General features: G+C 61.5%; 55 protein-coding genes, 1 pseudogene and 1 riboswitch (1 of these 57 running past the window's edge). Of the genes and pseudogenes, 15 read left to right on the top strand and 41 right to left on the bottom strand.

The features are described from left to right. A protein-coding gene (locus Q8K08_RS12390) for a serine protease (protein ID WP_305250263.1) crosses the window boundary here: on the top strand, positions 1-87 show its end. 753 nt of this gene lie to the left of the window's left edge; only the last 87 of its 840 coding nucleotides appear in the window; its start codon lies beyond the left edge, outside the window; the stop codon is at positions 85-87. Between the two features lie 142 nt (positions 88-229). Continuing rightward, a complete protein-coding gene (locus Q8K08_RS12385; protein WP_305250262.1) occupies positions 230-694 on the top strand; it encodes an Hsp20 family protein in 465 nt (154 codons plus the stop codon). 69 nt (positions 695-763) lie between these two features. Here the strand turns inward: Q8K08_RS12385 and Q8K08_RS12380 are convergent, their stop codons facing one another. The 8 genes from Q8K08_RS12380 to Q8K08_RS12345 form a co-directional block, all read right to left on the bottom strand. Next, the gene (locus tag Q8K08_RS12380; RefSeq protein WP_305250261.1) at positions 764-2,707 is read right to left on the bottom strand and encodes a VWA domain-containing protein; all 1,944 of its coding nucleotides are present in this window, start codon (positions 2,705-2,707) and stop codon (positions 764-766) included. Next, entirely contained in the window at positions 2,704-3,243 is a 540-nt protein-coding gene (locus Q8K08_RS12375; protein ID WP_305250260.1) for an RNA polymerase sigma factor, read from the bottom strand. The genes Q8K08_RS12380 and Q8K08_RS12375 overlap by 4 nt, the downstream gene beginning before the upstream one ends. Positions 3,244-3,437: 194 nt before the next feature. Continuing rightward, positions 3,438-3,983, bottom strand: a complete 546-nt coding sequence (locus Q8K08_RS12370; protein ID WP_304798467.1) for a peptidoglycan-binding protein — start codon at positions 3,981-3,983, stop codon at positions 3,438-3,440. Positions 3,984-4,129: 146 nt separating this feature from the next. Continuing rightward, positions 4,130-5,698 carry a 5-guanidino-2-oxopentanoate decarboxylase gene (locus Q8K08_RS12365; protein ID WP_305250259.1) on the bottom strand — a complete coding sequence of 523 codons (1,569 nt, stop codon included), beginning with the start codon at positions 5,696-5,698 and terminating at the stop codon, positions 4,130-4,132. Positions 5,699-5,701: 3 nt separating this feature from the next. After that, complete coding sequence (locus tag Q8K08_RS12360) at positions 5,702-6,877, bottom strand: pyridoxal phosphate-dependent aminotransferase (protein WP_305250258.1); 1,176 nt, start codon at positions 6,875-6,877, stop codon at positions 5,702-5,704. Next, entirely contained in the window at positions 6,874-7,527 is a 654-nt protein-coding gene (locus Q8K08_RS12355) for a TetR/AcrR family transcriptional regulator (RefSeq protein WP_305250257.1), read from the bottom strand. Before Q8K08_RS12355 ends, Q8K08_RS12360 begins: the two co-directional genes overlap by 4 nt. A gap of 96 nt (positions 7,528-7,623) precedes the next feature. Continuing rightward, complete coding sequence (locus Q8K08_RS12350; protein WP_304799860.1) at positions 7,624-8,520, bottom strand: cation diffusion facilitator family transporter; 897 nt, start codon at positions 8,518-8,520, stop codon at positions 7,624-7,626. An 86-nt stretch (positions 8,521-8,606) separates the two neighbouring features. Further along, positions 8,607-9,245 carry an SH3 domain-containing protein gene (locus Q8K08_RS12345; protein WP_305250256.1) on the bottom strand — a complete coding sequence of 213 codons (639 nt, stop codon included), beginning with the start codon at positions 9,243-9,245 and terminating at the stop codon, positions 8,607-8,609. Positions 9,246-9,431: 186 nt separating this feature from the next. Between Q8K08_RS12345 and Q8K08_RS12340 the strand changes: the two genes are divergently transcribed. Next, positions 9,432-10,418 (top strand): D-glycerate dehydrogenase, encoded by a 987-nt coding sequence (locus Q8K08_RS12340; protein WP_304799856.1) that lies wholly within the window; start codon positions 9,432-9,434, stop codon positions 10,416-10,418. A 247-nt stretch (positions 10,419-10,665) separates the two neighbouring features. Here the strand turns inward: Q8K08_RS12340 and Q8K08_RS12335 are convergent, their stop codons facing one another. From Q8K08_RS12335 to Q8K08_RS12270, 14 genes are all read right to left on the bottom strand, one after another. Then, positions 10,666-11,670, bottom strand: a complete 1,005-nt coding sequence (locus tag Q8K08_RS12335; protein WP_304799854.1) for an NAD-dependent epimerase/dehydratase family protein — start codon at positions 11,668-11,670, stop codon at positions 10,666-10,668. A gap of 67 nt (positions 11,671-11,737) precedes the next feature. Continuing rightward, positions 11,738-12,628 carry a DMT family transporter gene (locus Q8K08_RS12330; protein ID WP_304799852.1) on the bottom strand — a complete coding sequence of 297 codons (891 nt, stop codon included), beginning with the start codon at positions 12,626-12,628 and terminating at the stop codon, positions 11,738-11,740. Between the two features lie 82 nt (positions 12,629-12,710). Beyond that, entirely contained in the window at positions 12,711-13,637 is a 927-nt protein-coding gene (locus Q8K08_RS12325) for a glyoxylate/hydroxypyruvate reductase A (RefSeq protein ID WP_304799849.1), read from the bottom strand. A gap of 3 nt (positions 13,638-13,640) precedes the next feature. After that, entirely contained in the window at positions 13,641-14,780 is a 1,140-nt protein-coding gene (gene rodA / locus Q8K08_RS12320) for a rod shape-determining protein RodA (RefSeq protein WP_304799847.1), read from the bottom strand. Between the two features lie 9 nt (positions 14,781-14,789). Beyond that, positions 14,790-16,733 (bottom strand): penicillin-binding protein 2, encoded by a 1,944-nt coding sequence (mrdA, locus tag Q8K08_RS12315; protein WP_305250255.1) that lies wholly within the window; start codon positions 16,731-16,733, stop codon positions 14,790-14,792. 10 nt (positions 16,734-16,743) lie between these two features. Continuing rightward, positions 16,744-17,292, bottom strand: a complete 549-nt coding sequence (locus tag Q8K08_RS12310; protein WP_305250254.1) for a rod shape-determining protein MreD — start codon at positions 17,290-17,292, stop codon at positions 16,744-16,746. Further along, positions 17,276-18,259 (bottom strand): rod shape-determining protein MreC, encoded by a 984-nt coding sequence (gene mreC, locus Q8K08_RS12305; protein ID WP_304801848.1) that lies wholly within the window; start codon positions 18,257-18,259, stop codon positions 17,276-17,278. The genes Q8K08_RS12310 and mreC overlap by 17 nt, the downstream gene beginning before the upstream one ends. 76 nt (positions 18,260-18,335) lie before the next feature. After that, on the bottom strand, positions 18,336-19,373 hold the full coding sequence (locus Q8K08_RS12300; RefSeq protein ID WP_164612266.1) for a rod shape-determining protein: 1,038 nt from the start codon (positions 19,371-19,373) through the stop codon (positions 18,336-18,338). A 284-nt stretch (positions 19,374-19,657) separates the two neighbouring features. Beyond that, the gene (locus Q8K08_RS12295; RefSeq protein ID WP_304801844.1) at positions 19,658-20,371 is read right to left on the bottom strand and encodes an SGNH/GDSL hydrolase family protein; all 714 of its coding nucleotides are present in this window, start codon (positions 20,369-20,371) and stop codon (positions 19,658-19,660) included. Positions 20,372-20,562: 191 nt separating this feature from the next. After that, positions 20,563-22,140 (bottom strand): 2-isopropylmalate synthase, encoded by a 1,578-nt coding sequence (locus Q8K08_RS12290; RefSeq protein ID WP_305250253.1) that lies wholly within the window; start codon positions 22,138-22,140, stop codon positions 20,563-20,565. Between the two features lie 224 nt (positions 22,141-22,364). Next, complete coding sequence (locus tag Q8K08_RS12285; RefSeq protein ID WP_305250252.1) at positions 22,365-23,093, bottom strand: energy-coupling factor transporter transmembrane protein EcfT; 729 nt, start codon at positions 23,091-23,093, stop codon at positions 22,365-22,367. Continuing rightward, positions 23,087-24,673 (bottom strand): ABC transporter ATP-binding protein, encoded by a 1,587-nt coding sequence (locus tag Q8K08_RS12280; RefSeq protein WP_305250251.1) that lies wholly within the window; start codon positions 24,671-24,673, stop codon positions 23,087-23,089. The genes Q8K08_RS12285 and Q8K08_RS12280 overlap by 7 nt, the downstream gene beginning before the upstream one ends. Next, positions 24,666-25,250, bottom strand: a complete 585-nt coding sequence (locus Q8K08_RS12275) for an ECF transporter S component (protein ID WP_304798644.1) — start codon at positions 25,248-25,250, stop codon at positions 24,666-24,668. Before Q8K08_RS12275 ends, Q8K08_RS12280 begins: the two co-directional genes overlap by 8 nt. 52 nt (positions 25,251-25,302) lie before the next feature. Further along, complete coding sequence (locus Q8K08_RS12270; RefSeq protein ID WP_305250250.1) at positions 25,303-25,911, bottom strand: YkoF family thiamine/hydroxymethylpyrimidine-binding protein; 609 nt, start codon at positions 25,909-25,911, stop codon at positions 25,303-25,305. Beyond that, positions 25,901-26,012: riboswitch (TPP riboswitch) on the bottom strand. It overlaps the preceding gene by 11 nt. Before the next feature lie 263 nt (positions 26,013-26,275). Here Q8K08_RS12270 and Q8K08_RS12265 point away from each other — a divergent pair. Together Q8K08_RS12265 and Q8K08_RS12260 are read left to right on the top strand one after the other, a co-directional pair. Then, a complete protein-coding gene (locus Q8K08_RS12265) occupies positions 26,276-26,929 on the top strand; it encodes an SDR family NAD(P)-dependent oxidoreductase (RefSeq protein WP_304798639.1) in 654 nt (217 codons plus the stop codon). Then, a complete protein-coding gene (locus tag Q8K08_RS12260; protein WP_305250294.1) occupies positions 26,926-28,452 on the top strand; it encodes a cryptochrome/photolyase family protein in 1,527 nt (508 codons plus the stop codon). Before Q8K08_RS12265 ends, Q8K08_RS12260 begins: the two co-directional genes overlap by 4 nt. Before the next feature lie 287 nt (positions 28,453-28,739). On the opposite strand, the gene Q8K08_RS12255 is transcribed toward Q8K08_RS12260, so the two are convergent. Then, complete coding sequence (locus tag Q8K08_RS12255) at positions 28,740-30,209, bottom strand: MORN repeat-containing protein (RefSeq protein WP_305250249.1); 1,470 nt, start codon at positions 30,207-30,209, stop codon at positions 28,740-28,742. Between the two features lie 143 nt (positions 30,210-30,352). Between Q8K08_RS12255 and Q8K08_RS12250 the strand changes: the two genes are divergently transcribed. Both Q8K08_RS12250 and Q8K08_RS12245 read left to right on the top strand, forming a co-directional pair. Further along, positions 30,353-32,011: an NAD+ synthase gene (locus tag Q8K08_RS12250; protein ID WP_305250248.1), complete on the top strand. Its 1,659-nt coding sequence runs from the start codon at positions 30,353-30,355 to the stop codon at positions 32,009-32,011. Positions 32,012-32,068: 57 nt separating this feature from the next. Continuing rightward, positions 32,069-32,695 carry a hypothetical protein gene (locus Q8K08_RS12245; protein WP_305250246.1) on the top strand — a complete coding sequence of 209 codons (627 nt, stop codon included), beginning with the start codon at positions 32,069-32,071 and terminating at the stop codon, positions 32,693-32,695. Here Q8K08_RS12245 and Q8K08_RS12240 read toward each other — a convergent pair. Next, positions 32,692-33,636: a 1-phosphofructokinase family hexose kinase gene (locus tag Q8K08_RS12240; RefSeq protein ID WP_304803987.1), complete on the bottom strand. Its 945-nt coding sequence runs from the start codon at positions 33,634-33,636 to the stop codon at positions 32,692-32,694. The genes Q8K08_RS12245 and Q8K08_RS12240 overlap by 4 nt on opposite strands. Before the next feature lie 178 nt (positions 33,637-33,814). Here Q8K08_RS12240 and wrbA point away from each other — a divergent pair, with 178 nt between their 5' ends. Further along, positions 33,815-34,408, top strand: coding sequence for an NAD(P)H:quinone oxidoreductase (gene wrbA / locus Q8K08_RS12235; RefSeq protein ID WP_304803989.1), 594 nt, complete (start codon positions 33,815-33,817; stop codon positions 34,406-34,408). A gap of 124 nt (positions 34,409-34,532) precedes the next feature. On the opposite strand, the gene Q8K08_RS12230 is transcribed toward wrbA, so the two are convergent. Further along, the gene (locus Q8K08_RS12230; protein ID WP_304803991.1) at positions 34,533-35,495 is read right to left on the bottom strand and encodes an NADPH:quinone oxidoreductase family protein; all 963 of its coding nucleotides are present in this window, start codon (positions 35,493-35,495) and stop codon (positions 34,533-34,535) included. A gap of 354 nt (positions 35,496-35,849) precedes the next feature. On the opposite strand from Q8K08_RS12230, the gene Q8K08_RS12225 reads away from it, so the two are divergent. From Q8K08_RS12225 to Q8K08_RS12210, 4 genes are all read left to right on the top strand, one after another. After that, positions 35,850-36,215 carry a helix-turn-helix domain-containing protein gene (locus Q8K08_RS12225; protein ID WP_304803994.1) on the top strand — a complete coding sequence of 122 codons (366 nt, stop codon included), beginning with the start codon at positions 35,850-35,852 and terminating at the stop codon, positions 36,213-36,215. 103 nt (positions 36,216-36,318) lie between these two features. Beyond that, positions 36,319-37,116 carry an inositol monophosphatase family protein gene (locus Q8K08_RS12220; RefSeq protein WP_304803996.1) on the top strand — a complete coding sequence of 266 codons (798 nt, stop codon included), beginning with the start codon at positions 36,319-36,321 and terminating at the stop codon, positions 37,114-37,116. Between the two features lie 178 nt (positions 37,117-37,294). After that, positions 37,295-38,635 carry an 8-oxoguanine deaminase gene (locus Q8K08_RS12215; RefSeq protein ID WP_305250245.1) on the top strand — a complete coding sequence of 447 codons (1,341 nt, stop codon included), beginning with the start codon at positions 37,295-37,297 and terminating at the stop codon, positions 38,633-38,635. 1 nt (position 38,636) lies between these two features. Next, positions 38,637-38,966, top strand: a complete 330-nt coding sequence (locus tag Q8K08_RS12210; protein WP_304804000.1) for a ribonuclease E inhibitor RraB — start codon at positions 38,637-38,639, stop codon at positions 38,964-38,966. A 6-nt stretch (positions 38,967-38,972) separates the two neighbouring features. Here Q8K08_RS12210 and guaD read toward each other — a convergent pair whose 3' ends face one another. Then, on the bottom strand, positions 38,973-40,268 hold the full coding sequence (guaD, locus tag Q8K08_RS12205) for a guanine deaminase (protein ID WP_305250244.1): 1,296 nt from the start codon (positions 40,266-40,268) through the stop codon (positions 38,973-38,975). Positions 40,269-40,388: 120 nt separating this feature from the next. Here guaD and mgtE point away from each other — a divergent pair, with 120 nt between their 5' ends. Both mgtE and Q8K08_RS12195 read left to right on the top strand, forming a co-directional pair. Next, positions 40,389-41,759: a magnesium transporter gene (gene mgtE, locus Q8K08_RS12200; protein WP_304804005.1), complete on the top strand. Its 1,371-nt coding sequence runs from the start codon at positions 40,389-40,391 to the stop codon at positions 41,757-41,759. Further along, positions 41,756-42,310: a 5-formyltetrahydrofolate cyclo-ligase gene (locus Q8K08_RS12195; protein WP_305250243.1), complete on the top strand. Its 555-nt coding sequence runs from the start codon at positions 41,756-41,758 to the stop codon at positions 42,308-42,310. The genes mgtE and Q8K08_RS12195 overlap by 4 nt, the downstream gene beginning before the upstream one ends. A gap of 12 nt (positions 42,311-42,322) precedes the next feature. Here Q8K08_RS12195 and Q8K08_RS12190 read toward each other — a convergent pair whose 3' ends face one another. From Q8K08_RS12190 to Q8K08_RS12130, 13 genes are all read right to left on the bottom strand, one after another. Beyond that, complete coding sequence (locus Q8K08_RS12190; protein WP_370654179.1) at positions 42,323-43,636, bottom strand: ATPase; 1,314 nt, start codon at positions 43,634-43,636, stop codon at positions 42,323-42,325. Between the two features lie 72 nt (positions 43,637-43,708). Further along, entirely contained in the window at positions 43,709-44,236 is a 528-nt protein-coding gene (locus Q8K08_RS12185) for a prepilin peptidase (protein ID WP_304804010.1), read from the bottom strand. Between the two features lie 3 nt (positions 44,237-44,239). Further along, entirely contained in the window at positions 44,240-45,085 is an 846-nt protein-coding gene (locus Q8K08_RS12180) for a lipopolysaccharide assembly protein LapB (protein WP_304804012.1), read from the bottom strand. A gap of 37 nt (positions 45,086-45,122) precedes the next feature. Next, positions 45,123-45,722: a tetratricopeptide repeat protein gene (locus tag Q8K08_RS12175; protein ID WP_305250242.1), complete on the bottom strand. Its 600-nt coding sequence runs from the start codon at positions 45,720-45,722 to the stop codon at positions 45,123-45,125. Next, positions 45,712-46,689, bottom strand: a complete 978-nt coding sequence (locus tag Q8K08_RS12170; protein ID WP_305250241.1) for a type II secretion system F family protein — start codon at positions 46,687-46,689, stop codon at positions 45,712-45,714. Before Q8K08_RS12170 ends, Q8K08_RS12175 begins: the two co-directional genes overlap by 11 nt. Before the next feature lie 8 nt (positions 46,690-46,697). Continuing rightward, the gene (locus Q8K08_RS12165) at positions 46,698-47,666 is read right to left on the bottom strand and encodes a type II secretion system F family protein (RefSeq protein WP_304797187.1); all 969 of its coding nucleotides are present in this window, start codon (positions 47,664-47,666) and stop codon (positions 46,698-46,700) included. An 11-nt stretch (positions 47,667-47,677) separates the two neighbouring features. Next, entirely contained in the window at positions 47,678-49,138 is a 1,461-nt protein-coding gene (locus Q8K08_RS12160) for a CpaF family protein (protein ID WP_305250240.1), read from the bottom strand. A 21-nt stretch (positions 49,139-49,159) separates the two neighbouring features. After that, entirely contained in the window at positions 49,160-50,431 is a 1,272-nt protein-coding gene (locus Q8K08_RS12155; protein WP_305250293.1) for an AAA family ATPase, read from the bottom strand. 293 nt (positions 50,432-50,724) lie between these two features. Next, the gene (locus tag Q8K08_RS12150) at positions 50,725-51,381 is read right to left on the bottom strand and encodes an OmpA family protein (protein WP_304796963.1); all 657 of its coding nucleotides are present in this window, start codon (positions 51,379-51,381) and stop codon (positions 50,725-50,727) included. 4 nt (positions 51,382-51,385) lie between these two features. Next, a complete protein-coding gene (locus tag Q8K08_RS12145; protein WP_304796965.1) occupies positions 51,386-52,780 on the bottom strand; it encodes a type II and III secretion system protein family protein in 1,395 nt (464 codons plus the stop codon). 203 nt (positions 52,781-52,983) lie between these two features. Then, the gene (gene cpaB / locus Q8K08_RS12140; RefSeq protein ID WP_304796967.1) at positions 52,984-53,823 is read right to left on the bottom strand and encodes a Flp pilus assembly protein CpaB; all 840 of its coding nucleotides are present in this window, start codon (positions 53,821-53,823) and stop codon (positions 52,984-52,986) included. Between the two features lie 76 nt (positions 53,824-53,899). Further along, positions 53,900-54,103: a hypothetical protein gene (locus Q8K08_RS12135; protein WP_305250239.1), complete on the bottom strand. Its 204-nt coding sequence runs from the start codon at positions 54,101-54,103 to the stop codon at positions 53,900-53,902. 185 nt (positions 54,104-54,288) lie between these two features. Further along, entirely contained in the window at positions 54,289-54,480 is a 192-nt protein-coding gene (locus tag Q8K08_RS12130) for a hypothetical protein (RefSeq protein ID WP_304804257.1), read from the bottom strand. Positions 54,481-54,841: 361 nt separating this feature from the next. Here Q8K08_RS12130 and Q8K08_RS12125 point away from each other — a divergent pair, with 361 nt between their 5' ends. Then, a complete protein-coding gene (locus Q8K08_RS12125) occupies positions 54,842-55,726 on the top strand; it encodes a lytic transglycosylase domain-containing protein (protein ID WP_305250236.1) in 885 nt (294 codons plus the stop codon). A 111-nt stretch (positions 55,727-55,837) separates the two neighbouring features. Here Q8K08_RS12125 and Q8K08_RS12120 read toward each other — a convergent pair whose 3' ends face one another. Next, positions 55,838-56,047, bottom strand: coding sequence for a GNAT family N-acetyltransferase (locus tag Q8K08_RS12120; RefSeq protein WP_304804259.1), 210 nt, complete (start codon positions 56,045-56,047; stop codon positions 55,838-55,840). Between the two features lie 73 nt (positions 56,048-56,120). Further along, positions 56,121-56,258: pseudogene (locus Q8K08_RS12115) on the bottom strand (succinyl-CoA--3-ketoacid-CoA transferase); the annotation flags it as partial.

Below are 56,258 nucleotides of genomic sequence, written 5' to 3'. Positions count from 1 at the left end.
GCCGCCCCCACGGCCCGCCGCATTGGCGCAGGGACGACCGACCGCAGCGCGGGCGGCGCGCGGTTTCTGCGACCGCCGGGCAACTGAAACGCGCGCGGCACCCTCTTGAAACGCGGTTTTGCGCTCCCTAACTTTGCATCATCCGGGTGCCACAACGGGCCCGGATCTGACCATGGCCCGCCCCTGACCGGGGGGCCACACATTGCATCGCTTTCGAAAAGGATGACCCATGCGTAGCTTTGATCTTGCCCCACTGTACCGTGCCACCGTTGGCTTTGACCGCATTGCCGACCTGATGGATCGCGCGCTGTCTGCCGATGTGGCTCAGCCAACCTATCCGCCCTATAACATTGAAAAGACTGCGGATGATGCTTACCGCATCTCTGTCGCCGTTGCCGGTTTTACCCCTGACGAATTGTCGGTCGAGGTAAAGGAAGGCGCGTTGCACGTCACCGCCCGCAAAGCTCCCGAGCCTGAGGGCAAAACCTATCTGCACCGTGGTATTGCCACCCGCGCATTTGAACGTCGCTTTGCGCTGGCCGATCATGTCCGCGTGACGGGCGCGGTGCATGAGCACGGGATGCTGCACATCGACCTGATCCGTGAGACTCCCGAGGCGTTGAAGCCCCGTCGGATCGAAATTGGCCGCACCGCCGATGTTGAGGCGCATGCACTGTCAAGCACCACGGTCTGAGCTTTTCTGACCTGACCCAAAGCAATTGCCCGCCAGAGACAGTCTGGCGGGCCATTTTTTGCCAAGACCTCAGCGCGCCAAAGATTGCGCCAGCCGCATCAGATTGACCGCCTCTATCCGATAGCCAAAGCGGTCTTCTCCCCGGTTGGCTTCGGCCAGATCTATCGCCTGATCCCAGCCCCAATCGCCCAGATAGACCGAACCGCGAAGCAACTGGCCGAACCCGGCGATGGCGGTGGCAAAGCGGGCATCTTGCGTAACTTCGGTGCCTGCGACGATGGGAACTTCGATCAGTGCGCTGACAGTTTCACGCGGGGCCTTGTAGCGCAGGCGCAAAAAACCCAGTTCAGGCGCGTCTTCTGCAATGGCGCCGGTTGCGGCTGCATCTGCCATTGCATCGGCGACCACAGCGCCATAGCGCAAAGGATCGTGCAGCAGGGCGGGGCTGCCCGGTGCGGTCACCTCATAGAGTGCCGTTACCGCATGACCTGCGCCGATGTCACCTGCATCTACCGCGTCATTGTTGAAATCCTCGCGCCGCAAAGCGCGGGTTTCATAGCCGATCAGCCGGTATTCCGCGACCTGCGCCGGGTTCCATTCGACCTGTATCTTCACATCATCGGCAATCGGGAACAACACGCCCGTCAACTGATCCACCAGCACCTTGCGCGCTTCTTGCAGCGTGTCGATATAGGCGGCTGTTCCGTTGCCGTTCTGCGCCAACGACTGCATCACCGCATCATCCAGAGTGCCCCGGCCAAAGCCCAGCACCGACAGGTAAACCCCGGTAGACCGCTTGCGGGCGACAAAGGCCTCTAACCCCTCGGGGTCATCGATGCCGACGTTGAAATCGCCATCGGTGGCCAGCAGGATGCGGCTGACCTCGCCCGCCGCGGTCATGCTTTCGGCAAGGCGATAGGCCAGTGTCAGCCCCTCGGCCCCTGCTGTCGAGCCGCCTGCGTCCAGCCGGTTCAGCGCGGCAAGGATCGTTGCGCGTTCACTGGCCGGGGTCGGGGGCAGCACTTCGCCCGCCGATCCGGCATAGGCCACAATCGCCACCTGATCCGCAGGGCGCAATTCGCCCAGCATCAAGGCCAGTGATTGCTTTAGCAGCGGCAGTTTGTTTGGGTCGTCCATCGAGCCAGAGGTGTCGATCAGGAACACAAGGTTGAGCGGTGGGCGCGCTTCAATCTCGGGAAGTCGCCCTTGCAAAGCGATGTGCACCAATCGCGTGCCGGCGTTCCAAGGCGTTGGCATCACTGTCACGGTCGGGCGGAATGGGGCCTCTCCGACATCGGGGGCCGGGTAGGCAAAGGGGAAGTAATTCAGCATCTCCTCGACGCGCACAGCCTCGGGGTCAGGAAGATAACCTCCCATCAGACTGTCGCGGACAAAGGCATAAGATGCGGTATCCACGTCAACCGAGAAAGTGGATACCGGGGCATCGCGTGTGACCTGCACCGGGTTTGCGTCCGCATTGGCAAATTGCTCGGCGCTTTCAGGCGGCAAGGCTCTTTGGTCTGGCGCGGGCAGGCCCGAAAGTGACGGCTCTACCACCGGCGCTTCCATCGCCAGATCTGCCACGCCATCTTGTGGGGCGGCAACTTCGGCGGGGGTGGCCTTGCGGGTCATGATCGCCTCAGGCGCGGGTTCCGGCGCGGCAGCGGGGGCTGGGGCGACCGGGGTTGGTGCGGCCAGGCGTTCGGGCGGCGCCTCGGATTGCGGCAAGAACACAATCAGACCGACCGCCAAAGCGGCGGCAGAGGTTGTGGCGGCCAGCACGGGTTTCAGTTTCAAGGCATTCAGCATCTTGCGCACTCCGCTTGCAAACCCCGCCTTTGGCTGGCGGTCAGCAGTGGAACGCGGGGGATCGTTCGATCCTTGGCCGGAGAGCGCAGAATCTTCATAAGCGTCCATTGCGCGGGCCAAAGCCGCCACTTTAGCGGCAGGGTCACTGGCGGGCGCGGCTTTCAGCGCGGCTTTTAGCTTTTCAAAGTCAGGGTCGCGGGTCATGCCTTTGCCTCCTCGGCGGCCATGGCGCGCAGCCGTTTCTTTACCTCTGACATCCGCCAGGCAATCGTGCCTTCGGACAGGCCCAGCACCAAACCGGCCTCGGCCTGCGTCAACTCCTCGCCCAGAACCAGCGCCACGGTGTCGCGCAATTCGACCGGCAGCTGCGCCATCGCCGCCATCAGCCAATCTTGCGCGGCGCGGTCTTCGGCCATTGCATCCTGCCGGGCGATTTCCCGATCGCCCCAGCCATCTGCGGCACGGTTGCGCACCGCCGCACGCCGCCTTGCATCGTGGGCGGCATTGACCACCACACGGTAAAGCCATGTGGTGAACCGCGCCTCTGCCCGCCAGCCGCGCAAGCGGTGTGGCAGGGCGGCGCAGATGTCTTGCGCCAGATCTTCGGCCTCGGCCTTGTTGCCTGTCAGCCGCCAGCCAAGCGCAAAGATCCGGTCGTAATGCCGAGTCACCAGCGCCGCAAAAGCAGCGCGGTCACCGCTGGCAGCGGCCAAAGCAAGGTTTTCGTCGGGCGTTTCCATCAACATCACGATAGGTCAGACGCGGGCCAAGGGGCAATCCTTGGTGAACGTTTGGGCGCATCGAAATCAAAGTTATGGCGCATTGAAAACGGGCTTTCCACAAAGATGCGCCCCGGTCTGGGGAGGACCGGGGCGCGGGGTACGCTTTGCCATGGGGACAGTCCGGCAAAGCGCTACTCGAAACGGGGCAGGGATCAGTAGATCAGGCTGTCATAGATCCCGAAGGTGCCGGCACGGGTCTGCAACTGACGCTCGCCGCCGCTGTCACGGGCGTAGGCCACCACGGCGTTGTAGGTGCCGGGACCAAAGGCGGCGTCAATGCCACCGTTGTAATAGCCAAAGGCGCGCAGGCGGCTTTGGATCGCGCGGCGTTGCGCTACCGAATAGCTGTTGAATGACTGCGCCGCGATGGTCGAATGGACCGACGCGTTCGACCCGATCACCCGGCCACTGGTGCTGTGGTGATGATCCTGACGCGGGCGGTAGTGGTGTTGTGGCTGCGGTTGCGGATGCGGGCGATACTGGGGCTGTGGCTGTGGCTGCGGGCGATACACCGGCTGCGGTTGCGGCTGACGGGCCTGCGCATCATTGATCAGCGCGCCGATGATAACGGTGGCGGCGACGCCTTTCAGAAAGTTGCGCTCATTCTTGCCCAAGGCATGTGCAGGAGCAGCTGCAGTGATGGCAATTGAAAGCGCGGTCACGGCAGTGATAGCAGCGGTCTTTGCGGTCTTAAACATCGGGTGTCCTTTCCCATTGTATCGCGGGCTGAGCAGAGCGCCGCTGTGATGGGAAAAGATATGCGATGTTGCGCCGCGCTAGGCAAAAACGCCGCGCTGCTATGAGATAGCGTGTTTTGAATCAAGGTGTTAGCGGGCCAATTTTCTTAGGGTGCCCGTAGCTCTATCAGCCGTGGCCCGGTCTGGGGCTGTTGCAAGGTACTGCGCAGCGCGCCCGGGTCGGGCAAAAGGCTGACAAAGGGCAGCCCGCATGCCTCGGCAAAGGGGGCGAGGCTCAGCGGTGAAGGATCGCAGCCGATCACCTGTGTGCCCGCGCCCGCCATGGCCTCGGCAATCTCGCGATAGCCAGCATTGTTCCAGACGACAAAGCTGATGGGCAAGCCTTCATCGCGGGCGGTGCGCAGTTCAGCGGCGCTGAATTGTAACCCACCATCGCCAATTAAACAGACCACCGGCACGCCGGGCGCGGCCAGAGCGGCGCCAATAGCGGCACCGGGACCAAAGCCCAAGGCACCGTAGCCGGTGGCGGCGTTGAACCAGCCGCCCGCCCGGTCGTGATCGTAGAACAGGTTGGCCGCATAGACCGGCTGGGTGCTGTCGCCCACAATGATTGCGCCGGGCAGGGCGTCGCGCATCGCCTCGACCATGGCCAGTTGTGTGTGCATCGCCGGGTGCAGCCTTGCCAGTTCGGCGCGCGCGGCGATCCGGCAGGCCTCGGCCCGTGCCGAACCATCGGCCTGCCGGGGCTGCGCATCAGCCAGCGCCGTGAGTGTCAGCCCGGCATCGGCCTGTAGCCGCAGCCCGGCCGGGTGCCGGGCCAGTTGTTCGGCGCAAACGTCTATGCGGATCATGCCAGACAGGTCGGGAAAGCCGCCGCGCACATACATGTCGTAATCCGTCGGCCCCAGTTCGGTGCCCACCGCCAGCACAAGGTCTGCCCCGGCAATCAGCGCCCGCACGGCATCAAGACTGGGAGACGCCGGAACCGAAAGCGCGTGGCCAAACATCACCCCGCGCGCGTTTACCGTCTGCACGACGGGCGCATCCAAGGCTGCGGCCAGCGCCCGTAGTGGCGCTGCCGCCGCCTTCGCCCCGCCACCCGCCAGAATGACCACCCGCCGCGCGCTGTTCAGCCGGGACACCGCCTCGGCCACTGCGCCAGCATCGGCGGCGCGCAAAGCCAGCGGCACAGGGGCGGTCACGGTGCCTGCCTCCAGCGCCATCACGTCTGTGGGCACTTCGATATGCACCGGGCCGGGACGCGCGCCCAGCATCAGCGCAAAGGCCCGGTCCAGTACTGGCCCCAGCATTTCGGGCGCGCTGACCCGCAACGTTGGGCACAGCGCGCGCACCATCCCGGCCTGATCGGGCAATTCATGCAGCAGACCAAAGCCCTGACCCAGACTGTCGCGCCGGTTGACCCCTGACACCACCAGCATCGGCACCGAATCGGCGCGAGCCTGCGCCATTGCAGTCAACGCATTGGTCAGCCCCGGCCCGGTGATGACAAACGCCACCCCCGGCCGCCCCGTGACCCTCGCATAGCCATCGGCCATAAAGGCCGCGCCTTGTTCCTGCCGCGCCGTCACATGGCGCACGGATGACCCGGCCAAGCCGCGATACAGCTCTACCGTGTGCACGCCGGGAATACCGAACACCACCTCGACCCCGCGCGCCGCAAGACCCTCAACCAGACGCATACCCACTGTAGCCATCGCCTATACCCCCCGCTGTGCAAAGCGCGCAATCCGCGCTGCGGCCTCGGCCATAACCGTATCGGGCTGGGTCAGGCTGATCCGCAGCCAGCCTGCCAGCCCATCGCCGAAACTTTCCCCCGGCATGCAGGCGACGCCATCGGTCTCCAGCAGCGCCAGCGCAAACGCCTCGCCTGTCATGCCGCTTGCGCGAATGTCCAGCAGTGCAAACATCCCCGCATCGGGGCGATGCACCTGCAGGCCCGCTACACCGTCCAGCACATCGGCCAGCATCCGCGCCCGCGCCGCATAGCGTGCGGCCATCCCCCCCGCGACGGGCGAGGGCACCGCAATTGCATCTGCCGTGGCATCCGCCAGAAACGGTTGATTGCCGAACAGCATGGTTTCCGCCAAGGGCAGGGCGCGCGCGGTAAATTCGGCAGGACCCACGCACCAGCCAGACCGGAACCCTGGTGCAGCATGGGACTTAGAGATCGACGAAGCCGCGATCACCCGGTCCACCAGATCAGGATGCGACAGCGGCGAGTGAAAATCGGTGCCGTCAAACACCAACTCCTCATAGACCTCATCCGACAGGATCCACAGATCATGGGCGCGGGCGATCTCGCCCAGTGCCGCAATGTCGTCTGGTCGCAGCACCGCCCCGGTCGGGTTATGTGGGGTGTTCAGGAACAAGACCCGGCTGCGCGGCGTGATCCGTGCCGCTACATCTGCGGCCTGCATCCTAAATCCATGTTCAGGGCGCAAGGGCACCGGGACCATGGTGGCCCCGCTGGCCCGGATAACGCCTTCATAGGTGGCATACATCGGATCGCCCACCAACACCTCATCGCCCGCTTGGGCCAAGGCGCGCAAGGCCATATAAAGCACGGTCTGGGTGCCGGGCAGGCACAGGAACTGGTCGGAAGAAAAGCTGCGCCCGCGCCGCGCCGTATAGCGGTCGGCGAGGGCTTGGAGCAGCCCGGACTCACCGCGCCCGTTAGAATACCCGGTGCGCCCGGCGGTCATCGCAGCGGCTGCCACCTCTACCAGACGGGCGGGCGGCGGCGTGTCCGGCTCGCCGATCGTCAGCTCCAACACCTGCCGTCCCTCGGCCTTGAGCGCGCGGGCGCGCAGATGGACCCCCCATTTGGCCCCGCCCAAACCAGCCAGATCGTCAAGCACTGCAGCGTATTTCATGAAACCTCGGGAGGGTTGGAGGTAGGGGTATGGGTTGGCAGTGGTATGTCAAGAATGGCGGATATGGCAGTCAGGCCGATCTGCTCTATCTCGCCAGCGGCGAAACTGTCTGGCAATGTCCCGCCCTCCAGCCACAGCCCGTCAATAACCGCATTGCAGGCAATCGCCAGCGCACGCGCCTTGGCTGGATCGGACCTGCCGGGCAACGCCTGAATCAACGCCTGCAACCGGTCGCGGTAGCCCAGATAGGTCGCCTTGTGCACATCATGCATTCGCGGATCGCGGCGAACATGATGCAAAAAGCCGGCCCAAAGCCGCACACGATCGCCATCCATGACCGGAGGCCGCAGGCTGACCGCGACAAAGGCCGCAAGCTGCGCCGCCGGATCGTCGCTGATGCCTTCCGTTGCCGCCAGACTTTCCACGGTCATCCGGTCCATCAACGCGGCATAGGCCGCACGGGTCAGATCGTCTTTGGAGTCAAAATAATGCCGGATCAGCCCCGGCGAAATGTTCGCCCGTTCGGCAATCGCCCGCACCGTGGCTGCTTGCGGCCCGCCTTGGGCCAGCAAATGCAGCGCCGAGTTGATCAACGCTTCGCGGCGTTGCTCTTGCGATTCGCGGCGATAGGGGCGGCGGTCTTCAACCATAGCGGCATCCTGTTATACACCTGTATAATTGAACGACATGCTAGGACATTCCAAGCCCTGATTAAACGGAACCTCTAAAACAGGGCGGGAGGGCGCCTAGTGCTTTTTGGGGCCAGGGTCGTTGGCAACGTCCTTGTGTACAATCACATCGGCCTGCGGATAGGCCTTGAGGATCGCCCGGCGCAACCCGGCCCCAATTGCATGCGCCTCGCGCAGCGGTTGGCCGCCATCCAGTTCGATGTGGATCTGCACAAAAATCCGGCTGCCCGCAGTCCGCGTCTTGATGTCGTGATAGCCCTTCACCCCCGGCCAGTCGCGGGCGATGGACTCGATCCCGGAAATTACAACCGGGTCGGCCCGTCTGTCCATCAATGCATTGAAAGCATCGCGCCCGATCCGCATCGCGCCCAAGGCCAGCATTCCCGCCGCTGCCAGTGCCACGACCGAATCCACCGAAGTCAGCCCAAAGGCGCTTGACGCCCAAAGCGAGGCTATCGCGCCGATATTCGGCAGCAGGTCACCCAGATAGTGCAGCCGGTCCGCGGCCACCACCTTGTTGCCGGTCCGCTTTGCGACGCGCCCCTGCCACAGCACCAGCCCCAAGGTCAGCAGGATCGACACCGCCATCACCCCCATGCCGACACCTTCCCGGGACAGCGTTTCAGGCACCGGCGCCAGCAGACGTTGCACAGCCGCCACACCGATCACCCCGGCTGAAACCAAAATGAACAGCGCTTGCCCCAACGAGGCCAGATCTTCTGCCGAGGTATGACCGAAAGCGTGGTCCTCATCCGCTGGTTTTGCAGCATAAAATATTGCCGCCATCGCCATCAGGCTGACCATCAGATCCATAGCACTGTCGGCCAGCGATGCCGCCACAGACAAAGACCCGGTCTGCCCCAGCGCCCAAAGCTTCAGCATTACCAGAACCGAGGCCACACAGACCGAGGCAATCCCCGCCGACAGATTCAGCCGCGTTTGTTCGGATGCCATCTCAGCCCCCAGTGCTTGTCAGAGGGGATGCGTTACCGCACAGACAAGGTCAATGGCAAGCTGAATGACCCCAAAGCGCAGCTCTGTCAGTCGATGACCTCATCCTCGGTCACGCCCCAAAGACTGCTGACCGGGCTCCAGCCTTTCTGCCCGTTCGCCGACACCCGGCACCAGCCAGCCTTGCACCCGATCACCCGCGCGACCACGCCGCGCTCGGCTTGAAATGCTGCCAAAGACGCGGTATCGGCCCGGCTGTAAAATGTTGCGATGTCATCCGCCACCATCACCGAACGCACTCCCGACAGCAGCGCGTAATGCACCCAGCCGCCGATGCCCTCGGCATCTTCAACGCGCCGCCAATGGCCATGTTCTGCGGTGATTTTCAACGGCATCCCGACCCGTGTGAACACCCAGTCGATGCGATGCGACAACCCCGGTCCGCGCCGGGCATTGCCCTCACTTGATTTCAACGAGACATAACGCGGCAAGGGCAGGTTGGTGACGGCACCTTTGTTCGGATCGCGCGGCTCTGCCACCGGGGCGGTCGCCCGCGGGGCTGGCGGGCCAAGCGGAAGCAACGCCGGGGTGGGCGTCTGCGGTGCTGGTGCCTCTGTTGCAGCCGGGGCGGATACCAACACGGGGCGCGGTTTCGGCCGGACAACATCCGACAGCAAGGGGCTTGCCCAAGCCACCAGTGCAACGCCCATAACCAATCCTTTCAGCATAGTCTTCACCATCCGCCTGTGGCCGGGTGTGCCCCCGGTCTCTTGGTTCTGCCCATCGCACAGCCCGGCAAAGAGCTGCATATGCTCAACTTTCCGGGCTTGATCGCTTAGGGTCTTGTGCCCCGTCCCGGTTACCGTCACTTTGCCCTCAGGCAAGTGCCAAGATCAAGCCCACGGAGACCTATGATGCCCGCACAACGGCTGAGTGTTGTAGTCACGCGACGGTTGCCCGAACCGGTGGAAACCCGGATGAAGGAATTGTTCGATGTCGACCTGCGCGACCCCGACACCAAAATGTCGCGCGACGAGCTGGCAAATGCGATGCGCCGCGCCGATGTGCTGGTGCCTTGTGTGACAGATCAGATTGATGCGGGCCTGATAGGACAGGCCGGTGAGAAGCTGAAACTGATTGCCAATTATGGCGCAGGGGTAGACCACATCGACGTAGCCACCGCCCGCCAACGCGGAATACTGGTCTCAAACACACCTGGCGTGGTCACCGAAGACACCGCCGATATGACCCTTGCCCTGATCATGGCCGTCACCCGCCGTATTCCCGAAGGCCTGTCGGTGATGCAAGCCGGCGAATGGCAGGGATGGGCCCCAACCGCCTTTATGGGTGGGCGACTTGGTGGCAAGCGGCTGGGCATCCTCGGCATGGGCCGGATCGGTCAGGCTGTCGCACGCCGCGCCCGCGCCTTTGGCATGCAGGTGCATTACAACAACCGTAAACGCCTGCGCCCGGAGATAGAGGCCGATCTGGATGCCACATGGTGGGAGAGTCTAGACCAGATGGTCAGCCGCATGGACATCGTGTCCATCAACTGCCCGCATACGCCCTCGACCTATCACCTGATGAACGCGCGACGGCTAAAGCTGATGAAACCAACGGCGGTGATTGTGAACACCTCACGCGGCGAGGTGATAGACGAAAACGCCCTGACCCGCGGCCTGCGCGCCGGGGAACTGGGCGGCGCTGGGCTTGATGTGTTCGAACATGGCCACGAGGTGAATCCGCGCCTGCGCGAATTGCCCAATGTAGTACTGTTGCCCCATATGGGCAGTGCCACGCTGGAAGGCCGGATCGAAATGGGCGAAAAGGTCATTATCAATATCAAGACCTTTGCCGACGGACACCGTCCGCCTGACCAAGTGGTGCCAGGCCAACTTTGACGGGTAAAAAATAGAGCGGCTGCGCCGCGGTGTTTATCTCTCGGCTCTGGCCTACGGCCAACCGCCTCGGGCAGAGGGGCGTTGCCCCTCGCCGCCCAAAGAATGGCGGCTCACCCCAGAGTATTTGCAAAGCAGCAATTTTTAGATGGTTTGCTGCTTGGCAAATACTCCCGCGCGGAGCGCATAATCCGAGGCGGTTGGCCGCAGGCCAAAGCCGAGACCAAAAAATGCGGCGTAGCCGCTCCGCTTATCTAGCGTTCCAGCCGCGATACCAGTCGACAAACCGGGCGACCCCGTTGCGAATATCGGTGCGGGGCAGGGGGCCGACCAATGCGTTGATCAGCGTCGCATCGGCCCATGTGGCGGGCACGTCGCCGGGTTGCATCGGTAACAGGTTCTGGCGTGCCTCGCGTCCCGTGGCTGCTTCAATCGCCTTGATGAAATCGGTCAGCTGTTCGGGTGCACCATTGCCGATATTGACCACACGGAACGGAGCGACAGGGGACAGGCTGTCGCTGGGTCCGGCCTTTGCGGTTCCGGGCGCAGCAGCGATCAGTCGGCTGATCCCTTCGACCAGATCTTCGACATAGGTGAAATCGCGTTGCATATTGCCGTGGTTGTAGACGTCAATCGGGTCACCGTTCAGAATCGCTTTGGTGAATTTGAACAGCGCCATGTCCGGGCGGCCCCAGGGTCCATAGACCGTGAAAAACCGGAACATCGTGGTCGGCAGGCCGAAAAGATGGGCATAGCTGTGGGCCATTGCCTCATTGGCGATTTTGGTCGCGGCATAAAAGCTCATCGGATGGGTGGCCTGATCTGTCTCGGCATAGGGCATCATGGTATTGGCGCCGTAGGCTGACGAGGTGGATGCCATCAACAGATGCTTTGGCGGATGCGCCCTTGCGGCTTCGAGCACCTCATGTGTGCCGATCAGGTTTGACTGCACATAGGACCGCGGCTCATCGATGGAATAGCGCACCCCGGCCTGTGCCGCGAGGTGGATGATCACATCGGGGCGCAGGGCTTCGGCAAGGGTGGTCAGGCGGCCGGGGTCTTCCAGCATGCCGAGTTCAAAGGCAAATCCCTGCTGGGCTTGCAGAATATCCAGCCGCGCCTGTTTCAGCGCCGGGTCGTAATAGTTGGTCATGCCGTCAAAACCGGTCACATGCCAACCATCCGCAAGCAGGCGGCGGGCCAGATGAAAACCGATGAACCCGGCCGCGCCTGTGATCAGAACCTTGTCTGTCATAATCGTCCCCAAACCCTGTTCTGAGTTGCTTAGCGGCTTTGGGGGTGTGTGGTAAAGGGGCCGTGCGTCAGCGTCCGACGCCAAGCACGGGCCCGCGGCGCATCTGACGGGCGCCTGACAGCGCGTTGAGCGCCACCGCCGCCATCAGAACAGCGCCCCCGGCAAAGGTCCCGCGTGAGGCGGTTTCGCCCAATGCCAGAAACACCCAGACCGGGGCGAGCAGCACCTCGACCATCGACAGCAGTGTCAGCTCTGCTGCCGGAATCACCCGGCTGCCTGCGGTGTAAAGTGCCATCCCGGTCGCCAGAATGACTGCGCCCATTGCCAGCGATATTGCTATATCGCGGGCGGGCACCCAAAGCGCCTGACCCTGCACGGCCAGAACCGCTGCCGCCGCCAGCATGGAAAGCAGACCGCCCAGCACCACGGCAGGCAGCATGTCGGCCAAGCGGCCCCAGCGCAGAGCGATGGTAAAGCTGGCAAACCCCAGTGCCGACACAAGTGCGGCGACATTGCCCGCCATCGCCCCCGCTGCAAGCCCTTCGCGCACCATCACGAACATGCCCACCCCGGCCAGCGCAATTGCGGCCCATGTCGCCGGGCGCACGGATTCGCGCAAGATCAGCCAGCCAAGGATCGCGGCCAGAAACGGCGAGGCGGAAAACAGGAACACCGCATTGGCCACCGTTGTCGCCTGAAAGGCAAAGATAGCGCCGCCAAAGGCCAGCACAAGGCCAAGCCCGCCGATCAGCCCCGACCATCCGACCCGGCGCAGCGGTGCCACCACGCCGCCCGACCGCCACGCAATCACCGCCAGCAGCACCGGGATCATTCCGGCAGAACGCCAGAACAGCACGGCCCATGTGCCCGCCTGATCAATCTGCCGGATCAGCAGTCCGTTCAGCGACCACAGCAGCGCTGCCAGCAGCACCAGTTTTACACCTGTTCCATATGGCATATCCGCCCCCTGTCGCTTGCGAGGATCAAAGACCGGCAGGGCTGGGGCGTCTGTTCTATCCGCGACGTGGGGGGCGTCGCCGTTAGTAACCGGTGCGGCGATTGACCAGATGCAGCAGCGGCGCCCCTGCTTCTGCCCGGCGGATGTTTTCGGCAATCACCCCCGAAGCGCTTTCCGCGCGGGTATCGGCGGCGATATGCGGGGTGACGGTCACGCGTGGATGCGCCCAGAAGGCATGCGCGGCGGGCAGGGGTTCTACCCGGAACACATCCAGCGTGGCATGGCCGATCTGGCCCGTGTTCAGCGCAGCCAGCAGTGCTTCATCGTCGATCAGCGGCCCACGGCCTGGGTTCAGCACAACCGCCCCGCGTGCGGGCAGCGCCAGCGTTTCCGCGTTCAGGGTATTTTCCGTATCTGGCGTGCGCGGCAGCAGCGTCACCACGATCTGAGCGCCGGTCAAGGCGGCGCGCAAGCCATCCCCCCCCGACAGGCACCGCACGCCCGGCACGTCCCTGGCCGTCCGGCTCCAGCCTGTTACCGGAAAGTTCAGGCCCGTCAGTGCAGTTGCGCAAGCCGACCCAAGCGCCCCCAAGCCCAGCACTGTGACAGGCCGATTGCGCGCCAGCGGTGGCACCACCGGGGTCCAGTTGTGATCCGGGTTCACGATATGCGCGTCCATCCCCAGGTGGTGCCGCAGCGTGTGGCCCACCACCCATTCGACCATGCTTTCGGTCAGGGACGGGTCCACCATCCGGCACAAAGGCTGGGTCAGCGTGGCATTGCCGACAATCCGCTCGACCCCGGCCCACAGCGACAGCACGGCCTTGGCCCGCGTGAACGGCGTGAAATCCTGCAACGGCGCGCTGGGGGCGTAGATGATGTAATCGACCGTTTCTGGCGGCGCCTCGCGCACCAGTTGCGCATCAAGTCCGGCCTGTGCCAGCGCTTTTGGCAGTACATCGCGGTATTCGTCCCACAGGTCTGGGGCGGCGAACAGGACAGTCAGCATTGTCTACCTCGGTCTGTGAACATGGGCGCTTTGGATCAGGCCAAAGGCCACCAGCAGCACCAGCATCGCCGACCCGCCATAAGACAGAAACGGCAGCGGGATGCCCACCACCGGGGCCAGCCCCATCACCATTGCCAGATTGATCGCCAGATAAAAGAAAAAGTTTGCAGCGATTCCAAGGATCAGCAACAGCGAAAATCGGTCCTTGTTCTGCATGGCCGAGACATAGCAGAACAACAGGATCAGCCCATACAGCACCAACAGGCTGAACACGCCGACAAAGCCGAACTCTTCTCCCAGCGTGGTAAAGATAAAGTCGGTGTGCTTTTCGGGCAGAAAGTTCAGCCGGCTTTGGGTGCCTTGCATGAAGCCCTTGCCGCTCCACCCACCAGACCCAAGGGCGATCTGCGCCTGAATGATGTTGTAGCCCGCGCCCAAGGGATCAGAGGTCGGGTCCAGAAAGGTGTCGATGCGGCGGAACTGATATTCATGCAGCAACTGCCAATCTGTACCGCGGCTGGTCATCACGGCCCAGATCGTGCCCCCGATGCCAGACGCCACCACCGCGAAATACCACCAGCTTACCCCGGCCAGAAGCATCACCGTGCCGCCGATCATCAACAGGATCAGCGCAGTGCCAAGGTTGGGCTGCATCAGCACCAACACGGTGGGAATGGCGGTGAGCACCACGGGGATGAGCACCCAGAACAGGCGAGAGGTCTTTTTGACGTCCAGCCAGTCGTAATACGCGGCCAGCATCATCACCAACGTGACCTTCATCAACTCTGACGGTTGCAGGCGCATACCGCCGACCTCTATCCAGCGTTGCGCGCCCATGCCCATGGTGCCGAAAAACTCGACCACCAACAGCAGGGCGACTGAAACAAAATAGGCAATCAGCGACATATTGCGCCAGAACCAGATCGGCACAAAGGCGATGAAGAACATCAAGACGACGCCAAGCGCAAAGACCTGCATCTGCCGCCCGGCCCAGACATCCATGCGCCCGCCTGCGATGGAGTAAAGCGCCAGCCAACCCACCGCAGAGACGGCCGTCACCAGCACGATCAGCGGCCAGTTCAGGTGCAGCACCTTGCGCAGGCCGGTGGGCACAAACTTGACGCGGTATTCCAGAAAACTCATGTCCGCACCTTACGCCCGGCTTGTTCCCGGCACGCGCCCGTCGGCATCGCGCAGGGGCAGTTTTTCCAGCATAGATTCAATCCGGTTGCGCTGGCTTGCGGGATAGGCCGACAGAGGCGGCACCCCTCCGCTCAGCGCGCTCAGAATGGCGTCGCGTGCGACGGGGGCCGCCGCGGTAGACCCGCCGCCACCATGTTCGACCACAACCGACACCGCATAGCGCGGGTTGGTGTAGGGTGCGTACCCAACGAACAGCGCATGGTCGCGGCGGTTCCACGGCAACTGGTCGTTGGAAATCACCCCGCGCGCCCGCTCGGCGGCGGTGATGTTTCGCACCTGAGAGGTGCCGGTCTTGCCCGCCCAGACCATCGTGTCATCCACGATCCGCGATGACGTGGCGGTGCCACGGTCGCCGTTCATCACCGCATACATGCCAGACCGGATCTTGCGCAGGATTTCGTCTGAGATGCCGATGCTTGGCGCTTCCTCGACCGGCACATCCTTGCCATCGACCGATTTGACAAGCCGCGGTACAACGGCCCGGCCGGTGGCGATCCGTGCGGTCATCACGGCCAGTTGCAGGGGCGAGGTCAGCACATAGCCCTGACCGATACTGGCGTTGATCGTGTCGCCGATGCGCCAATCCTGCTTGTGCCTTTCCTGTTTCCACGCGCGGTTCGGCATGATCCCATCAGCAATGGCCGACATCGGAATATCGTGCCGGATGCCCAGACCAAACCGCTTGCCCATTTCTGCGATCTTTTCGATCCCGACCCGCTGCGCGATGTCGTAGTAATAAACGTCACAGCTTTCGGCGAGCGACTTTTCCAGATTGACCGATCCGTGCCCGGCGCGTTTCCAGCAGTGAAAGCGCCGCCCGCCAAATTCCAGGTGGCCGGGGCAGCGCACAGAGGTGTTCACGTTGATCACCCCGGCCTCCAGCGCGGCCAGCGCGGTGATCATCTTGAATGTGGACCCCGGAGGATAAACGCCCTGAACCGTCTTGTTCGCCAGTGGGCGGTGGTCATTTTCCATCAGGTCGTTGTAATCGGTGTGACTGATCCCGCGCACGAACAGGTTGGGGTCAAAGGACGGCGACGATACAATCGCGATGATATCGCCATTGTTCACATCCATTACCACCGCCGCCGCAGACTCGTCGCCCAGCCGTGCCTGCACGAAATTCTGCACATCGGCATCAATTGTCAGCCGCACATCGGAACCGGGGTCGCCTTCTTCACGCTCCAGCTCGCGCATGACGCGGCCCACAGCGTTGACCTCGATCCGACGGGTGCCGGCACGGCCGCGCAAGTTGTTTTCCAGCCAGCGTTCCACCCCGATCTTGCCGATCTGAAACTTGGGAATGCGCAGCAACGGGTCGGGCTGGTCCAGATCGGCAAGGTCGCGCTCTGACACCGGGCCGACATAGCCCAGCACATGCGCAAAATCGGTGTCGCGCGGATATTGGCGGCTTAGACCCACCTCGGGCGATACACCGGGCAGGGACGGCGCGTTCAGCGCAATCTTGGACAGATCTTCCCAGCTTAGCCGGTCTGCGACCGTGATCGGCGCAAACGGGCTGGTGCGCTTCATCTCTTTGGCCGTGCGGTCCAGATCATCGGCGGTCAGCGGGATGATATGGGCCAGCTTTGACAACACCGCATCGACATCGCCCGCATCTTCGCGGGTGATCACCACCCGGTAGTTTTGCTCATTCCCGGCCAGAACCTTGCCATTGCGGTCATGGATCAGCCCACGCGCAGGCGGGATAAGCCGGATCGAGATGCGGTTTTCTTCGGCCAGCAGCTTGAACTGATCGGCCTGATCCACCGACAGATAGTGCATCCGCGCGCCAAGAACGGCGAACATCGCCGTCATGGCGCCGCCCATCAGCAGCGCGCGTCGATGGGTGACGCCGGCAGAGTCTTCGGTTTCCTTCGGGCTGCGTCTCACGTCTTGCCCCTCACAAACGGCGTCCGTAATTGTCCACTTCGCCCGTGGCGGGCTTGCGCAGGTCAAAGGCCAGATGGCTGGCCCCTACAACGACAGGGTAGCACAGGATCGACCACAAAACCTGCATCAGGGCAAAGCCAAATCCGGGTTGCGGCAGGAACGATAGCGTGAAGACCAGCCGATACGCCAGCAAACAGCCGATCATCAGCCCCGCCACCATGGCCCATTCGGCCAAAAGCGTCAGCTCACGCGTCAGCGCCACCCGGCTGCGCACAAATTCCACCGCAATCACCACCAGCGCGGTCCACAGCCCCGGTGGGCGCAGCAGCACCATATCTTCCAGCAGCAGCACCCCGGCCAGCAACCACACCGGCAGATAGTCCGGGCGGCGCGTGGCCCAGGCAAAGATCAGGCACAGCAACAGGTCCGGCCCCGGCCAATCCCCGGCCTCGGATCCCAGCGGCAACAGCCGAAGATACAGCAACAGCAGCGCGATCCCGACAAAAAGCCCGCGATAGAACCATGCGCTGGACCGCCACGCGTCACCCACCGCTGCCATCCGTTTCCGTGCTGGCATCCGCTGCCGGCTCTGCCTCGGGCTGGTTGCCACGGGTGGGCAGTACGTCAGTGTTCAGCGCGCCGCTGATATCCGGGCCGTCTGGCAACAATGGTGGCGTGACCAGTGCGCCTGCATCGGTGATCGGTGTCAGCTGATGGCTGCGCAGCACGCGCAAAAACTCCAGCCGTTGATAGTCAGCGCTAAGGCTGACACGCAACCGCCGGTCATTGCCCAGAACGACCTGCCCCACCAGCAAACCGGCCGGGAACATGCCGCCATCACCGGAACTGACCACACGGTCACCGGGGCGCACCTCATCAGATTTTTCCAGAAACTCCAGCGGGGGCAGGGCGGTGTTGTCGCCAGACAGCAGGCCCTTTTGTCCCGAAGGCTGCACCGTTACCGGAATCCGGCTGTTGGTGTCGGTCAGCAGGATCACCCGCGCCGTCCGCTCTCCCACGCCGGAAATGCGGCCCACCACACCGATGCCATCCATCGTGGCCCAGCCATCCAGAATGCCATCGCGCGCGCCCACGTTGATCAGCACCGATTGCCGGAACGGACTGCCGCTGTCGGCCAGAACCTGCCCCGTAACATGAGTCAGCTTTGGGTCAAGCCGCACTTGGTTCAGGTCCAGCAGGCGGGCATTTTGCTGTTCCAGCTGCAATGCCGCTTCTTTCCACGCTTTCATCTGCTGCAATTCACGCCGCAAATCCTGATTTTGCGCATGAAGGCTGGCATAGCTTTGGAACTGTTCGATCATTTCGGCGGTCTTGGTGATCGGGGTCATCGCCCAGTCAAACGATGGCACCACCCGGTCGATCAGAGCAGCGCGAAACCGCTCCACTCGCGGGCTGTCGATCCGCCATAGCAAAAACAGACCTAGAAGGGCCAGCACCAGCAACCCCACCAGCACCCGACGCAAAGGGCGCGAAAATTCTTCTGGGTCTGTCCGCGTCTTTGCCATGCCGGTTTGCTATGTCCAATCCTTACGCCCGGCCCAGACGGGCCGCTTCACTCAAACCCCGGCCATCAGACCCGGATCAGCTGTCGTAATCAATCACATGACGCAGTTGCTTTTCGTATTCCAACGCCTTGCCGGTGCCAAGCGCCACACAATTGAGTGACTCGTTCGCGACCGAAATCGACAGCCCTGTCTGTTCGCGCAACGAAAGGTCCAGATCGCCAAGCAGGGCGCCGCCACCGGTCAGCATCACGCCCCTGTCTACGATATCCGCTGCCAGATCGGGCGGTGTCGCCTCCAGCGCCTGCATCACGGCATCGCAGATTTGCTGCACAGGTTCAGCCAGCGCCTCGGCAACTTGCGCCTGATTGATCTCGGTTTCCTTTGGTACACCGTTCAGAAGGTCACGTCCGCGAATGGTCATGCTTGCGCCCCGCCCGTCATCAGGCATCCGCGCGGTGCCGATGCTGGTCTTGATCCGCTCAGCGGTCGATTCCCCGATCAGCAGGTTCTGGTGACGGCGCAGATAATTGATGATCGCCTCATCCATCCGGTCGCCGCCCACCCGCACAGACCGCGCATAAACGATATCGCCCAAGGACAGCACCGCCACCTCTGTCGTGCCGCCGCCGATATCCACCACCATGTTGCCGGTGGGATCGGTGATCGGCATACCCGCGCCAATCGCTGCCGCAATCGGTTCGGCAATCAGCCCGGCACGGCGCGCGCCCGCCGACAGCACCGACTGCCGGATCGCGCGCTTTTCCACCGGGGTTGCGCCATGCGGCACGCAGACGATAATCTTGGGCTTGGAAAATGTCGTGCGCTTGTGAACCTTGCGGATGAAATGCTTGATCATTTCCTCCGCCGCCTCAAAGTCGGCGATGACCCCGTCACGCATCGGGCGAATGGCCTCGATGCTGCCCGGTGTGCGGCCCAGCATCAGCTTGGCATCCTCGCCCACCGCCAACACCTGCTTTTTCCCATCCTTGGAGTGATAGGCCACCACCGACGGCTCATTCAGCACGATACCCTTGCCGCGGATATAGACCAGCGTATTCGCCGTGCCGAGGTCGATCGCCATATCAGACGAAAACAGACCAGAGAGTATCGACATGCCTTTGGTGTCCTTTTTATACGTCACAAACCCGTCGACTCACAAAACCGAAGGGGGCGCTTTCATATAAGGCTCAGGGGAAACAGGCGAAAGGGCAAAGGATCGACCGGGCGTCAATCCGCTGTGACCTACTAAGACTTGTCAAATTACAATCTTTGCAGGGTCAATCTGCGCCTGAATGGTCCATGAGTTGCATCTTTGCAATCACCCCGGATCAGCGCGGCCCGGCCTGCGCGACCGGCCCTGCGCCTTTGATCGCATCCGCGCAGCCAAACCCGCCCGAATCACCGACGCCGGGCGGCAGGCACACCCTGTTTCGGAACCGGTTTCATGACAGCCGCAAGGCGCTTGCCAATGCCTTCGCTGCCCTTGAATGACGGGTGGATCCGGTCCAGCCCGTGAAAGCTTGTGTCGCGGTACGGCACCAGATCGGCCATCGGCACAAAGGTTACACCCGCATCGAACCCGGCCATCAGAGTCAAGCGGCGGTCCAGCTCATTGCCCGCCGGGCCGCAATGCTTGATCGGCGTGCCCATTCCCGGGTTGCGCAGATAGCCCGCATAAATCACCCGTGCCCCACTGGTCCGGATGCGCGCCACATAAGACGGAATCGCGCCGCCGCGCCCGTCCTTTGTCACCAGCCGGTCCAAAACCCCTTGGCACAGAGAGCATCCGCACCCAAGCAGCAGATCATTGCCGCCGCCGTTCATCACAACCCAATCCCAATCGCCTTCGCGGTATTGCGAGGTCAGCCGCAACCCTGCTGCGCCCGAGATTGGCAGGGCATGAAAATAGCGTGCAGCAAATACCGACCGGTCCAGTACCTCGACGCCCAATTCGGCCTCCAGTACATCGGCAACGGCTTTGTTGTTGGCGCGGTTGGTTGCAAACATCGAATCGCCCAGGACCAGAACCCGCGCACCCTTGCTTTGCGCCACAGGTTCACCGCACCCAAACAGCAGCGCCAGCGCCAGCATCCCAAGAGTAATTCGAATCATGATATGCCTGCTATGTTCTCTCAACACCCCTCAGAGCCACTCAACCTAGGCGATAAGGTGGCAGGCATTGGCCAACAGAGTGACGCGCTTCAAGGCGGGCAAGTGTCCCGGCTTTCATCTTGGCAAAAATACTCAAAATCCAACGGCGCCCAAGGCCCCGGCCCTGTCAAAACCAGAGCCGGGATTATGGGTCATTTGCCGTGATAGCTGACCGTTTTGGTATCGGTCCCCGGCGCGGTTTTCTGCCGCCGTACGATCAGCTTGTTCAGCGCATTGATATAGGCCCGCGTGCTGGCCACGATCGTATCGGTATCGGCTGACGCCCCGGTGACGATCCGCCCATCTTCTTGCAGACGCACCGACACCGTGGCCTGCGCATCGGTGCCCTCGGTCACGGCATGCACCTGATAGACCTCCAGCCGGGCGCTGTGTGGGAACAGCATCTTCACGCAGTTGAAGGCGGCATCTACCGGGCCATCGCCCGTGGCATCAATGTGGTGGTCCGTGCCGTCAATGGTCAGCACCATATCTGCCTCTTGCGGGCCTTCGGTGCCGCAGATCACCCGCAGCTTTTTCAGCTGCAAAAACTCATGCGCGTCATTGGTCTGCTCATCGGCCACCAAGGCGACCAGATCCTCATCGTAGACCTCTTTCTTGCGGTCGGCCAAAGCCTTGAACCGCACGAACACGTCGTTCAACTGGTTGTCGGCCAGCTCTACCCCCAGCTCTTTCAGCTTGGCCCGCAGCGCCGCCCGGCCCGAGTGTTTGCCCATGGCGATGTTCTTTTGCACCAACCCGATATCCTCGGGGCGCATGATCTCAAACGTTTCCACATTCTTCAGCACGCCATCCTGATGGATGCCGCTCTCGTGCAGGAACGCGTTCTTGCCGACAATCGCCTTGTTGAACTGCACCTGAAAGCCGGACACGCTTGCCACCCGGCGCGACAGGTTCATGATCTTGGTGGTATCAATCCCGGTGCTATATGGCATGATGTCATTCCTGACCTTCATCGCCATCACGACTTCTTCCAGCGCGGTATTGCCCGCCCGCTCGCCCAGACCGTTGATCGTGCACTCGATCTGGCGCGCGCCAGCCTCAACCGCGGCCAGAGAGTTCGCCGTCGCCATGCCCAGATCATTGTGGCAATGGGTGGCAAAAATGATCTCATCCGCCCCCGGCACACGTTCCAGCAGCATACGGATCAGCGCCGCACTTTCGCGCGGGGCGGTATAGCCCACAGTGTCAGGAATGTTGATCGTGGTGGCACCCGCCTTGATCGCGATTTCCACCACACGGCACAGGTAGTCATGTTCGGTGCGCGTCGCGTCCATGGGCGACCATTGCACATTGTCACACAGGTTGCGGGCATGCGTCACTGTCTCGTGGATGCGCTCTGCCATCTGGTCCATATCCAGATTGGGAATGGCCCGGTGCAGCGGCGAGGTGCCGATAAAGGTGTGAATCCGCGGCGAGGGCGCGAATTTCACCGCCTCCCAGCAGCGGTCGATATCCTTGAAATTCGCGCGCGCCAGCCCGCAGATGGTAGAGTTCTTTGACCGCTTGGAAATCTCGCTTACCGCCGCGAAGTCGCCCTCGGATGCGATCGGAAACCCGGCTTCGATGATATCCACCCCCATCTCGTCTAAGAGGCTGGCGATTTCCAGCTTTTCTTCGTGGGTCATGGTGGCGCCGGGGCTTTGCTCGCCATCGCGCAATGTGGTGTCAAAAATGAATACGCGGTCCTGCGGTGCAGTTGCAGTGGTCATCGGTCTGTTCCTTAATGTTCCTTGGCTTGTCCTTTGGGCGCTGTTCACTCTGAGCGGTCGCGCCCAAGGGCACGCTCAGAGGCAGCTAAGGAGAAGCAGACCACGGGTGGCCGACAGGGCAATGGCCCCGTTCAAGCATGCGATATGTGTATCCCGTGTCATGGCGGTGACGATAGCCGCAGCGCCCGGAATGTAAAGGGGTGAATTGGCGGGCTGCAGAAGTTCTACAACACCCGGATCACCAGCCCGAGGAACGCGACCCCCAGCCCCAGAAAAACCCAATCCGCTTTCTGAAAGGGCTGGGTCTGCATCTGGCTGCGGGGCTGGCCGGGCCGCAGCCCGCGCGCCTCCATCGCGACAGCGGCGCGGCTGGCGCGGCGGATGGCAAAGGCCAGCAGCGGGATGCTTACCGCCATTCCTTCGCGCGGCCCCGGCATGCGGCGCACAGGTTTGCCCAGCCGCATCGCCCGTGCCATGCGCAGCACCTGAACCTCGCGCCCCAGATCGGGCACCAGATGCATGGCCTGCATCAGCGCAAAGCCGACCGATGCGGGCAGCCGCAGATGCACCATCAACGCCCGCACCAACTGCCCCGGATCGGTGGTCAGCGCGAACAGCGCCGACACCATCCCGCAGGCCAGCGCACGGGCGAACAGCACCAGACCGGGCGAAAAATCGGGTGAGGTCATCGCCTGTTCCTGCGCCATTTGCAGCGCAAAGCCTGACTCTTTGTTGAACAGGACAGAGGTGGTCAGAAACCCAAAGCCAAACAGCGCAAACGGCACCATCAGCGCCAGCAGTTTCCACAACGCCACCCGCTCGACACCCCACAGCAGGCCAAAGGCCAGTGTAAGCGTCATCACCTGAAAGCGCAGGTCAAACACCAGAACCGATGCACCAATCCAGATCAGACACAGCGCCATCTTTGGCAGGGGGTGAAGCTGGCTCAGCATGCGATGCGCTCCTGCGTTTCCATCCAGTCCAGCAAGGGTGCGGCCTCTGGCGGGGCCAGACCGACCCGCGACAGCAGAGCGACATCGCGCAAAACCGCGCGCGCCGGGCCGCTGGCCTGCACCCCGCCATGCGCCAGCACAATAACCCGGTCACAGACTGACAGCGCGAAATCGGCGTCATGGGTGATGACAGCCAGCGCCTTGCCCGATGCCGCCAGCCGCCGGATATGGCGCGCAACCCCGGTGGTTCCGGCATGGTCCAGCCCCGCTGTCGGCTCGTCCAGCACCAGCACCGGCCAGCGGTCGGTTGCGGTCAGCAAGGCCAGCGCCAGCCGCCGTTTCTGCCCCATCGATAGGGTGAACGGATGCTGGCCCGCCACCTGCGCCAAACCCCAATCCGCCAGCAGCGCCGCCACCTTTGCCCCCGGCACCCCCATCGCCAGACATTCGGCCTGCACGCTGTCAGCCGAGAAATGCGCTTCGGCGTTTTGAAAGGCGATTGCCCCGGAAGGCCCCTCGCGGCGGCCCTTGCGTGGCGGGATCAGCCCGGCAAGGCAGGCCGCAAGGGTCGATTTTCCCGCCCCATTCGGGCCAAGAATGCCCAGCACCTCGCCCGCCCGCAAAGCCAGCGACACATCGCGGAGCACCACCGGTCCGAAGGGCGGCGCGCAATCGGCTTGGTGCAGGCGCAGGATTTCAGGGCCGGGCGGGCAGGGCGCAGGCATCAGCATCGGGGCCAGATCCAGGCCGCGCGGCAGGTGTGGCACCAATTCACCAACCTGCAAAACCGCGGGCACCTCTACCCCTTGTCCAGCCAGCGCCAGCCGCAGCCGGGTGGCCAGCGGGGTCCATATCCCTTGCTCTGCCAAGGTGGCACCATGGCTGGCAAAAACCGCCCCCGGCGGCCCCTCAACCAGCGGTCTGCCGCAGCGCCCCAGCACCACCACCCGGTCGATCAGGTCAAGGATCGGCCCCAGCCGGTGATCCACGATCAGCACCGTCTTGCCGGGCGCAAGCAGCAGATCGGCCACCCCCTTTGCAGCCCCCGGTGCAAGGCTGGCGGTGGGCTCATCGGCCACGACCAGATCGGCCCCCTGTGCCAGCAGGGCGGCCAAGGCCACCAACTGCTTTTGCCCGCCCGACAGCGTTGAAATTCGCCGACCTTTCCAGTCCGTTGGCAAGCCTGTCTGCGCCATCGCCTTTTCAACGCGCGCCACCATAACAGCCGGGGAAAGCGCGCGGTTTTCTAATGCAAAGGCGATTTCGTCAGCTACAGTGAACCCGGCAAGCGTCTGGTCTGCATCCTGAAACAGCATTGCCACCCGGTCGGCCCAATCTGCGGGGCGGCGGCTTTCCACCGCCTGCCCGAACAGGTGCAACCCCCCGCGCCGATCGCCCGGAATGGCGGTGGGGATCAGCCCGGTCAGACTGTGCAGCAGGGTGGACTTGCCGCAGCCCGATGGCCCCAGCAGCAACACCCGCTCGCCTTGCGCCACATGCAGCGTCAGTGGCCCCACCGCATCGCGCGTGGCAAAGAGGTAGCGCACCGCCACCCCTTCGCACCTTACCGCCTCAGACATGCGCGGTTCGCAGATCGCGTTCAATCGCAAGACCCGACAGAACCCCGGTGCGATAAAGCGCCTTGACGATCAGATGCCCCAGCAGCCCGCCCAGCAAAGCCCCCGATGCGCAGCGCAGCACGAACATCAGGATCAACAGACCGGGTGCAAGGCTGCCATAATCAAACCGGACCCAAGTATAGGCGAACGACGCAACCGCCGCCCCCACACCCGCGGCCATCAGCACCGGCAAGGACCAGCGGCGATAGCGAGTTGCGGCAAACACCGCCTCGGCCCCGGCACCCTGCACCAGACCTGTGACCAAAAGCAGCAACCCCGCCGGGCTGCCCAGCAAGATCTGCACCGCTGCCGCAAGCACCTCGGAGACCAGCGCCACGCCGGGTTTGCGGATGATGGCGGCCGCGATGATCGACACGATGAACCAAAAGCCCATCACCACATCCATCGTCACCGCGCCAAGAATGGCCTGCAGGATAAGCCAGACCTGCACCCACCCCAGATAAAGCACCCCGAACACCGCACCAAGCACGGCCACGATCAGGGTTTCACGCAACGTCCAGACAGCCGTATTTGGCATGGAAAGCTCCATTTCTTGCAGATTAAAAGGAAACGCGGCGAAAGCCGCAGGGTCAGACCTTGCTGGGGCTGTTCGCCGACAAGGTCACGTCAAGGGCCACATGGCCCGCCTGGGCGCCAAAGCCGGTAAAGGCCTGCGACAGGGTTTCAAACACCGGGCCGGCATCGCCGCGCAGCTTGGTGCAAAAGTTCTTCGACCTCTCAAAGGTGCCAGACGATTTCAGGAAATCGACGCAGCCGTAAATCTCATCCATGTGGTGCCCAAGCCCCAGCGGATAAAGCGAGAATTGCGCCGCCACCGCCTGCCCGGTCAGCGCCGCCGTCGTCACCCCGGCCCTTGCGGCGACAATCCGGTCGGCCAATGGCGTACCGGGTGGCAGACCGCCACGCGGTATGCAGATCGGGTCATCCGGTTCCCCCGGACAGCCGCGCGACACCGTGGCGTGCAACGTGCAATGCACCCCGCCCTTTGCAGCGGCGACAAACAGATCACGCATGGCGGGGAACAGAATTTCGGGCGGACCGACCAGCAGGGTGGACAGATCGTCGGTTTCAATCCGCAGCTGATCGCGCCACGGGTCCAACGCAGACAGTGCGCCAAGGATGATGTCGATGAAATCATCGGACATTGGGTATAGGGATATCTGTGCGCCGGAAAACATCTTACCTCGCTCCGCTGGCATTACCCAGATCAGCTAAAGGGTTCGCGGGAATGCACCCGACATCTCAGCCCCGGCAATACGGAGCGCCCCTGTTCATGCGGGCAAGCTAGCAGATGGAATCGCCGTGACAAGAGGGTTTTTGCGACCTCCAAGGTTTCCGTATTAGGCGACCTCGCAGCCATACACCCGCGCATTATGCGCAACAAACCGGGGACTGCGGCACGGGGCCAAGCCGCAGGGGTTGGCCTTGTGCAAGGCCTGCTGTGACCATTCATCCGCGTTTTCCATCGCTTGATGCGCGCACCTGTGGTTGTCAGCCCCGGCTTTCCCCCTATCTGACCTGCTCTGACAGGGGGGGCAAAAGATGCGAACGTTGGTGATCGGCAGTTCTGGGGGAATCGGGGCTGCCATCCTTGCCGCCAGCGGAGCCGATGCGGTCGGCCTGTCGCGCCGCAGCAACGGGTTTGACCTTTTGGATGAGGGCAGCATCGCCCAAGCGATGGCCGGGCTAACGGGCATGTTTGACCGCATCCTTGTCACCACGGGCGCACTGGAGTTGAACGGCGCCGCACCCGAGAAATCGCTGCGCAGTCTGGACCCCGCCGCCATGGCCGCCCAATTCGCGCTGAATGCCATTGGCCCGGCGCTGGTGCTTAAACATGCGTTGCGCGTGTTGCCAAAGGACAGACCCGCGCGCTTTGCTGCCCTGTCGGCCCGCGTGGGCAGTATCGGTGACAACCGGCTTGGCGGCTGGCACAGCTACCGTGCGGCAAAGGCCGCGCTGAACCAGCTGATCCACACCGCCGCCATTGAAATCGCCCGCAGCCATCCGCTGGCGGTTGTGGTCTGCCTGCATCCCGGCACCGTGGCCACACCGCTGACCGCGAAATACGCAGGCAGCCACCCAAGCGTGACCACCGACACCGCCGCCTGCAACCTGCTGGCGGTTCTGGACCGGTTGACCCCGGCTGACACCGGCGGCTTCTTCGACTGGCAAGGAAAGCCGATCCCATGGTGAAACGCCTTGTCCTGATCCTTGGTGATCAGCTGACCCCCGCCCTCAGCGCCCTGCGCGCCGCCGACCCGGCCCGCGATGTGGTGGTCATGGCCGAGGTCCGCGCCGAGGGCACCTATGTTCCTCACCACCCGCAGAAAATCGCCCTTATCCTGTCTGCCATGCGCCATTTCGCAGCGCAGTTGCGCGAGGCTGGCTGGCACGTCGCCTATAGCCGGTTTGACGATCCTGACAACAGCCACACGATAGCGGGCGAACTTCTGCGCCGTGCCGCAGAGCATGGCGCGACGGAAGTCCTTGCCACCCGTCCCGGCGAATGGCGCCTGATTACCGCGCTGGATGACATGCCGCTGCCCGTCACCCAACAGCCCGATGACCGGTTCCTGTGCTCGGACTCCGAATTTGCCGCTTGGGCCGAAGGGCGCAAACAGTTCCGGATGGAATGGTTCTATCGTGAAATGCGACGTAAAACCGGGTTCCTGATGCAAGACGGCCAGCCCGTGGGTGGGAAGTGGAACTATGACCACGACAACCGCAAGGCCGCCAAACCCGACCTGTTCCGCCCCCGCCCGCCGCGCTTTGACCCCGATGCGACCACCGCCGAGGTGCTGGATCTGGTCGCCGCAGAGTTCCCGGACCACTTCGGGCGGTTGCGCCCTTTCAGATGGGGCGTGACCCGCGCCAATGCGCTGGAGGCGCTGGATTGGTTTACCCAGAACGCCTTGCAGCACTTTGGCGATGAACAGGATGCGATGCTTGTGGACGATCCCACACTCAGCCACTCGCTGTTGTCGCCCTATCTCAACATCGGCCTGTTGTCTGCGCATGAGGTCTGCGCCGCTGCCGAGGCAGCCTATCACGCGGGCAAGGCACCGCTGAACGCAGTCGAAGGCTTTATCCGCCAGATCATAGGCTGGCGCGAATATGTGCGCGGCATCTATATGCTGCACGGTCCCGGCTATGCCGATCAGAACGCATTGGGCGCAGACCGGGCACTGCCTGCGCTCTATTGGGGCGCAAAGACTGACATGGCCTGTCTGTCGCATGCCGTCGCGCAAACCCGTGACCTCGCCTATGCACACCACATACAGCGCCTGATGGTGACCGGATTGTTCGGCCTGATCGCCGGACTCAGCCCACAGGCGCTGCACGAATGGTATCTTTCAGTCTATATCGACGCCTTTGAATGGGTAGAGGCCCCGAATACAATCGGCATGAGCCAGTTTGCGGATGGCGGGATCTTGGGGTCCAAACCCTATGCCGCCTCTGGGGCCTATATTCACCGTATGTCAGACTATTGTGGTGACTGCCGCTACAAGGTGGCGCTGAAAACCGGCCCCGACGCCTGCCCGTTCAATCCGCTGTACTGGCACTTCCTGATGAAACACCGCGACCGCTTTGCGTCAAACCCGCGCATGGCACAAATGTACCGCACTTGGGACAAGATGGACGATGTGCGTCAGCAAGCCACCTTGTCCGACGCTGAGGCATTCTTGCGGCGTATGGATACGGGCAAAATGGTCTGACCTGAAAATGGGGGCCACCTTGGGGGGCATCGAGTCCCCCCAAGGTGGCGTTGCCACGGCAGACATCGATCGCACACCGGTTCGTCATCGTTGGGAATGCGTCGGGGCAGGAGGCGCTCCGCGCGGGAGTATTTTAAAAGCAGCAATTCCCAACGCTGTTGACTTGCTGCTTTGCCAAATACTCCGCAGGGTTCGGGGGCGCGTAGCCCCCGGCGGAGCCAAGCGGGCGGCACGCACGCGCAGGTGACCTAAAAATCTTGCGCCGAAGGCGCGCAATTGGATTGGACTTACGGAGAGGGCGCTGCTGCCGGGTCTTGTGATCCGGCCTCTGGCTCGCTGGTTGCTGCCGCAGCTGGGGCTGGGGCCATCAGGATGCCATTGTCCCAAAGCCCTTCGGCCGTTTGCCCGCTGGCATAGGTCAGCTTGCCGGGGCCGGCCCTTCGGCCTTTGATGAAACTGCCTTCGTAGACATCGCCATTGGGATATGTGGCAGTTCCCGTGCCCTCGATCTCGCCTGCTGACCACGCACCGTTGTAGCGAAACCCGTCCCGGCCGACGATCTCGCCCATGCCCTGGCGCAAGCCGCCGACGAACGCGCCTGAGTAAACGGAACCGTCAGGATAGGTTGCCACGCCATTGCCTTCCCGCTGACCATTGGCGAAAGTGCCTTCGTAAACATAGCCGTCCGCCAGAGTCAGCTTGCCCTGCCCGTCAGGGCGTGCGGCTTTGAAGCCGCCGGTGTAGGTTGCGCCATTGGCATAGGTGGCGGTGCCTGTCCCTTCGATCAAACCGGCGACCCAGTCTCCTTCATAAACCGCGCCATCCGCATAGGTGATTTTGCCGATTCCGTCAGCCTGATCATCTTTGACCGCGCCTTCATAGACAGCCCCATCGGGAAAGCTGATGCGGCCGGTGCCCGTCATGCGGCCATCCAGCCAGTCGCCTTCCAGTACGGTGCCATCCGTTGCACGGAACACGCCCTGGCCTGTGCGCTTGTCGGCCAAGAAGGTGCCTTCGAACGCATCGCCGTTGGCATAGGTGGTTTTGCCCTGACCCTGCCGCTGGCCTTCGGCGAACCCACCGTCATAGACATCGCCATTGGGTTGGGTCAGGCGGCCGGATCCATTGATCTGCCCGGCTACCCAGTCGCCAATATAGGTCAGACCATCCGGCATGGTCAGTGTGCCTTTGCCCTGACGTTCGCCTGCCACGAGTGTGCCGTCGTAAACCGCCCCATCGGCATAGGTGATCTTGCCCTGACCTTCCTTTAACCCGTCAGCCCATGCGCCTTCATACCGATAACCGCCGGGGCCATCCTGCACGCCCTGTCCGTGGTGTTTGCCATCGACAAATGCACCCGTATACACCGAGCCATCCGGGTAGCTGGCGACGCCTGTGCCGGTCATCTTGCCGCTGGTCCAATCGCCGTCGTAGCTGCCACCATTGGTATATGAGATCTTGCCGCGGCCTTCGGGTTTTCCGGCGGCGAACTGCCCTTCATAGACTGATCCGTTGGGATAGCGCGCAACCCCTTGGCCCAGAATCTCCCCGGCCACCCATTCGCCGCTATAGCTGTAGCCGTTGGGCAGCGTGTAGGTGCCGGTGCCATGCTGGCGGCCGTTCAGAAAGGTGCCCTCGTAGAAAGAGCCATCATCATATTGTTTGGTGACGATCTCACCTTCTTGCGCCAGCACGCCCCATGGCAGGGCAAAGCCGAGAACCGCCACACCAAGCATCGCTTTTATCCCGTGGCGCATTGCGTCCCCCTGCCGTCACTTGCGCGCAAAGCCTAGCCGTGCCCGTGGGCGCTGACAAGCTTTGGCGCCATGCTGTCGCAATCACTTTCCCTTGGCGGACAACCTGCTAGAACCAGATCACATGTTTCCGAAAAGGTGCCGCCATGGCCGATCTGTTCCGCTTGACCCTTGCCCAGTTGAACCCCAGCGTGGGCGATCTGCGGGGTAATGCCGCCAAGGCGCGCGCGGCATGGGATCAGGGCCGGGCCGATGGTGCGGACCTTGTGGCGCTGACCGAGATGTTCATTACCGGGTATCAGACGCAGGATCTGATCCTGAAGCCAGCGTTTCAGCAGGCTGCCATCACCGCGATTCACCAGCTTGCCACCGACTGTGCCGACGGGCCTGCGTTGGCCATCGGTGGACCAGCGGTGCAAGAGGGGCGGCTGTATAACGCCTATTATATCCTGCAGGGGGGGCGAGTGACCGCCACGGTGCTGAAGCATCACCTGCCCAATGATTCGTTGTTTGATGAGAAGCGTGTCTTCACATCGGCAGATGTGCATGGCCCCTATATCGTCAATGGGGTCCGCATCGGGTCACCGATCTGCGAGGATGCATGGCATCCGGATGTGGCCGAAACGCTGGCCGAAACCGGGGCCGAGATTTTACTGGTACCAAATGGCAGCCCTTACCATCGTGGCAAGCCGAACCTGCGGCTCAACCTGATGATTTCCCGCGTGGTGGAAACCGGGTTGCCGCTGGTGTATCTCAACATGGTGGGCGGTCAGGATGATCAGGTGTTTGACGGATCCAGCATGGTCTTGAACCCCGGCGGGCATCTGGCGGCGCAACTGCCGCAGTTTGACGAGCACATCACCCAGATCACCTTTCGCCGCACGGCAGATGGCTGGCGGGCGGATGCGGGCGAGATTGCCGCGATCCCTCCGATTGGTGAGGCTGATTACCGCGCCTGCGTTCTGTCGGTCGCCGATTACTTCGCCAAAACCGGTTTCAAAAAGGCCGTGCTTGGCCTGTCGGGCGGCATCGATTCGGCCATTGTGGCTGCAATTGCCGCCGATGCATTGGGGCCGGAAAATGTGCGCTGCGTGATGCTGCCGTCTGAATTCACCAGCGCCCATTCGCTGGAGGATGCGGAGAAATGCGCCCGCGCTTTGGGGTGTCGTCTGGATACGGTGCCGATCAGCGCCGCACAGGGCGCGGTGCTGGAAACCCTTGCACCGCTGTTTGCGGGCACTGACGAAGGCATCACCGAGGAAAACATCCAATCGCGCCTGCGCGGTGTGATGCTGATGGCGATTTCCAACAAATACGGCGAGATGCTGCTGACCACCGGGAATAAATCCGAAATGGCGGTCGGGTATTGCACGATTTATGGCGACATGAACGGCGGTTATAACCCGGCCAAGGACATGTATAAAACCCGCATGTTCCTGACTGCCATCTGGCGCAATGAGAACCACCGGGCGTGGATGAAGGGCCCTGCGGGGGAGGTGATTCCAGAACGGATCATCACCAAGCCCCCGTCAGCCGAATTGCGCGCCAACCAGACCGATCAGGACAGCCTGCCGCCCTATGAGGTGCTGGACGCGATCCTTGAAGGGCTGGTGGAACGTGAGGCATCGGTGGCCGAACTCGTGGCCGAAGGGTTCGACCGCGCCACGGTGAAAAAGATCGAACACCTGCTTTACATCGCGGAATACAAACGGTTTCAATCGGCGCCCGGCACAAGGCTGACGCAAAAGGCGTTCTGGCTGGACCGCCGCTACCCCATCGCTAACCGCTTTCGTGATGCCACCTGACCGCCGATTTTCTGCCCGATTTTCCGGCTAGGCCTGCGGCAGGAAAAGGAAGGGCAGATGACGCAGCAAATCACCTTTCATGCCGGACCTGCCGCAAGGCTGACCTATCGAATAGCGGCCATGGGCCGCGTTTTTATGGTCGTGCTGTTTGCGGCGCTTGGCTTGCCCATACTTTGGTTGGGCCTTTATGGTGACAGTTCCAGCGCGCTGTTGATCGGGGGCTTGTGTCTGCTGTTTGCACTCGGTTTCCTGCTTTTGCGCATTCCAATATACAACGCGGGCACGCCCTTGCTGTCAGTCTCGACAAAGGGGGTGCGGGTCTATCCCGCCAGCAACACAAGACAGCGTGAGCCGATAGCCTTGGACTGGACGCAGATCGCAGCCATTGCAGTGCATCACCCGCCGCGCAGCCGCCCGAGTTTGCGTATCACGCCGACCGATGACGCCGCCCGCACGCTTGGCCTGCGCGGACCACAATGGCGGCCCTCGGTTCTGACACGCTGGACAAGGGCGCGGCTGCATATATTGGTTGACCTGTTCGATTGCGGACAAGACACCCTGATGCGCCATCTGGCCGAGGCGGCATCGCAGTCGCAGGGGCCCGCGCGGGTGGTGCCGCGTTGGGATAACGGGGCGCGGCTGATCCTTGCACCGCCGACAGCCTTGCCCGAAAGCGCCGCCTAAATCTCGCGCGCCGCGGCCTCTGGCATCAGGCGCATCACGTCCTCGGCGCGGCAGAGTTGCGTGGCATCGGTCATCACCGCCGCCGCTGCCGCCGCAGATGCCATGCCAAGCGCCTGTGCCGCATCTTGCCCGCGCGCAAGGCTCAGAACAAAGGCCGCCACGAAACTGTCGCCCGCGCCGACGGTCGATCTGACCCGCACGCGCGGCGCGGGCGAAAACAGCCGCCGCCCGGCCTCGGCCAGCACGTTTCCTTCCGCCCCGCGCGCCACGATCACCCGGCGCGCAACACCGCGCGCCACCAGTTCCGCCGCGAAATCCGCCGTCTCGGCCAGCGTTTCAAGCTTGCGCCCGGCCAGTTCCTCGCCTTCTTCACCGTCCATCCGCAGCACCTCCAGCCCGGCAATCGGGTGGTGAACCGCCTCTGACAAGGCCGCGCCAGAGGTGTCCAGCACCACCAAAGACCCCTCCATGCTGGCTGCCAGTTGGCCAGGGAAATCGGCTGGCACACCCGGAGGCTGACTGCCCGAAATCACACTATAGCCACCCGGCCGCGCCGTGGCGGAAAGCAGGGTAAACACCCGCGCCCTTTCTGCCGCACCCCAAAGCGGGCCGGGCAGCATGAATCGGTACTGCTTGCCAGAGGCATCTTCTGTCACCGTCAGGCTTTGGCGTGTCTCACCGGGGCCAAGGATCGACAGGAACGTTACCCCTTCGGCACGGATCAGCCCCGCCAGCCGATCTCCCGTCAACCCGCCAAGTGCCACCAGAGCAAGCGAATCGCCCCCCAGAGCCCTGATCGCGCGGCTGACGTTCAGCCCGCCACCACCGGGGTCCAGTTGCGGGTCGGTGCAGCGCAGTTTGTGACCGGGAATGATGTCTGGCACAGAAGTTGCCATATCCAGCGCAGGGTTCAACGTCAGGGTCAGAATGGGGGCTTGCATGGCGACGTCCTTTTGCTCAACGCTACGTTAGCGCCAACAGCCTGTTTGGAAAAGCGCTGCCTTTCGACGCCGCTTCTGTGTGCGTATCCGCACGAAGGATGCGCAACGCCTTGGAGTTTTCATGCCTAATGCACAAGTCTAGGCTGTGATCAAATTAACCCAGCCCGGAGGCTCCGCCATGTCTGTCAAGCTCGCCATCCTGTTCTATTCTACTTACGGCACCAATCATCAGATGGCCGAGATCGCCGCCGAAGCTGCCCGCGCTGCAGGGGCAGAGGTCAAGCTGCTTCGCATCGTCGAGACCGCGCCAGAAGCTGCGGTGAACGGTCAGGATGCTTGGAAGGCCCAGGTTGAAAAGGCATCTTCGATTCCTGCGGCGACCCCTGAAGACATGGAATGGGCCGACGCCTATATCTTTTCGGCCCCCACCCGTTTCGGTTCTGCGCCCAGCCAACTTCGCGCCTTTATTGATACGCTGGGCGGCCAATGGGGCAGCGGCAAGCTGGCGAACAAAGCTGTCAGCGCCATGACCAGCGCGCAAAATCCGCATGGTGGCCAAGAGGCGACCATTCTGGGCCTTTACACCACCTTCATGCATTGGGGCTCGGTAATCGTTGCCCCCGGCTACACCGATCAGGCGCTGTTTGCGACAGGTGGCAACCCTTATGGCTACAGCCACACCCAAGGCGCGGATTTTGACGACAAGGCCCGTGCATCTATCGGGCATCAGGCCAAACGCACCGTCGAGATCGCGGCCAAGCTAAAGCGCTGAATGCAAGACAAAGGGGCGCTTTGCCGCCCCTTTATTCCGGCCGTCAGGCGATGGTGCGAGATTGCATTGCGAAACGAGGCGCGCATCCCGGACAGGCCCTCTGCCGGGCCGTCGCGCCCTGATGTCAGGCCAGATGAATCACCACTTTGCCCGTGGCCTTGCGGTCACATAGCAGCGCCAGCCCCTCGGGGAGCGCCTCTAGCGGCAGGTGATGCGAGATATGGGGGCGCAGGCCGCCGGTGGCATACCAACCCATCAGGGTGGCAAGGCTTTGCGTCAACAGATCCGGGGCGAAATCGAGGTATGCGCCCCACCAAAAGCCGATGACAGATATATTCTTGACCAGCAGAATATTGGCGGCGGGCTTTGGCACCTCGCCCCCGGCGAAGCCGATGCACAGGATGCGGCCATCAGGGCGGGTGGCGCGCAGGGCCGCGTCAAAGCCCGCACCGCCAACAGTATCATAGACCACATCAACCCCGCCAAGCGCCTTGAGCTGATCTTTGAGATCGGCTGCGTCGCTGTCGATAAGGTGATCGGCCCCTGCCGCCTGTGCCACGGCCAGCTTTTCCGCCCCGCGAGCGGTTGCAATGATGCGGGCCCCCATGCGCTTTCCCACCTCTATCGCCGTGAGGCCAACGCCGCCTGCGGCACCTGTGACCAAAAGTGTCTCACCCGGTTGCACGCGAGCCTTGTGCCAGAGCGCAAGGTGTGAGGTGCCGTAAGCGATCAGAAAGGCGCTGGCATGGTCATAGGGCATGGTGTCAGGCAGGGGGATGAGGCGCTTTACGGGGAAGCAGCCAAATTCGGCCAGTCCGCCGTGACCCGCATAGCAGGCAACGCGGGTTCCGGGGGCTGGTCCGGGCGTGTCGGGCCCCAGTGCCACCACCTCGCCCGCAAGCTCCAGCCCGGGGGTGAACGGCAGCGGCGGCTTGGACTGATACTTGCCCTGTGCCATCAACAGATCGGCGAAGTTCAGTGCGCAGGCATGGATGCGTACAAGCGCATGGCCCGGGCCGGGTGTCGGGAGCGGCATTTCGATCAGCCGGGCGGGGGTGGAAAGCTCATCGATCTGCCAAGCGCGCATTTTTGTTATCCTGTCTGATTGCTTGCAGGATAATGCGCCGTGTCGCGCAGGGCCAGTGGGCCAATCATCCCGTCAGCACAGCCTCTGCCTGTGGGAGTATGCTCGGCACAACCTGCAAAAGTGTTGCAAAATGAATAGCAAAATGCGAAACACGTTAGGCGCGAGTTTTCACTCTGCGTGTTCCTCCAGAGGTAAGCAGGTTTTGAATTGGTCACTTGTGCAATTCAAACGGTTAATTCTGTGCCAGAATCGAACAACTCTGTGAAAATTCAGGCCGCAGACGAAATATCCTTACTTTGGCACGATTGTTGCTTAGGTTAACGTAGGGGACGTAACAGGTCGGAGAATTTCTAAATGAAACACCCAGTTGATGCACATGTTGGAAAGCGCATTCGCCATCGTCGTTGGATGGTGGGGATGACCCAACAACAGCTTGCGGACAAGGTTGGGATCAAATTCCAGCAGATTCAGAAATATGAAACCGGTATGAACCGGGTCAGCGCCTCCCGGCTTTGGGATATTGCCGACACGCTGGGTGTGCAGATCTCGTTCTTCTTTGAAGGCTTGTCGTCTGAAAACTCGACGACCACCGCAGCCCCGGCAGGTGATTTCTTCGCCGACAAAGAAGCACTGGAGCTGGTGCGGTCTTACTACGCGATCCCAGAAGCGCAGCGCCGCCGCCTGTTCGACCTGGCCCGCGTTCTGAGCGAAGCAGCCTGAGGTCCGGCCCTTGCGGCCAGCTTGATCTTGACCCCGGCACAGGGCAGCGGTAGCGCCTGCATGTGTCGGGGGTGCTTCGCCCCCTGAGCGAGGGGACAGCACAATGAACCTGACGACAGAGTTGACGCGTGATCTGATCGCAACCGCCCATGCGCTGGCCGATGCCGCGCGGGAAGCGACACTTTTGCATTTTCGCAAACCCGGCCTGTTGGCGGACAGCAAGGAAGACGCGCGCTTTGACCCGGTCACGGTGGCAGACCGGCTTGCTGAAGAGCGTATGCGCGCAATTCTGGCCGAGCGCCGCCCCGAAGATGCCATTCTGGGCGAAGAATATGGCCCAAAGGCGGGCACCTCGGGGCTGACTTGGGTGTTAGACCCCATTGACGGCACGCGCGGCTATCTGTGCGGCACGCCGACATGGGGTGTGCTGATCTCTGTAGCGGATGAAACCGGCCCGGTTTATGGCCTGATTGATCAGCCCTTTATTCGGGAGCGCTTCGAGGGCGGCTTCGGTCTGGCGCGGGTTGACGGGCCTTTGGGCGCGTCCGGTTTGAGCTGCCGGACGGCGCGGCCTTTGGCAGAGGCGATCATGCTGTCCACCTTTCCTGAGGTTGGGACGGCGACGGAACACGCAGCCTTTCGTCGGGTAGCGGACCGGGTGCGGCTCGTGCGCTATGGGATGGATTGCTATGGCTATGCGCTACTGGCGGCCGGGCAGGTTGATCTGGTGATCGAGGCCGGGTTGCAAGCCTATGACGTGCAGGCCCCGATTGCGGTGATCGAGGCCGCGGGCGGTGTGGTGACCAACTGGCAGGGGGCGCCGTGCCATCAGGGAGGTCAGGTGTTGGCGGCGGCGAACCGGGCGATGCATGCCGAGGCTTTGGCTTTGCTGAACGGTTGAAAAGGGGGCTTTCAGCCCCCTCGGCCTTTGGCCTCACCCCCTGAGGATATTTTTGAACAGAAAATGGGTGGCTTGCGTTTTGGGGCGTGGGTTTGCTAGGATTTATGAGCGGTGACCGAGTCCTTTCCCCTTCTGTCGGCCCGCCATAGGTTCCACCGAAGGGGCGGAGGAACCTGTTTTGCGTGATATTCTGATCAGAAATGCCGATGTTGTGGTGACCATGGACGCCAGCCGCCGGGAATTGGCGGGGGCGGATGTCTTGCTGCGCGGGGGCGTGATTGCCGCTGTGGGGCCGGGGATTGACGCGCCGGGGGCCGAGGTGGTTGAGGCGCGGGGCTGTGTGGTGACGCCGGGGTTGGTGAACACGCATCATCATTTGTACCAGACGCTGACGCGGGCGGTGCCGGGTGGGCAGGATGCGTTGCTGTTTGGTTGGCTGAAGACGCTCTATCCGATCTGGGCGCGGTTCGGGCCAGAGGAGATGTTTGTGTCTGCGCAGGTGGGTTTGGCCGAGATGGCGCTGACCGGGTGCAGCCTGTCGTCTGACCATCTGTATCTCTATCCGAACGGCGCGCGGCTGGAAGACACCATTGAGGCGGCGGCCATCGTTGGCTTGCGCTTTCATCCCACACGTGGCGCGATGAGCATTAGCGAGTCGGAGGGTGGTCTGCCGCCTGACAGTCTGGTCGAGCGTGAGGCGGCCATTCTGGAAGATATGATCCGGGTGGTAGATGCGTTTCACGACCCTGCCGAGGGCGCGATGGTGCGGGTGGGGCTGGCACCGTGCTCGCCGTTTTCGGTCAGTCGTGACCTTATGCGCGATGCAGCACTGCTTGCGCGCGACAAAGGGGTGATGTTGCACACCCATCTGGCGGAAAATGACGAGGATATCGCCTATTCGTTGGCCAAGTTCGGTGTGCGGCCGGGGCAATATGCCGAAGATCTGGGTTGGACAGGGCCAGACGTCTGGCACGCGCATTGCGTAAAGCTGGACGCGGGCGAGATTGATCTGTTTGCCCGCAGTGGGACCGGGGTCGCGCATTGCCCGTGCTCCAACTGTCGGTTGGGGTCGGGGATTGCGCCGGTGCGTGCGATGCGCGATGCCCGGGTTTCGGTGGGTCTTGGCGTGGACGGATCGGCCAGCAATGACGCGGGGAACCTGATCGGTGAGGCGCGGCAGGCGTTATTGTTGCAGCGGGTTGCGCGCGGGGCCGATGCGATGAGCGCGCGTGAGGCGCTGGAGATTGCGACCCTTGGGGGTGCGCAGGTGCTGGGGCGGCACGATTGCGGGTCGCTGAGCCCCGGCAAGCGGGCCGATGTCGCGATCTGGGACGTGTCGGGGGTTGAGGCGGCGGGGTCGTGGGACCCGGTGGCGGCGCTGGTTCTTTGCGGGCCGGGCCGGGTGCGCGATCTGTTTGTCGAAGGGCGCAGGGTGGTTGCCGAAGGGCAGATGGTTACGATAGAGCTGCCCAGGATCGTCGAGCGGCAAAACGCTTTGGCGCGCAAGCTGAGGGACTGATATGTCACATGATTTTGAGGCGCAGCAGCGCGAGACCTTTGACAGTTTCGCTGAGATGAAAAAGGGTGGCGCCACGCTGCCGCAGATGTCGGTGGTGGAGTTCTATTTGCTGGCAGAAAGCGATGAGGCGAACTGGAAGGTGTGTGAAAAAGCATTGCAGGCCAAGGGTTTTGCCACCGAGCGCGACAAGGAAGGCGAGACGCTTATTGTAACCACCAAGGCCCCCTTGCGCATCACCCCAGAGGCGATCTGGGAGGAGGAGCGCAAGGTGAGCGAGATTGGCGTGGCCTATGATTTCCTGCCCGATGGCTGGGAATTCGGCTTTGACTGAGTGGGTTTAAGCCCCGATCTGCTGCCCGTGAACGCAGGCCCCCGCCACCCATGTCGCGCGGATGGCGCGGTCGTCGCCCATCATGATGGTTGGGAATAGCGCCTGCCAGATATCAGCGGCGCGGCGGGTTGCTTGTTCGATGGCAGCGGTTGAGGCGAGATCGACGACGACCAGATCCGCCTCCATCCCCGGCGCGATGTTGCCGATCTGGTGATCAGCGTGCAGCGCGCGGGCGGAACCTTGGGTTGCCAGCCACCACAGTTCCGCCGGATGCAGGGCGCGGCCCGCAAGTTGGCCGACCTCATAGGCCGCAGCCATCGTGCGCAGCATCGAAAACGACGATCCTCCACCGGTGTCGGTCGCAAGGCCAATGCGCTGGCCTGCCGCCTTTAGCCCGCCCATGTCAAACAGGCCCGAGCCGATGAAGGTGTTGGAGGTCGGGCAGTGGATCAGGCTGGCTCCGGCTTCCTTCAGGCGGGCTTTTTCGCGCGGCGTCAGATGAATGGCGTGGCCGTAGATCGCGCCTTCGCGCAACAGGCCCTGTGCCTCATAAGTATCGAGATAGTCGCGCGACTGGGGGAACAGGTCTTTGACCCAAGCGATTTCGTCTGTTTGCTCTGACAGGTGGGTTTGCATCAGGCAATCGGGGTGTTCGCGCCAGAGCGTGCCGAGGGCGTGCAGCTGTTCGGGCGTGGAAGTGGGCGAAAACCGCGGGGTGATGACATAGGATGCACGACCCTGTGCGTGCCACTTACCCAGCAAAGCTTTGCTGTCGTCGTAGGCGGATTGCGGGGTGTCGCGCAGGCCTTCGGGCGCATTGCGGTCCATGCAGGTTTTTCCTGCCCAGACGCGCTGGTTGCGCGTGGCAGCTGCGGTGAAGAAGGCATCGACGCTTTCGGGGTGGATGGTGCAATAAGAGCAGACCGAGGTGGTTCCGTTCGAAACTGTCAGGTCGAAATAGCGGTTTGCCACCGCTTGCGCGTAAGGAAGGTTCGAAAAGCGCATTTCTTCGGGGAAGGTATAGCTGTTCAGCCAGTCGATCAGGCGCTTGCCCCAAGAGGCGATGATCGCGGTTTGTGGGTAATGCACATGGGCATCGACAAACCCGGCACTGATCAGGGCGCGGCCATAGTCGGTCACGCGGGCCTGTGGGTGCTGGCGGCGCAGCGCGTCGGCGGGGCCTACGGCAATGATGCGGCCGCCCTCAATCACCAGCGCTTCATCCAGACAGGCGGCGGTAAGCCCCTGTTCAAACGGATCGGCAGTGAAGTGCAGCACCTGGCCCAGCAAAAGTTCGGTCATCTTGGTCCCCTTCTCACAGACGCAACCTATCGTCTTTCATCCTTTGGGTAAATTTGCGAGGTGCCCCCTGTTTGCCGGAAACAGCTTTCGCTAGTGTTGGGGTAATCAAGCGGGGTAGGCATGGCAGATAATGCGCGCATAGACGAAAGAGACGGGCTGGATACGCGCCGCGTGGCGTCGATTCTGACGGCGGTTGCAGCTGGCGATACCGTTGAATTGAAGCGTCTGTTGGAGCCGCTGCACGCCGCTGACGTGGCCGACCTGTTGGAGCAGATCCGCGGTGAGGATCGGCGGCAATTGCTGACGATGTGGTCGGGCGAGATTGACGGCGACATCTTGTCTGAGATTTCGGATTCGATCCGCGAGGAGGTGATCGAATCCTTGCCGCCTTCGGTTGTCGCCGAAGCAATGCGCGATCTGGATACAGACGATGTCGTTGATATTCTTGAAGATCTGGAGGAGCCCGCGCAAGAGGCGATCCTGTCGACGCTGAATTCGGCAGATCGTTTGGCGGTCGAACAGGCGCTTGCATATCCTGAGTATTCCGCCGGGCGCCTGATGCAGCGCGAGGTGGTGACCGCCCCCGAGCATTGGACCGTGGGCGAAATGATTGACCATCTGCGCAGTGTCGACTGGCTGCCGGACCAGTTCTACCATGTCATTCTGGTCGATCCGCGCATGAAGCCGGTGTCTTATGTTACACTGGGGCGGTTGTTGTCAGCGCGGCGCGACGTCGGGCTGATGGCGATTGTTGAGGAAAGCTTCCGCACGATCAAGGCAACAGAGCCAGAGGCGGACGTGGCCTATCTGTTCAACCAGTATCACCTGATTTCCTGTCCGGTTGTGGATGAACATGGTCGTTTGGTGGGTGTGATCACGATTGATGACGCGATGAACGTCCTGGATGAGGAGCATCAGGAGGACATGTTGCGTCTGGCAGGCGTGAATGACGAATCCAGCGTCTCGGATGGTGCGGTGGAAACGGCGCGGGGGCGGTTGCCCTGGCTGATGATAAACCTTTTGACCGCGTCGCTGTCAGCCATGGTGATCTCGCGATTCGAAGCGACAATTGAGGCGATTGTGGTGCTTGCGGCTTTGATGCCGATCGTGGCCTCGACGGGTGGGATTGCGGGGACGCAATCGCTGGCGGTGGCTGTTCGCGCCTTGGCGACACGCGATCTGACCGCGTCAAACGCAAAGCGGGTTGTGTTTCGTGAACTGGGCGCAGGGTTGTTGAATGGGCTGGGGTTGGCGTTGGTGCTGGGTCTGGCAGGAACGTTCTTGTTCGGGGATTGGCGGCTTGGTCTTGTGCTGGCCTCGGCGATGATGGTCAATCAGGTGGTGGCCGCACTTGGGGGGGTGTTGGTGCCGCTTTCTCTGAACCGGATGGGTCTGGACCCGGCCTTGGCGTCTGGAACTTTTGTGACAACGTTGACTGATGTGATGGGGTTCTTTGCCTTTCTCGGGTTGGCCACGCTGGTGCTTTTATGAGCGGGGAGCAGGGTGACAAGGCTGCTGCCCGCAAAACGGCCTTTGCCGTGCGCAAGGCGGCCTTTGCTGCAGGCCAGGGCCAAGCGGCGGAATTGCTGGCTGATGTGCTGGCAGGCAATCGGGGCGCGGTGCTGTCGGGCTATATGCCGATGCGGACCGAGATTGACCCGCTTCCCGCGATGGCCGCGCATCAGGGGGCAGTTGGGGTGCCGGTGATCATGGGGCCTGCTCAGGCGCTCCGGTTCCGGGAATGGTCGCCGGGGTGCGCGATGGTGGCGGGCGCGTTTGGTGCGCTGATCCCGGCAGACGGCGCCTGGCTGGAGCCGGAGGTGCTGATCGTGCCGCTGCTGGCGTTTGATGCCCGCGGCTATCGGTTGGGCTATGGCGGCGGGTTCTATGACCGCACGCTGGAAGGGTTGCGCGCGCGGGGTCCGGTGCTGGCAATAGGCTTTGCCTTTGCTGCGCAAGAGGTGGCCGAGGTGCCGATTGATGCCACCGATCAACGGCTGGATATGATCGTGACCGAACAGGGCGTCCGGCGCTTTGCCTGACGCCCAGATTGTCTAGCGGGCGATCGCCTCATCACGCACGAACATGTTGCCCCATGCGCGGTCAATCAGGTCGGGGCGCATCTGATAGGGAATGCCCTCAAACTCGCAAATCGCGATCATCTGATCGATCAGAAATGTCGGCTGATAGTTCGCAAAATTGTTCTGGATGGTGGGATATTTGGTTTTCAGCATGTGAATTAGCGTCGCTTCGTCCAGCGGCATCTTTTTCTTGCGGGCGACCATGGCAAAGATTTTCAGGAACATTTCCTGATTGGGACCATCGACCTTGATCTTGAAGAAGATACGCCGCAGGGCCGCCCCATCGAAAATCTCGTTCGGGTGGAAGTTGGTTGAGAAGATGACCAGCGTGTCAAACGGCACGGTGAATTTCTCGCCCGATTGCAGCGACAGAATATCGCGCGCTTCTTCCAGCGGCACAATCCAGCGGTTGACCAGCTTTTGCGGCGATTCTGCCTGACGGCCAAGGTCATCCACGATGAAGATGCCGCCAGACGCTTTCAGCTGCAGCGGCGCCTGATAGGTCCGCGCGACCGGGTTGTATTTCAGATCCAGCATGTCGAGCGTAAGTTCGCCGCCCGTGATCACGGTCGGGCGTTCGCAATAGACATAGCGAGTGTCAAACCGGCCCGAAGTGCGGCGCAGCGAACTGGGGTCATCGACCGACTCTTCGGCAGCGGAATGCACAATCGGATCATAAACGGTGATGACCTGACCGGAATATTCGATCGCCCGCGGGATATAGATTTTATCGCCCATCGCCGCGCGGATGCCATTCGAGATAGAGGACTTACCGTTGCCGGGTGGGCCATATAGCAAGATCGACCGCCCGGATGTGATGGCGGGACCGAGGTTGCCCAAAAGATCCGGCGGCAGGATCAGGTGGCCCATGGACCCCACAAGCTGTTCGCGGGTCAGTCGGATATCACGCACCGATTGGCGCTTCATTTGTTCGGCATATGACGCCAGCGGCACGGGCATCGACCCGAAATATTCCGATTGCGACAGCGCATCCAGCGCACGCGCCTTGCCGCTGTCGGTCAGCTGATAGCCCATTTCGTTGCCAGAGGTGGCATGCAGGGTGCCGGTCGCTTCAATCAGCTTTTGGCCGCGCGCAATGTCGATCAGTTGCTGTGTCAACTGCGGCGACAGTGCGATGACGCGGCTGATGTCTGACACAAGGTCAATGTTCATACGGAAGATGGTCTTCAGCAGAATGTCCCGCATCATCACCAGCGACAGGCCGGTTTGCTCGAGCGACTTGGGGGCCGGAGGGGCTGTCACATTCGGGGTGATCGGCATGTTCATTCAAGACACTCTGGTTCAAGGGCGGGGAAGGGCGGTTTGCAACGCAATCCGCCCCTTGGCCAATATCTTGCCTTAGAATGCACCCGAAATTGTGAGCAAAAGATGGAAAATAAGTGTCCCTGCAAGGGCCAGACCCATTGGGAAGTCATTGCTGGTCCAGCTGATCCAATCCGGGCTTGCGCGGCGGATGGGGCCGATGTTGCGGATGATGCGATGCACGACAAAGGCACCGATCAGGCAACTTGCGGCGATGACAAAAATGGTACGCCAGTCGGTGCCAACGAAAAACGGTGCCATGGCGGTCGCAAATTTTGCATCCCCGCCACCCACAAGCCGTAAGGCATTGGCCAAAAATCCAATAACCAGCGTAATGGCTGCCAGCGCCCAACCCCAAAGCCAGGATTGCAGCGACAGCCCGGTCAGGAAGACGGCGCCCAGACCCACCACCAACCAGACGCCCAGAAGGGCGATCATGGTCTTGTTGGGGATTTTCATGAACTTCATGTCAGACCATGCAACCCAACCGCCGATGAACAGCGCAAAGGGCAAAAACGCAATGGCCGCGCCGGCGGTCAGCGGCGTAAGTGTAGGAAATACCATGTCTTACGCCTCAAGTGCGGCCAGCGCGCGGGCGGCGGTTTCAAAGTGCTGCGGGTGGGTTTCGACCGCCTCGCGCAGCAGTTGTTTGCCGGTGCTGACGTCGCCTTGTTTGATGGCGGTCAGCGCCATCGTATACAGCAATTCAGCCTTTTCCGACTGGCTCATCTTGACCACAGGCAGTTCGTATTTGCGCTGTGCGCCACGTGCCAGAACAAGGTTGTTCTTGGTGGTGAACATGGTCGGGTCATATGTCAGCGCTTGCACGAACAGCTTTTCCGCCCCCGGTGCATCGCCACGGGTCAGCTTGGAAAAGCCCCAGTTGTTCAGCACGCCTGACGGCTTGGTGGTCAGGCCAGCGGCGATTTCATAAAAGCTGTCGGCCTTTTTCCAGTTCTTCTTGCTGTCGGCGACCATTGCCTCAAGCCGGTAGCGTTCAAAGGTTTCGTGCGTGGGCGGAACCTTGTTCAACTCGGCCTCGGCGGCCGACCATTCGTTCGCGCGGATCAGGGCATCTGCCAGCGACACGCGGTCATCATTGGTGACCTGCGGATGGGCGACGACCGTGCGCCAAACGGCGGCGGCTTCGGTCGGACGACCTGCACGAACCAGCGACTTGGCGAGCCCGCGTTTCAGGTCAATCCGGTCGGGGTTCTGCTCGGCAGTGCGCTGGAAGTAGCTCACGGCTTCTTCGGGGTCGCCCACGGTCAACATAATGTCTGAAAGGTTGGATTCGTCGATCACATTCACGTCTTTCAACGCGCGTTGCACTTCGGCATCGGGGGATCTTTGACAAGCACTTAGGGTAACCGCGCCGGAAAGGCACAGTGCCACAACGATCGGTCGGCGCATTTATGCGTCCTCTTTGACTGCTCCGGCCCTTGCCGCGTTACAGTTCGGACAGCAATTCATAGGTGCTGTAGCCGCGCCGAACGAGGGTGAACCGTGATGTTTCCTCGGGTTCAACATACACGGCATCTTGGCTTTTTGCGATGGCGCGCATCAGGTTTTCGCGGATCATGTCCGTTTGGCCACTATCTGCAGCAAAGGCACGCTGGAAAAACAACCTTGCCTCGCCGTAATTGCCTCGTTCCATCAGCACAACACCAAGGTTGTTCAGCGCAGGTACAAAGTTGGGGTCCTCTTTCACCGCATCGCGCAGCAGCTTTTCAGCTTGGTTAAGCCGCCCCAGATGAAGATTGGCAGAGCCAAGCGCGGACAGTACATCGACGGTAAAGCCCTGTTCACCCGCGGCGCGCAAATAGGCATTGAGCGCCAGATCGTATTCGGCTGCCGCCATCAGCCGGTGGCCGACAATCAGGCCATCGACGGATTGCTCGCGTGGGTTGACGCCGAAAGCGGTTTCGCGCGGGCCACTCTGTCCGCCAAAAAGCCCAGCGCCGCCCGTAGAGTCACAGGCGGCGAGGCAGAATATCAGGCCCAGCGCGAGGCCAGAAGAAAAACGGGTCTGCGGAATCTCAGCCTCCACCCCCCATCTGTGACCCGAATTTGGCAAGAGAGGGTCCGATCAGAATAACCAGAAGCGGCGGCAGGGTGAAGAGCATTGTGCCCAAAGTCAGCTTTGTGGGGATCGTGTTGGCCTTTTCTTCGGCGCGCATGATCCGTTTGTCACGCATTTCCGCGGAATAGACCCGCAGCGCATCGGCAATCGAGGTGCCGAAGCTGGCGGACTGGATCAGCGTGGTCACGAAAGAGGTAATATCGGGGAGGCCGACCCGCTCGGACAGATCGCGCAGAACCGTGATGCGCTCTTTGCCGGCCTTGACCTCTTGGGCGACCGTTTCAAACTCTTCGGCCAGCGCGGGATAGCCGTTGCGGGCCTCGTTGCCGACGCGGATGATGGATTGGTCCAGCGATTGCCCGGCCTCCACGCAGACCAGCATCATGTCGAGCGCGTCAGGGAAGCCATCGGTGATTTCCTGCTGCCGCATGGCGACGCGGCGGGTGACCCAGTAGACCGGGGCATAATACCCGATGGCGGCCGGCAGGATGGTGTACATGACCATCGTTTGCGTCGTCATCTCGGTCTGCGTTGATTTCAGAAGGGCATAGAGCAAGCCCAGGATCAAAACGCCAATTCCCAGCGCGAATTGTGAAAAGTGAAACACACGCACGGCACCTTTGCCGCGATAGCCCGCACGCAACAGTTTCATCTTGGTGGCCGACAGCTCCTCGGCGCTTTGGGGTTCCAGATAGGTTGCAAAGCGTTCCAGCTTGTCCGCTTTGGAAGGCCCGCCGCGGCGAAGTTTTTCCACCACGCTGGTTTTGCCGGTGCGCAGGGCACGGATCCCTTCAAGCGGGTCTTTTTGCTTTTTCAGCATCGTCGGAAGGGCGAAGATGATCAACATAAGGCCGACGCCACCAAGCGCCAGAAGCGGGCCCATAGGGCCCAGAAAGTCGGTTAGCATAGCCTCGATTTTTTCAATGATTTGCATGGTCTGCCTCAGACTTTGATCGTCGTCATGATTTTCATGTAGATGATATTGAAGGTCAGCATGACACCAACAAAAATACCTGCGGGCACGAAAGCTGCGGTTTCCTTGACGTCTTCGTAATAGTTCGGGTCAATCAGGTTGATGGCGACCAAGGCAAACAGCGGAAAGGCCGACAGAAACGCGCCCGACCATTTTGCCTCGGCCGTGATAGCCTTGACCCGGCGGAACAGTTTGTAGCGGGCGCGCACAACCTTGCCCAAACCTTCCAGAATTTCAGCCAGGTTGCCGCCCGATTGCTGTTGAATGGCGACCGCAACGGCCAGAAAGCGAAGATCCTGATTGTCCATACGCTCGGCAAAGGATTTCAGACTGTCGGCGACGTTGCGCCCGTAAGCCGCCTCATCTGCGATCAGGCCAAATTCGGTGCCCAGCGGGTCTGGCACTTCTTTTGCGACGATCCCGATGGCCGAGGCGAATGGGTGGCCCACACGCAAGGAGCGGACCATAAGTTCCACCGCTTCTGCCAGCTGATCTTCCATCATGCTGACACGTTTCGTGGCTTTTTTGTTGACCCAGAAGTAAACACCACCCACCCCCATCACGATCGCAATCGCGATGCGCACAGGCGTATTGACCCCAGTGCCCACAGTCAGGCCGACAAAGGCAAAAACGCTGAGAAGGGCCATGATGCCAATAAGCTGCTTTGGCGAAAAGGCGATGTTGCCCTTTTGCGCCTTGTCGGCCAGCAGCGAGTAAAGCGGGATGCCGCGCGACGAGAGATGCTGGCTCATCTCTTTGCGAAGCTGCTCCAGCACCTGTTCGCGGTTACCGTTCTTTTGCATCAGGGCCAGACGGCGGCTGACGCGGCTGTCCATGCTGATGGATTTGCCGAACACGGTCAGATACAGGCCTTCGACCAGCACCACGACCGCGACAAAGATCATGATGTAGATCAGCGGTGCGGCTGAGATTTCCATAGTGCTGCCCCCTAGACAATCGGCTCGTAAATGGATGCCGGCAGGTCATAGCCCCACTGGCGGAATCGGTCGGAATAGGCGGAACGGATGCCGGTGGCGTTGAAGCGACCGATGATCTTGCCGTTGGATTCAGTGCCAAGTCGTTCGTAGCGGAAGATTTCCTGCATCGAGATCACCTCGCCTTCCATCCCGGTAATTTCGGTGATCGAGGTCATCCGACGCGAGCCGTCCTGCAAACGGCTGGCCTGCACGATCAGGTTCACAGCGGATGAGATCTGGCTGCGCATGGCCTTGATCGGCATTTCAATGCCGGACATGGCGATCATGTTTTCCAGACGGCTGATGCCATCGCGCGCCGAGTTGGCGTGGATCGTGGTCATGGATCCGTCGTGGCCGGTATTCATGGCCTGCAACATGTCGATCACTTCCTCGCCGCGGGTTTCCCCCACGATGATCCGGTCCGGTCGCATCCGCAGCGCGTTGCGCAAGCAGTCACGCTGGGTGACCGCACCTTTGCCTTCAACGTTTGGCGGGCGGCTTTCCATCCGGCCCACATGCACCTGTTGCAGCTGCAATTCGGCGGTGTCTTCGATGGTCAGCACCCGCTCGGCATTGTCGATGAACGACGACAGCGCGTTCAACGTCGTGGTCTTCCCCGATCCGGTGCCGCCCGACACGATGATGTTAAGCCGGGTGGACACGGCGGCTTGCAGATAGGCCGCCATTTCTTCGGTAAAGGCACCGAACCGCACCAGATCGGGGATGCCCAGCTTATCCTTCTTGAACTTACGGATCGACACCAGCGATCCGTCCACCGCCACCGGCGGCACCATACAGTTGAAGCGCGAGCCATCGGCAAGGCGCGCGTCGCAATAGGGGTTCGATTCATCGACGCGACGGCCCACGGCGGATACAATCTTGTCGATGATCCGCAGAAGGTGGCGTTCATCCTTGAAGGTGATGTCGGTCAGCGTCAGCTTGCCCGCGCGTTCAACAAAGATTCGCTTGGGGCCGTTCACCAGAATATCGTTGACGGTTTCATCTTTCAGCAGTGTTTCCAGCGGACCAAGGCCCATGACTTCGTCATACAATTCCTGATGCAGGATCTGGCGGTCTTGTGCGTTTAGCGCGACGTTCATCTCCTCCAGCGCTTCGGCGGTGATAGAGGCGATTTCCTGTTTCAGGTTCGCCTCGGACGCCTTTTCCAGCGCTGAAAGGTTCAGGTTATCAAGCAAGCGCTTGTGCAGCTCGACCTTGAGCTCCATCAGCTTGTCTTTGCGCTTTTTTTCCTTGTCCGATGCCAGGGCCTCGGCAGGCGTTTTGGGCGGCGGAGGGGTGGGGCCGGGGCGCGCAATAACGGCGACCGGCTTTGGCACCGAGGCGGCAACCGGGGCCACCGGGCCCGTTGAGGTGACAGGTTTCAGCCCGGTTGGTGCTGGGCCTGCATCTGGTTTTTTGAATCGCGAAAACATCGTATAGCCCCCTTGGCCCGATTACGCTTTGCCCGCCTCGACGCCCTTATTCAGGTCGTGCAGCGATTTGGCGAGTTTTTGAATTTCCTTGCGCAGCGGATTCTTTGCGCTGGTTTCTGCAAGCGGCAGGCCGTGGTCGTTGGCCTGTGTCACCTGCGCGCTGCCGTCTGGCAGTTGCACTTCGATCACGATGTCGAGGCTTTCAGCCATGCGCTTGACGCGGCTTTTGCCAGAGAGGTCGGTAAATTTTGGCGCGCGGTTCAGCACATAGCGCAGTTTTTCATGCGGCAGGGCTTCGGCTTTCAACGCACGAACCAGACGCAGGATGTTCTGAGCCGAGCGCAGATCAAGTTCCATTAGCGCGAAATAGACATGCGCGCGGGTGAGAACCGATTCGGTCCAGGCCACGATGGTTTTGGGCATGTCGATGATGACATAATCGAAATTTGCCGCCGCCATATCAATGATCCGGCCAATTTCGTCGGGCCCAAGGATATCGAGCGGCAGCATGTCGGCGGGCGCGGTAAAGACGTGCAGCCGGTCGTTGAATGTAAGCATCGACTGCAAGAAAGTGTCACTGTCGATATTGGCGGTATCAGACAATACCTCGAACACGATTTCCTTGCGCGGCAGGTCCAGATAGGTGGCCGCCGAGCCATATTGGAAATCCAGATCCAACAGACAGACGCGAGGCGCGTCGGTTTTTGAAAGCGTCGCCAGTTCCCAAGCCAAGTTCACGGCAAAAGTCGAAGACCCAGACCCGCCGGCAAGCCCGTGGACCGGTAGAACAACGCCTTCGCGATCCCCTTTGGCCTTGAATTTTGGTGTGGCGACGGCTTCGACCTCGTCTTCGGGGGGGGCGGCAATCGGCGCAGGGGGAGGGGCCGGCTGGCGAAGCCGTTCAATCGCTTCGTCCAATGCGCCGTCTGGCAGCGGATAGGGCACAAAATCATCGGCCCCAAGCCGCAGCAGCTGGTGCAATGCAATCGGGCTGAGTTGATCGGCGATCAGCACCACCTTGATCTCTCGCGCCTTGGCGGTGCGGATGATTTCAGAAATCCGCGTCAGGTCCGCTTCGTCCTCGGCATCGACTGCGATGGCGACGAATTCGAGCGTGGCGGCTTCCGGCTGGCCCATGAACACCAAGGCATCATCAAACGAAAGATCGCCCCAGCTTTCGCCAAGTGCGTTTTCCATGTCGTCGATCAGCAGCTCAAAGTTCTGCACATCCCGCGAAATCGTGCAGGCTACGATCGGCGCCGGATCGGGTTGAAGGGTTGCCACGCTCGTCATCTCGCCTCTTGTCCTTCCAGAAGACGGGCCATGACGCAGGGTGCCGACAGACGACAGCACCATAAAAAACTGCATCGGACCCGTGCGGGACATACCCGCGACTGTTTCCATTGAGGATAGAAATGATGGGGAATGGTGGCAGGATTGGGGCTAAAAGATCGTGATTCTTTGATATTTGGCGAACCTGTCAACACTCATGGCGGTTGCCGGATGTTTTATGCAAAAGGGGGCAGAAATCCTGCCCCCTTTTGAAAACAATCTTCCGCAGGCAAGCTGCGGCAGCAAACGGTCTGTCAGTCGGCCGGATTGACCGATGTGGTGATGACTGTGTTTGCAGGATGCGGGCGCACGGCACCAGCGACGTATTCGCGGAAGATCACCTCGGCATATTTGCCGTTCAGCAGTGTGCCGCTGCGTTTGTGGAAGCCTGCAACCTCGGTCACGGTGCGGCGGTTTGCCTGCTCGGGGCCAGAGGTTGCGACAACTGGGCGAGTCTTGCCAAAAGACACCAGCGCCTCCAGCCGGTTGCGACTGATGCCCTGGCTCGCAAAGAATGACACCACAGCTTGCGCCCGGCGCTTGCCCAGTGCCTGGTTATAGCTGTTTGATCCGACCAGATCGGTGTGGCCATAGACAGAGAAGCGCAGTTCAGGGAACTGTCTGATCCAGTTTGCCTGTTGCGCAAGCACACGCCGTGCCTCAGGTGTCAGTTCGGCACTGTTAAAGGCGAAGGTGACCGTGCTGGGCACTTCGGCCCGGAAACGGACGTTCAGTTGCTGCATCGCATCAATTTCACCGGCCATGATGCCGGTGTTGTTGCGGGTCACCGCACCAAAACCACCTTCATCCACCTCATAGCCCAGTTGTTTGTCAAAACCGGGCTGTGCGGTGCACGAAGCCAGTGCAGTGCTTAAAAGGATCGTCACAAGGGCTGTGGATGTCACGCGCATCTGCTTACTCCATCACATAGCCGTAAGAGGTGCTGAAATCCTGACGCGCCACTTCACCGGCCGCGCCGCGTGGCGGATTGGCGACGATGCCGTTCAGGAAAAACTCACGCTCGGTTGGCAGGCGGACACGATCGGTTGGCAGGGCATAAACATCGCCCCGCGTTGGCGTTACCAGATGCGGTGTGATGATGATGACCAGTTCCGACTGATTGCGCTGATAATCTGAACTGCGGAACAGCGCACCAAGGATCGGCACATCGCCAATCCACGGCAACTGGTTGTTCAGGTTGCGGAAATCGTCTTGCAACAGACCGGCCACCGCAAAACTTTCACCATCGCGCATCTCGACCGTGGTCGAGGTTTCGCGGCGCTTGAAGGCGTTGATCGAGAAGCCGCCCGATTCAATCGTGATCGTGGTGTCAATCGACGACACAGCGGCGTTAAGCTGCAGGTTGATGATGTCGCCATCAACCACGGTGGGGGTAAAGTTCAGTTCTACACCGAAGGGTTTGTAATCAATCACTACCCCGTCGCTGGTCAGCACAGGAATGGGATATTCACCACCGCCCAGAAACCGTGCTTCTTGCCCGGAAAGGGCGGTCAGGTTTGGTTCGGCCAATGTGCGGACAACGCCCTTGGATTCCAGTGCTTCCAGCAGGACGGCGAATTGCACCGACCCAGCGGTGAAGCCAAGGCCAAGCGCGCCACGGGTGCCCGGCGCTGTGGTGATCGGGTTGCCGATGCCATTGTTGCCCGCCAGCCAGGTGCCGGTTTCGCCGGCGATCCCGATCTTTTTGCCGCCTTGCGCTGCGAGTGAAACGCCAAGGTTTTTGGCGACCGAGCGCTGCATTTCGGCGAAGCGGACTTTGAGCATAACCTGCTGGGTGCCGCCAACGCTCATCAGGTTGGACACCCGTTCGGGCGCATAGCGGTTTGCCAGATCCAGCGCGCGGTCAAGTTTGGCGGTGGAGGACACGACGCCTGACAGCACGATGCCGTCATTGGCGGTACGTACTTCGATGGGTTCGCCCGGCAGGATCTGTTGCAGGCGTTCCTTGAATTCGGCGATATCGGGGGTGACATGCACATCGACGTTTGAAATCAGTCGCCCATCAGGGCCCAACAGCGTCAGCGTGGTGCGGCCCGGTGTTTTGCCAAGCACATAAATCGACCTGTCAGACAGGGTCGAGATGTCGGCAATGCCAGGGTTGGCGATGGACAGTTCCGCAAACGGCGTATCACTCTCCACCACAACGGCACGGTTCATCGGAACCTGAAGCGGCGCGGAAACAGACCCACGCATCACCCTCAGGGTTTCTGCCGACGCGACGCTGGTCAGCGCCGTCGTGGCCAAGGCTGCGGCCATAAGGCCAACCTTGAGAAGTATGTTCATGTTCATGTGACCTGCCCTTTCGATCACGCCTCTTTCCGGGTCTTTTCGCCCGTATTGTCAGTGAAGATGCCTGCAATGCCGATTTTTTGCAAGAATCAAACAGTTATTAGACAAAGCTTATGTGGATAACATGCAACAACCCTCAACAGGTCGCTAAACGCAATTGGGCGGCCACCAGATAAGGTGCCGCCCGTCTTGGTTTTTTGGGGTCAGTTGGTGCAGGGGATTGGCACTTCGACCCGTTCGTTGCCGTTCCGCTGGATGATCGTGCAGACTTTCTCGGCTTCTACATGCACAACTTCTTGCTTTTGAATGTTCAAAAGCGCGCTGCTGTTGACTTCGATTGTCTCGGTAATCGTATCATCGCCAGATCCGACCAGCGACAGGGCAAGGCGGCCAGTGGCCTGTGCCTGTGCCAGCCGCGCCACTTGTTCCGGGGTTGCGGCGACTGTCACCGTGCGGGCGACCATTGCGCCGGCCGAGGCATCTGACTGCTGGTCGACCGCGATGATCCGCGTGGAACTTTCGATCAGCCGGGTCAACTCGCCGCCGGTGCCGTCAACTGCGCCGGTCCAGTAAACATCGACCCGGTCGCCGGGCTGCACAAAGCCGGACACGCCCGAAGCCACATCGACCTTGATAGCAAAGGCGCGCATACCCCTGGCAATTTGCCCGGTCAGACCTGCGGCTTGCCCCGGATCGGTGACCTTGGTCGTAACGACGGGTTCAAATTTATCCATCTGGCGAAGGATGTAGCGGCTTTCTTTCAGCCCGCTCGGAAAGAGCGTCTTTTCATCCATGAAAACGCCATCGGGCAACGAGTTCTTTGGCCAGTAGACGAGTTGCACGTCTTCGGCCTTTAGCTCATCGCCATAATTCTTGGTTTTTTTCAGAACATAGACCTGAACAATCGGGCCAACCTTGGCCCGCAGTTGCCGTTCTTGTTCAAGTTGCGTCTGCGTCTGGCCGATGTAGCCTTTCGCCAAATAGACCGCGCTGCCCGCCAAGGCGACGCCCGCCACGAGCACTAGTCCAAACATGCCGCGCATGGCCAAACCCTTTCCCACCTTTGGTCAGGCGGCAAAACTGCAGCCAGTGACCTTTGCTTTGCAGTCCGCCAGAATCTTACCGGCGAGCCGCTTCATCAATGTCTGCGGTGATCGCTTCCGCAGCCCGCATGAAGTGGCCTTCGGTAATCACCGAAAACAGGCCAAGTGCCAGACCCACTGTCGCGGCGGTCAATACCACCCAATCAACGGTCACGGCACCATCTTCGCAGTCAGAAAACCGCTCGATAGAGAAGCGATCTGATGGACGGGGAAACTGCATTCTCGGTCACTCCGTGTAAACTACGCTGGGCGCAGGGCCTGCTGGGGCGAGTCCGCCTACGACTGGCCCGGGTGGTGGCTGCGCCTGGCAGCGGCACCAAGGTTGCAAAAGGCGCGGACCATATTAACGGTCCGCGCCCTTCAGATCAGGCGGGCAGCACAGTGTGCCCGGTTCCGATGAAAGGATCAGCGACCGATCTCGGTTGCAGCGTCGATGTCGCCAGCGATGACGGTTGCAGCGTTCTCGATTGCAGGACGTGCAGCGTTGATCACGATCAGGCCCAAGCCGACGACAGCAGCGGTCAGAACCACCCAGTCAACAGTCACAGCACCGGATTCGTCGTTCTTGAAGTTCTTGAAGATGTTCAGAAGGGTCATGATATGTCTCTCTTTCACGTGTTGCTTTTGGTTGTTCCAACCGTTCGGCTTCTTCTTCGGTCTGGCCTCTGTTCCGTTCCGTCTTCCGTTCGGTATGAGCATGTTTTCACCTGCAACGGTGGCAACATCTGGGCACGGATCAGGTCTTTTTCAGACAGATAGAGATTTCATGAAGATTTTTGTTAAGCGCATGAAAGTTAACAATTTAATTTTTTACTAACATGAGGTCTTCCCGTGAAAGCCAAGGCAATTGCGGCAATTTCGCCAGATTTGATAGCGGTTTTGCAGCCATGGATGGTTTGAAGGACGGATTCGTGTAAACGTATAAGCAATAAAAACAACAGACAGGCATCGAGCAGCGATGCGATTCATTGCAGGACTACTGGCCGCAGGCATCGGATTCGCGCCCCTCTCTGGCGTGGCCGAAGGTTTGTCGGGGGAACGCGACTTCTCGTTCAAGCGGGTGAAGGTCGGCGAAGGTGTGGGCAAACGAAAGATTGTCCAGATTGATCCGGCCGAACAGGCACGGCTGCTGGCGCTGGCGCCAAAGGTCATACCGCGCGAACCGACACCCGAGCCTGATGCGGTGACGGCGGTGGCGGGTGCTGTGGCCGCTCCGGGGGCACTTGCAAAGGTGGCTCCCAAATCTTCAAGCTATGACTGGTTCTGGCAAACGGTGCCCACCAGCCGGGGGGCTGTGGCAGACCGGTTCCCGCTGGCGATGGCCACGCTGTCGAAGGGGCCAAAAGGCACCGGGGTGACCGCCCCCCGCTTGCAGCATATGCAGGGCATCGCGGAACAATACGGCAAGCACATTCTGGCCGCGACAATCGGCACCGATGTGTCGCCCGCGCTGGTGCTGGCGGTGATAGGGGTGGAAAGTTCGGGTCGCGCAGATGCGGTGTCGCACGCGGGCGCGCAAGGGCTGATGCAACTGATCCCGGCCACGGCCTCGCGCTTTGGGGTGACCGATTCGACTGACCCCGCGCAGAACATCAAGGGCGGGGTTGCCTATCTCAACTGGCTGCTGAAAGAGTTCAACCGCGATCCGTTGATGGTGCTGGCCGCCTATAACGCGGGCGAAGGGGCGGTGCGCGCCAATGACGGCATCCCGCCCTATGCCGAGACGCGCGACTATGTGCCCAAGGTGCTTGCGGCGTGGCAAGTGTCGCAGGGGCTGTGTCTGACGCCGCCCGAATTGGTGACGGACCCATGCGTGTTCAAGGTGATTTCGGCGGGCGGCTGACACGGGGTGACGAAAGCTGTGCATGCGGCTGATGTGGCAAGGGGGGCTGTCTGCCCCCCTCGGAGCTTACGCTCCTCACCCCCCGAGGATATTTTTGAACAGAAAATGCAGTCAGGTCGCGAAAGCGTCAGCCCATCCGGGGTGTTTCCTGCGCTGCGCGTTCACGAAGGGGCAAAGCGGCACGATCTTTATGCCGCGCGCCCGGGCATCGTGGACCATGTATTCGACCAAGGTTGCCTCCGCGCTGGTCTCGCGCCGCGCGGCAGGCACTCCGGTATGATCGGCGATGATGAGGGTCGGGGCGGTGACCGAGAAAGTGATCTCGGCTTACGCCCCGTTCTGTGTCAGGACGTAGCGGCCTTTTGAGCCGTGATCCTCGCGTCGAAGGGTTGGCTCAGTCGACAATCGTGGCCTCTGTGGCGGCGCGCAGGTCGGCTTCGGTCACGCCATCAGCCAGTTCGACGAGTCTCAGGCCGCCGGGGACGACATCGAGCACGCCGAGGTTGGTGATGATGCGGTCCACGACCGCGCG

Source organism: Pseudotabrizicola sp. (assembly GCF_030684215.1).
Lineage (GTDB): Bacteria > Pseudomonadota > Alphaproteobacteria > Rhodobacterales > Rhodobacteraceae > Pseudotabrizicola.
The sequence above is the reverse complement of the archived record's forward strand: the minus strand, read 5'-3'. Positions and strand labels throughout refer to the sequence as shown.

Bases quoted from the DNA above. Each gene is read 5' to 3' on its own strand.
- Q8K08_RS12270 (WP_305250250.1), bottom strand. From the start codon at position 25,911: ATGTTTTCCGGCGCACAGATATCCCTATACCCAATGTCCGATGATTTC.
- Q8K08_RS12360 (WP_305250258.1), bottom strand. From the start codon at position 6,877: ATGAAATACGCTGCAGTGCTTGACGATCTGGCTGGTTTGGGCGGGGCC.
- Q8K08_RS12345 (WP_305250256.1), bottom strand. From the start codon at position 9,245: ATGCTGAAAGGATTGGTTATGGGCGTTGCACTGGTGGCTTGGGCAAGC.
- cpaB (WP_304796967.1), bottom strand. From the start codon at position 53,823: ATGCGCGGCATGTTTGGACTAGTGCTCGTGGCGGGCGTCGCCTTGGCG.
- Q8K08_RS12210 (WP_304804000.1), top strand. From the start codon at position 38,637: ATGTCACATGATTTTGAGGCGCAGCAGCGCGAGACCTTTGACAGTTTC.
- Q8K08_RS12125 (WP_305250236.1), top strand. From the start codon at position 54,842: ATGCGATTCATTGCAGGACTACTGGCCGCAGGCATCGGATTCGCGCCC.
- Q8K08_RS12145 (WP_304796965.1), bottom strand. From the start codon at position 52,780: ATGAACATGAACATACTTCTCAAGGTTGGCCTTATGGCCGCAGCCTTG.
- Q8K08_RS12190 (WP_370654179.1), bottom strand. From the start codon at position 43,636: ATGAACATGCCGATCACCCCGAATGTGACAGCCCCTCCGGCCCCCAAG.
- mgtE (WP_304804005.1), top strand. From the start codon at position 40,389: ATGGCAGATAATGCGCGCATAGACGAAAGAGACGGGCTGGATACGCGC.
- Q8K08_RS12275 (WP_304798644.1), bottom strand. From the start codon at position 25,250: ATGCCAAATACGGCTGTCTGGACGTTGCGTGAAACCCTGATCGTGGCC.
- Q8K08_RS12330 (WP_304799852.1), bottom strand. From the start codon at position 12,628: ATGCCATATGGAACAGGTGTAAAACTGGTGCTGCTGGCAGCGCTGCTG.
- Q8K08_RS12300 (WP_164612266.1), bottom strand. From the start codon at position 19,373: ATGTCGATACTCTCTGGTCTGTTTTCGTCTGATATGGCGATCGACCTC.
- Q8K08_RS12265 (WP_304798639.1), top strand. From the start codon at position 26,276: ATGCGAACGTTGGTGATCGGCAGTTCTGGGGGAATCGGGGCTGCCATC.
- mreC (WP_304801848.1), bottom strand. From the start codon at position 18,259: ATGGCAAAGACGCGGACAGACCCAGAAGAATTTTCGCGCCCTTTGCGT.
- Q8K08_RS12340 (WP_304799856.1), top strand. From the start codon at position 9,432: ATGCCCGCACAACGGCTGAGTGTTGTAGTCACGCGACGGTTGCCCGAA.
- Q8K08_RS12335 (WP_304799854.1), bottom strand. From the start codon at position 11,670: ATGACAGACAAGGTTCTGATCACAGGCGCGGCCGGGTTCATCGGTTTT.
- Q8K08_RS12170 (WP_305250241.1), bottom strand. From the start codon at position 46,689: ATGCAAATCATTGAAAAAATCGAGGCTATGCTAACCGACTTTCTGGGC.
- Q8K08_RS12230 (WP_304803991.1), bottom strand. From the start codon at position 35,495: ATGCGCGCTTGGCAGATCGATGAGCTTTCCACCCCCGCCCGGCTGATC.
- Q8K08_RS12355 (WP_305250257.1), bottom strand. From the start codon at position 7,527: ATGGTTGAAGACCGCCGCCCCTATCGCCGCGAATCGCAAGAGCAACGC.
- Q8K08_RS12380 (WP_305250261.1), bottom strand. From the start codon at position 2,707: ATGACCCGCGACCCTGACTTTGAAAAGCTAAAAGCCGCGCTGAAAGCC.
- Q8K08_RS12160 (WP_305250240.1), bottom strand. From the start codon at position 49,138: ATGTTTTCGCGATTCAAAAAACCAGATGCAGGCCCAGCACCAACCGGG.
- Q8K08_RS12240 (WP_304803987.1), bottom strand. From the start codon at position 33,636: ATGCAAGCCCCCATTCTGACCCTGACGTTGAACCCTGCGCTGGATATG.
- Q8K08_RS12165 (WP_304797187.1), bottom strand. From the start codon at position 47,666: ATGGAAATCTCAGCCGCACCGCTGATCTACATCATGATCTTTGTCGCG.
- Q8K08_RS12375 (WP_305250260.1), bottom strand. From the start codon at position 3,243: ATGGAAACGCCCGACGAAAACCTTGCTTTGGCCGCTGCCAGCGGTGAC.
- Q8K08_RS12220 (WP_304803996.1), top strand. From the start codon at position 36,319: ATGAACCTGACGACAGAGTTGACGCGTGATCTGATCGCAACCGCCCAT.
- Q8K08_RS12370 (WP_304798467.1), bottom strand. From the start codon at position 3,983: ATGTTTAAGACCGCAAAGACCGCTGCTATCACTGCCGTGACCGCGCTT.
- Q8K08_RS12250 (WP_305250248.1), top strand. From the start codon at position 30,353: ATGGCCGATCTGTTCCGCTTGACCCTTGCCCAGTTGAACCCCAGCGTG.
- Q8K08_RS12365 (WP_305250259.1), bottom strand. From the start codon at position 5,698: ATGGCTACAGTGGGTATGCGTCTGGTTGAGGGTCTTGCGGCGCGCGGG.
- Q8K08_RS12185 (WP_304804010.1), bottom strand. From the start codon at position 44,236: ATGGTATTTCCTACACTTACGCCGCTGACCGCCGGCGCGGCCATTGCG.
- Q8K08_RS12295 (WP_304801844.1), bottom strand. From the start codon at position 20,371: ATGATTCGAATTACTCTTGGGATGCTGGCGCTGGCGCTGCTGTTTGGG.
- rodA (WP_304799847.1), bottom strand. From the start codon at position 14,780: ATGAGTTTTCTGGAATACCGCGTCAAGTTTGTGCCCACCGGCCTGCGC.
- Q8K08_RS12385 (WP_305250262.1), top strand. From the start codon at position 230: ATGCGTAGCTTTGATCTTGCCCCACTGTACCGTGCCACCGTTGGCTTT.
- wrbA (WP_304803989.1), top strand. From the start codon at position 33,815: ATGTCTGTCAAGCTCGCCATCCTGTTCTATTCTACTTACGGCACCAAT.
- Q8K08_RS12225 (WP_304803994.1), top strand. From the start codon at position 35,850: ATGAAACACCCAGTTGATGCACATGTTGGAAAGCGCATTCGCCATCGT.
- Q8K08_RS12130 (WP_304804257.1), bottom strand. From the start codon at position 54,480: ATGACCCTTCTGAACATCTTCAAGAACTTCAAGAACGACGAATCCGGT.
- Q8K08_RS12135 (WP_305250239.1), bottom strand. From the start codon at position 54,103: ATGCAGTTTCCCCGTCCATCAGATCGCTTCTCTATCGAGCGGTTTTCT.
- Q8K08_RS12155 (WP_305250293.1), bottom strand. From the start codon at position 50,431: ATGACGAGCGTGGCAACCCTTCAACCCGATCCGGCGCCGATCGTAGCC.
- Q8K08_RS12255 (WP_305250249.1), bottom strand. From the start codon at position 30,209: ATGCGCCACGGGATAAAAGCGATGCTTGGTGTGGCGGTTCTCGGCTTT.
- Q8K08_RS12290 (WP_305250253.1), bottom strand. From the start codon at position 22,140: ATGACCACTGCAACTGCACCGCAGGACCGCGTATTCATTTTTGACACC.
- Q8K08_RS12195 (WP_305250243.1), top strand. From the start codon at position 41,756: ATGAGCGGGGAGCAGGGTGACAAGGCTGCTGCCCGCAAAACGGCCTTT.
- Q8K08_RS12245 (WP_305250246.1), top strand. From the start codon at position 32,069: ATGACGCAGCAAATCACCTTTCATGCCGGACCTGCCGCAAGGCTGACC.
- Q8K08_RS12180 (WP_304804012.1), bottom strand. From the start codon at position 45,085: ATGCGCCGACCGATCGTTGTGGCACTGTGCCTTTCCGGCGCGGTTACC.
- Q8K08_RS12280 (WP_305250251.1), bottom strand. From the start codon at position 24,673: ATGTCTGAGGCGGTAAGGTGCGAAGGGGTGGCGGTGCGCTACCTCTTT.
- guaD (WP_305250244.1), bottom strand. From the start codon at position 40,268: ATGACCGAACTTTTGCTGGGCCAGGTGCTGCACTTCACTGCCGATCCG.
- Q8K08_RS12350 (WP_304799860.1), bottom strand. From the start codon at position 8,520: ATGGCATCCGAACAAACGCGGCTGAATCTGTCGGCGGGGATTGCCTCG.
- Q8K08_RS12325 (WP_304799849.1), bottom strand. From the start codon at position 13,637: ATGCTGACTGTCCTGTTCGCCGCCCCAGACCTGTGGGACGAATACCGC.
- Q8K08_RS12150 (WP_304796963.1), bottom strand. From the start codon at position 51,381: ATGCGCGTGACATCCACAGCCCTTGTGACGATCCTTTTAAGCACTGCA.
- Q8K08_RS12310 (WP_305250254.1), bottom strand. From the start codon at position 17,292: ATGGCAGCGGTGGGTGACGCGTGGCGGTCCAGCGCATGGTTCTATCGC.
- Q8K08_RS12285 (WP_305250252.1), bottom strand. From the start codon at position 23,093: ATGCTGAGCCAGCTTCACCCCCTGCCAAAGATGGCGCTGTGTCTGATC.